At 72.6% G+C, this 56854-nt stretch carries 52 protein-coding genes; 16 read left to right on the top strand and 36 right to left on the bottom strand.

From position 1 onward, the window contains the following. Positions 1-69: 69 nt before the first annotated feature. The gene (locus AH6_RS30180; RefSeq protein ID WP_067486727.1) at positions 70-1824 is read right to left on the bottom strand and encodes a GMC oxidoreductase; all 1755 of its coding nucleotides are present in this window, start codon (positions 1822-1824) and stop codon (positions 70-72) included. Next, on the bottom strand, positions 1821-3401 hold the full coding sequence (locus tag AH6_RS30185) for a succinic semialdehyde dehydrogenase (RefSeq protein ID WP_067486730.1): 1581 nt from the start codon (positions 3399-3401) through the stop codon (positions 1821-1823). The genes AH6_RS30180 and AH6_RS30185 overlap by 4 nt, the downstream gene beginning before the upstream one ends. A gap of 255 nt (positions 3402-3656) precedes the next feature. Here AH6_RS30185 and AH6_RS30190 point away from each other — a divergent pair, with 255 nt between their 5' ends. Next, positions 3657-4397 (top strand): TetR/AcrR family transcriptional regulator, encoded by a 741-nt coding sequence (locus AH6_RS30190; protein ID WP_083983616.1) that lies wholly within the window; start codon positions 3657-3659, stop codon positions 4395-4397. A 60-nt stretch (positions 4398-4457) separates the two neighbouring features. Here the strand turns inward: AH6_RS30190 and AH6_RS30195 are convergent, their stop codons facing one another. From AH6_RS30195 to guaB, 4 genes are all read right to left on the bottom strand, one after another. Continuing rightward, positions 4458-5903, bottom strand: a complete 1446-nt coding sequence (locus AH6_RS30195) for a phospholipase D-like domain-containing protein (RefSeq protein ID WP_245679529.1) — start codon at positions 5901-5903, stop codon at positions 4458-4460. Between the two features lie 268 nt (positions 5904-6171). Then, positions 6172-7911, bottom strand: a complete 1740-nt coding sequence (gene glpD, locus AH6_RS30200; protein ID WP_067486736.1) for a glycerol-3-phosphate dehydrogenase — start codon at positions 7909-7911, stop codon at positions 6172-6174. A 151-nt stretch (positions 7912-8062) separates the two neighbouring features. Then, a complete protein-coding gene (locus AH6_RS30205) occupies positions 8063-9178 on the bottom strand; it encodes a GuaB3 family IMP dehydrogenase-related protein (RefSeq protein ID WP_067486739.1) in 1116 nt (371 codons plus the stop codon). A gap of 76 nt (positions 9179-9254) precedes the next feature. After that, positions 9255-10754, bottom strand: a complete 1500-nt coding sequence (guaB, locus tag AH6_RS30210) for an IMP dehydrogenase (RefSeq protein ID WP_067486742.1) — start codon at positions 10752-10754, stop codon at positions 9255-9257. A gap of 315 nt (positions 10755-11069) precedes the next feature. Here guaB and AH6_RS30215 point away from each other — a divergent pair, with 315 nt between their 5' ends. Then, positions 11070-11459, top strand: coding sequence for a DUF5319 domain-containing protein (locus tag AH6_RS30215; protein ID WP_067486745.1), 390 nt, complete (start codon positions 11070-11072; stop codon positions 11457-11459). Positions 11460-11529: 70 nt separating this feature from the next. Here AH6_RS30215 and AH6_RS30220 read toward each other — a convergent pair whose 3' ends face one another. The 4 genes from AH6_RS30220 to groES all read right to left on the bottom strand — a co-directional run bounded on the left by AH6_RS30220 (position 11530) and on the right by groES (position 15737). Continuing rightward, a complete protein-coding gene (locus tag AH6_RS30220; protein WP_067486748.1) occupies positions 11530-12333 on the bottom strand; it encodes a hypothetical protein in 804 nt (267 codons plus the stop codon). Then, on the bottom strand, positions 12330-12878 hold the full coding sequence (locus tag AH6_RS30225) for a sigma-70 family RNA polymerase sigma factor (protein WP_157431819.1): 549 nt from the start codon (positions 12876-12878) through the stop codon (positions 12330-12332). Before AH6_RS30225 ends, AH6_RS30220 begins: the two co-directional genes overlap by 4 nt. An 836-nt stretch (positions 12879-13714) precedes the next feature. After that, positions 13715-15343, bottom strand: a complete 1629-nt coding sequence (gene groL / locus AH6_RS30230) for a chaperonin GroEL (protein WP_067486753.1) — start codon at positions 15341-15343, stop codon at positions 13715-13717. An 85-nt stretch (positions 15344-15428) separates the two neighbouring features. Continuing rightward, complete coding sequence (gene groES / locus AH6_RS30235; RefSeq protein WP_067486756.1) at positions 15429-15737, bottom strand: co-chaperone GroES; 309 nt, start codon at positions 15735-15737, stop codon at positions 15429-15431. 283 nt (positions 15738-16020) lie between these two features. Between groES and AH6_RS30240 the strand changes: the two genes are divergently transcribed. The 3 genes from AH6_RS30240 to AH6_RS30250 all read left to right on the top strand — a co-directional run bounded on the left by AH6_RS30240 (position 16021) and on the right by AH6_RS30250 (position 20843). Beyond that, positions 16021-17262, top strand: a complete 1242-nt coding sequence (locus AH6_RS30240) for a class I SAM-dependent methyltransferase (RefSeq protein ID WP_067486759.1) — start codon at positions 16021-16023, stop codon at positions 17260-17262. A 730-nt stretch (positions 17263-17992) separates the two neighbouring features. Continuing rightward, positions 17993-19642, top strand: a complete 1650-nt coding sequence (locus tag AH6_RS30245) for an apolipoprotein A1/A4/E domain-containing protein (protein ID WP_083983617.1) — start codon at positions 17993-17995, stop codon at positions 19640-19642. A 289-nt stretch (positions 19643-19931) separates the two neighbouring features. After that, positions 19932-20843 carry a phosphotransferase family protein gene (locus tag AH6_RS30250; protein WP_245679530.1) on the top strand — a complete coding sequence of 304 codons (912 nt, stop codon included), beginning with the start codon at positions 19932-19934 and terminating at the stop codon, positions 20841-20843. A gap of 59 nt (positions 20844-20902) precedes the next feature. Here AH6_RS30250 and tsaD read toward each other — a convergent pair whose 3' ends face one another. The 9 genes from tsaD to AH6_RS30295 all read right to left on the bottom strand — a co-directional run bounded on the left by tsaD (position 20903) and on the right by AH6_RS30295 (position 29722). Continuing rightward, a complete protein-coding gene (gene tsaD, locus AH6_RS30255) occupies positions 20903-21940 on the bottom strand; it encodes a tRNA (adenosine(37)-N6)-threonylcarbamoyltransferase complex transferase subunit TsaD (protein ID WP_067486764.1) in 1038 nt (345 codons plus the stop codon). Further along, on the bottom strand, positions 21941-22417 hold the full coding sequence (gene rimI, locus AH6_RS30260; protein WP_067486862.1) for a ribosomal protein S18-alanine N-acetyltransferase: 477 nt from the start codon (positions 22415-22417) through the stop codon (positions 21941-21943). It lies immediately after the preceding gene. Between the two features lie 26 nt (positions 22418-22443). Continuing rightward, positions 22444-23118, bottom strand: a complete 675-nt coding sequence (gene tsaB, locus AH6_RS30265) for a tRNA (adenosine(37)-N6)-threonylcarbamoyltransferase complex dimerization subunit type 1 TsaB (protein ID WP_067486859.1) — start codon at positions 23116-23118, stop codon at positions 22444-22446. A 61-nt stretch (positions 23119-23179) separates the two neighbouring features. Further along, a complete protein-coding gene (locus tag AH6_RS30270; RefSeq protein WP_067486767.1) occupies positions 23180-24748 on the bottom strand; it encodes a chromosomal replication initiator protein DnaA in 1569 nt (522 codons plus the stop codon). Positions 24749-24908: 160 nt separating this feature from the next. Next, positions 24909-25346, bottom strand: a complete 438-nt coding sequence (tsaE, locus tag AH6_RS30275) for a tRNA (adenosine(37)-N6)-threonylcarbamoyltransferase complex ATPase subunit type 1 TsaE (RefSeq protein ID WP_067486865.1) — start codon at positions 25344-25346, stop codon at positions 24909-24911. Between the two features lie 134 nt (positions 25347-25480). Further along, the gene (locus AH6_RS30280; protein WP_067486770.1) at positions 25481-26560 is read right to left on the bottom strand and encodes an alpha/beta fold hydrolase; all 1080 of its coding nucleotides are present in this window, start codon (positions 26558-26560) and stop codon (positions 25481-25483) included. Further along, positions 26553-27698 carry an alanine racemase gene (alr, locus tag AH6_RS30285; RefSeq protein ID WP_067486775.1) on the bottom strand — a complete coding sequence of 382 codons (1146 nt, stop codon included), beginning with the start codon at positions 27696-27698 and terminating at the stop codon, positions 26553-26555. The genes AH6_RS30280 and alr overlap by 8 nt, the downstream gene beginning before the upstream one ends. 154 nt (positions 27699-27852) lie before the next feature. After that, positions 27853-29343, bottom strand: coding sequence for a bifunctional ADP-dependent NAD(P)H-hydrate dehydratase/NAD(P)H-hydrate epimerase (locus AH6_RS30290; protein ID WP_067486778.1), 1491 nt, complete (start codon positions 29341-29343; stop codon positions 27853-27855). A 1-nt stretch (position 29344) separates the two neighbouring features. Further along, the gene (locus tag AH6_RS30295) at positions 29345-29722 is read right to left on the bottom strand and encodes a holo-ACP synthase (RefSeq protein ID WP_067486781.1); all 378 of its coding nucleotides are present in this window, start codon (positions 29720-29722) and stop codon (positions 29345-29347) included. 385 nt (positions 29723-30107) lie between these two features. On the opposite strand from AH6_RS30295, the gene AH6_RS30300 reads away from it, so the two are divergent. The 3 genes from AH6_RS30300 to AH6_RS42925 all read left to right on the top strand — a co-directional run bounded on the left by AH6_RS30300 (position 30108) and on the right by AH6_RS42925 (position 31968). Then, complete coding sequence (locus AH6_RS30300) at positions 30108-30980, top strand: helix-turn-helix domain-containing protein (RefSeq protein WP_067486785.1); 873 nt, start codon at positions 30108-30110, stop codon at positions 30978-30980. 346 nt (positions 30981-31326) lie between these two features. After that, complete coding sequence (locus tag AH6_RS42920; protein ID WP_245679531.1) at positions 31327-31536, top strand: DUF397 domain-containing protein; 210 nt, start codon at positions 31327-31329, stop codon at positions 31534-31536. A 237-nt stretch (positions 31537-31773) separates the two neighbouring features. Continuing rightward, on the top strand, positions 31774-31968 hold the full coding sequence (locus AH6_RS42925) for a DUF397 domain-containing protein (RefSeq protein ID WP_245679532.1): 195 nt from the start codon (positions 31774-31776) through the stop codon (positions 31966-31968). Positions 31969-32129: 161 nt separating this feature from the next. Here the strand turns inward: AH6_RS42925 and AH6_RS30305 are convergent, their stop codons facing one another. From AH6_RS30305 to glmS, 3 genes are all read right to left on the bottom strand, one after another. Then, positions 32130-33110, bottom strand: coding sequence for an ABC transporter permease (locus AH6_RS30305; protein WP_067486789.1), 981 nt, complete (start codon positions 33108-33110; stop codon positions 32130-32132). 16 nt (positions 33111-33126) lie between these two features. Then, positions 33127-34068 carry an ABC transporter ATP-binding protein gene (locus tag AH6_RS30310; RefSeq protein WP_067486792.1) on the bottom strand — a complete coding sequence of 314 codons (942 nt, stop codon included), beginning with the start codon at positions 34066-34068 and terminating at the stop codon, positions 33127-33129. Positions 34069-34161: 93 nt separating this feature from the next. Then, entirely contained in the window at positions 34162-36006 is a 1845-nt protein-coding gene (glmS, locus tag AH6_RS30315; protein ID WP_067486795.1) for a glutamine--fructose-6-phosphate transaminase (isomerizing), read from the bottom strand. Between the two features lie 122 nt (positions 36007-36128). Here glmS and coaA point away from each other — a divergent pair, with 122 nt between their 5' ends. Together coaA and AH6_RS30325 are read left to right on the top strand one after the other, a co-directional pair. Continuing rightward, entirely contained in the window at positions 36129-37067 is a 939-nt protein-coding gene (coaA, locus tag AH6_RS30320) for a type I pantothenate kinase (protein WP_083983620.1), read from the top strand. Positions 37068-37140: 73 nt separating this feature from the next. After that, on the top strand, positions 37141-38853 hold the full coding sequence (locus tag AH6_RS30325; RefSeq protein WP_067486801.1) for a hypothetical protein: 1713 nt from the start codon (positions 37141-37143) through the stop codon (positions 38851-38853). Between the two features lie 23 nt (positions 38854-38876). On the opposite strand, the gene AH6_RS30330 is transcribed toward AH6_RS30325, so the two are convergent. Both AH6_RS30330 and AH6_RS46150 read right to left on the bottom strand, forming a co-directional pair. Next, entirely contained in the window at positions 38877-39521 is a 645-nt protein-coding gene (locus AH6_RS30330; protein ID WP_067486803.1) for a response regulator, read from the bottom strand. Continuing rightward, a complete protein-coding gene (locus tag AH6_RS46150; RefSeq protein WP_067486804.1) occupies positions 39518-40747 on the bottom strand; it encodes a sensor histidine kinase in 1230 nt (409 codons plus the stop codon). The genes AH6_RS30330 and AH6_RS46150 overlap by 4 nt, the downstream gene beginning before the upstream one ends. Positions 40748-40857: 110 nt before the next feature. On the opposite strand from AH6_RS46150, the gene AH6_RS30340 reads away from it, so the two are divergent. After that, entirely contained in the window at positions 40858-41964 is a 1107-nt protein-coding gene (locus AH6_RS30340) for an ABC transporter permease (protein ID WP_307190402.1), read from the top strand. Further along, complete coding sequence (locus tag AH6_RS30345; protein ID WP_083983623.1) at positions 41961-42701, top strand: ABC transporter ATP-binding protein; 741 nt, start codon at positions 41961-41963, stop codon at positions 42699-42701. Before AH6_RS30340 ends, AH6_RS30345 begins: the two co-directional genes overlap by 4 nt. Here the strand turns inward: AH6_RS30345 and AH6_RS30350 are convergent. The 8 genes from AH6_RS30350 to AH6_RS30385 all read right to left on the bottom strand — a co-directional run bounded on the left by AH6_RS30350 (position 42634) and on the right by AH6_RS30385 (position 48784). Continuing rightward, positions 42634-43350 (bottom strand): ABC transporter permease, encoded by a 717-nt coding sequence (locus tag AH6_RS30350; RefSeq protein WP_067486805.1) that lies wholly within the window; start codon positions 43348-43350, stop codon positions 42634-42636. The two genes, AH6_RS30345 and AH6_RS30350, sit on opposite strands and share 68 nt — an antisense overlap. Beyond that, a complete protein-coding gene (locus AH6_RS30355; RefSeq protein WP_067486806.1) occupies positions 43347-44258 on the bottom strand; it encodes an ABC transporter ATP-binding protein in 912 nt (303 codons plus the stop codon). The genes AH6_RS30350 and AH6_RS30355 overlap by 4 nt, the downstream gene beginning before the upstream one ends. Then, a complete protein-coding gene (locus tag AH6_RS30360; protein WP_067486807.1) occupies positions 44255-45133 on the bottom strand; it encodes a hypothetical protein in 879 nt (292 codons plus the stop codon). Before AH6_RS30360 ends, AH6_RS30355 begins: the two co-directional genes overlap by 4 nt. Continuing rightward, positions 45130-46050 carry an ABC transporter ATP-binding protein gene (locus tag AH6_RS30365; RefSeq protein ID WP_157431818.1) on the bottom strand — a complete coding sequence of 307 codons (921 nt, stop codon included), beginning with the start codon at positions 46048-46050 and terminating at the stop codon, positions 45130-45132. The genes AH6_RS30360 and AH6_RS30365 overlap by 4 nt, the downstream gene beginning before the upstream one ends. Before the next feature lie 40 nt (positions 46051-46090). Then, positions 46091-47047 carry a DUF389 domain-containing protein gene (locus AH6_RS30370; RefSeq protein WP_067486808.1) on the bottom strand — a complete coding sequence of 319 codons (957 nt, stop codon included), beginning with the start codon at positions 47045-47047 and terminating at the stop codon, positions 46091-46093. A 4-nt stretch (positions 47048-47051) separates the two neighbouring features. Continuing rightward, the gene (locus AH6_RS30375; protein ID WP_067486809.1) at positions 47052-47264 is read right to left on the bottom strand and encodes a hypothetical protein; all 213 of its coding nucleotides are present in this window, start codon (positions 47262-47264) and stop codon (positions 47052-47054) included. Then, positions 47261-47515 (bottom strand): hypothetical protein, encoded by a 255-nt coding sequence (locus AH6_RS30380; RefSeq protein ID WP_067486810.1) that lies wholly within the window; start codon positions 47513-47515, stop codon positions 47261-47263. Before AH6_RS30380 ends, AH6_RS30375 begins: the two co-directional genes overlap by 4 nt. A gap of 81 nt (positions 47516-47596) precedes the next feature. Next, positions 47597-48784 (bottom strand): helix-turn-helix domain-containing protein, encoded by a 1188-nt coding sequence (locus tag AH6_RS30385; RefSeq protein ID WP_067486811.1) that lies wholly within the window; start codon positions 48782-48784, stop codon positions 47597-47599. Positions 48785-48951: 167 nt separating this feature from the next. On the opposite strand from AH6_RS30385, the gene AH6_RS30390 reads away from it, so the two are divergent. Continuing rightward, positions 48952-49623, top strand: a complete 672-nt coding sequence (locus tag AH6_RS30390; RefSeq protein WP_067486812.1) for an HNH endonuclease family protein — start codon at positions 48952-48954, stop codon at positions 49621-49623. A 30-nt stretch (positions 49624-49653) separates the two neighbouring features. Beyond that, a complete protein-coding gene (locus tag AH6_RS30395) occupies positions 49654-49971 on the top strand; it encodes a hypothetical protein (protein WP_218005967.1) in 318 nt (105 codons plus the stop codon). On the opposite strand, the gene glmM is transcribed toward AH6_RS30395, so the two are convergent. The 3 genes from glmM to rplM all read right to left on the bottom strand — a co-directional run bounded on the left by glmM (position 49968) and on the right by rplM (position 52610). Next, positions 49968-51305 (bottom strand): phosphoglucosamine mutase, encoded by a 1338-nt coding sequence (gene glmM / locus AH6_RS30400; protein ID WP_067486814.1) that lies wholly within the window; start codon positions 51303-51305, stop codon positions 49968-49970. The genes AH6_RS30395 and glmM overlap by 4 nt on opposite strands. Before the next feature lie 196 nt (positions 51306-51501). Then, complete coding sequence (rpsI, locus tag AH6_RS30405) at positions 51502-52020, bottom strand: 30S ribosomal protein S9 (protein WP_067486817.1); 519 nt, start codon at positions 52018-52020, stop codon at positions 51502-51504. Positions 52021-52157: 137 nt separating this feature from the next. Beyond that, positions 52158-52610 carry a 50S ribosomal protein L13 gene (gene rplM / locus AH6_RS30410; protein ID WP_067486820.1) on the bottom strand — a complete coding sequence of 151 codons (453 nt, stop codon included), beginning with the start codon at positions 52608-52610 and terminating at the stop codon, positions 52158-52160. A 747-nt stretch (positions 52611-53357) separates the two neighbouring features. Here rplM and AH6_RS30415 point away from each other — a divergent pair. After that, on the top strand, positions 53358-54122 hold the full coding sequence (locus AH6_RS30415; RefSeq protein ID WP_067486823.1) for a CAP domain-containing protein: 765 nt from the start codon (positions 53358-53360) through the stop codon (positions 54120-54122). Between the two features lie 77 nt (positions 54123-54199). Here AH6_RS30415 and AH6_RS30420 read toward each other — a convergent pair whose 3' ends face one another. Beyond that, on the bottom strand, positions 54200-55453 hold the full coding sequence (locus tag AH6_RS30420; protein ID WP_067486877.1) for an RNA-guided endonuclease InsQ/TnpB family protein: 1254 nt from the start codon (positions 55451-55453) through the stop codon (positions 54200-54202). Between the two features lie 268 nt (positions 55454-55721). Between AH6_RS30420 and AH6_RS30425 the strand changes: the two genes are divergently transcribed. After that, positions 55722-56846 (top strand): hypothetical protein, encoded by a 1125-nt coding sequence (locus AH6_RS30425; protein ID WP_067486826.1) that lies wholly within the window; start codon positions 55722-55724, stop codon positions 56844-56846. Positions 56847-56854: the final 8 nt, after the last annotated feature.

A 56854-nucleotide genomic window follows, 5' to 3' on the forward strand; every position in this document is an offset into this window, starting at 1 on the left:
CCCCGGTGGCCGGGGTCGGTGGGCATGTTCGGGCGCGAGGCTGAGGTTGTTGGTCGCGTGGACGAGTACTCAGGTGATGTCCACGATCGGCAGCCGCAGCGCCCCCGGTGCCTCCGTCGGAACCGTCGGGTTCTTCGGTGCCACCGGACTGATCCTCCGATACGCCGTCCCCAGCTCCGGACGCCCGTCCTCCTCGCCCTTGTTCGGCCACAGCGACATCGCCCGCTCCGCCTGGGCCGTGATCGTCAAGGACGGGTTCACGCCCAGGTTCGCCGAGATCGCCGAGCCGTCCACCACGTGCAGTCCCGGATGCCCGTAGACCCGGTGGTACGCGTCGATCACGCCGTGCTCCGCCGAGTCCCCGATCGCGCAGCCGCCCAGGAAGTGCGCCGTCATCGGGATGTCGAACAGGTCGCCCCAGCCGCCCCCCGCCATCCCGCCGACCTCCTCCGCCAGCAGCCGGGTCGCCTCGTGGCCCTCCGGCAGCCAGGTCGGGTTCGGTTCGCCGTGGCCCTCCGTCGCGCGCACGTCCCAGCCCAGCGGGCCCTTCTTCGGCTTCAGGGTGATCGAGTTGTCGCGGGTCTGCATCACCAGCGCGATCACCGTGCGCTCCGACCAGGTCCGCAGGTCGAACAGCTGCGCCAGGTCCTGCGGGCGGCGCGCCATCACGCCCAGGAACTTCGCCCAGCGCGGGCGATGCTTCTCGCCCGGCCGGTCGCCGTCCACCAGCAGCGTCTGCAGGGCGCCCATCAGGTTGTTGCCCTTGCCGTAGCGGACCGGCTCGATGTGCGTGTCGGGCGTCGGGTGGAACGACGACGTGATCGCCACGCCCTTGGAGTAGTCCGGTCCCGCCTTGCCGTTGCGGCGGCCCGCGCCCAGGATCGCCTCGGAGTTCGTGCGGGTCAGCGCGCCCAGGCGGTCGGACAGGAACGGCAGGCGGCCCGTGCTCTTCAGCTTGTGCAGCAGCTTCTGCGTCCCGTAGGTGCCCGCCGCGAACACCACCTGCTCGGTCGTGAAGGTCTTCCGGTTGCGGCCGAACGAGCCGGTCCGCACGATCTCCACCTCGTACCCGCCGCCCGGCAGCGGCGTCACGTGCGTGACGCGGCTGAGCGGCATGATCCGCGCGCCCGCCCTCTCCGCCAGGTACAGGTAGTTCTCGGTCAGCATGTTCTTGGACCCGTGCGGGCAGCCCACCATGCAGTTGCCGCACTCGTTGCAGCCGCGCCGCGCCGGGCCCGCGCCGCCGAAGTACGGGTCCGGGCTCGTCACGCCGGGGCCGTCGCCGAAGTACACGCCGACCGGGGTCTTGACGTAGGTGTCGCCCTTCCCCATCCGGTCGGCGACCCGCTTCATGACCTCGTCGGCCTCGGTCGTGGTCGGGTTCTGGACGACGCCGAGCATGCGCCTGGCCTGGTCGTAGTGCGGCGCCAGCTCGTCCTGCCAGTCGGTGATGTGCGCCCACTGCCGGTCCTGGAAGAACGGCTTGGGCGGCACGTACAGCGTGTTGGCGTAGTTCAGCGAGCCGCCGCCCACGCCCGCCCCGGCCAGCACCATGACGCGGCTGGCCTTCGCGCCGCGGATCACGTGGATGCGCTGGATGCCGGTCAGGCCCAGCGCCGGCGCCCAGATGTAGCGGGAGACCCGCCAGTTGGTCTTGGGCAGCTCCGGGTGCCGGGTGCCGGGCGCGTCGTTCCGGCCGGTGTCGTAGCGGCGGCCCGCCTCGATCACCCCGACCTTGTAGCCCTTCTCGGTGAGCCGCAGCGCGGTCACGCTGCCGCCGAAGCCCGAGCCGACGACCAGGACGTCGTAGTCGAATGCCGTCATTTGATCCGCAACCTCTTCATGACCTTGATGCCGTTGGACATGAGCCCGGCGAAGGTGTCGAAGGAGACGTTGCCGGGCGGCTCCAGGTCCATCAGGTGCTGGCTGGCGACGGTCTGGACCTCGGTGAACTTCAGCAGCCCCTCGGACCCGTGCCGGCGGCCGACGCCCGACTGCTTGAAGCCGCCCATCGGGGCGTCGTAGGAGGCGTAGGCCGCGCCGAAGCCGTCGTTGATGTTGACGGTGCCGGCCTGGATGCGGGCGGCCACGCGGCGGCCGTGCGCGACGTCGCGGGTCCACACCGAGGCGTTCAGGCCGTACTCGGTGTCGTTGGCGCGCGCGATGACTTCGTCCTCGTCGCGGAACCTGTACACCGACACGACCGGGCCGAACGTCTCGTTCGCGCACAGGTCCATGTCGCCGGTCACGTTCTCCAGCACGGTCGGCTCGTAGAACAGCGGGCCGACGTCGGGCCGGGCCCGGCCCCCGGCGAGGACGGTCGCGCCCTCCTTGACGGCCTGCTCGACGTGCGCGGTGACGGCTTCGAGCTGGCGGGCGTGGGTCAGCGAGCCCATCTGCGCCTGGAAGTCCAGGCCGGTGCCCAGCTTCATCTCGCGGGCCAGCTCGGCGAAGCGCGGCACGAAGCGGTCGTAGACGTCCTCGTGCACGTACAGGCGCTCGATGGAGATGCACAGCTGCCCGGCGTTGGTGAAGCAGGCGCGCAGCGCGCCGCGGGCGGTGCGCTCGACGTCGGCGTCCGCCAGGACGATCATCGGGTTCTTGCCGCCGAGCTCCAGCGAGTAGTTCACCAGGCGCGGCGCGACCTTGGCCGCGATCGCCTTGCCGCCCCGCGTGGAGCCGGTGAACGACACGTAGTCGGCGTTCTCGATCAGCGGGTCGCCGATCTCGGCCGGGTCGCCCACCACGACCTGCCACAGGTCCTTCGGCAGCCCGAGCGCGACCAGCAGGTCCAGCACCCACAGGCTGGACAGGCAGGTCTGGGTGTCGGGCTTGTGGACGACGGCGTTGCCCGCCATCAGCGCGGGCGCGATGTCGCTGGCGCCGAGCGCGAACGGGTAGTTCCAGGGCGCGATCAGCCCGACGACGCCCTTGGGGTGCCGCAGCTCCTGCACGCGCGTGAGGCCGGGCATCATGCCCTGGCGGCGCTTGGGCTTGAGCAGCTTGTCGGCGCGGCGCGCGTAGTACAGCGAGCACAGCGCCACGTCGAGGAACTCCTCCATCGCGTGGCGGCGGGCCTTGCCGGTCTCCAGCTGGATGACGTCGAGGATCTCGTCGCGACGGGCCACCAGCGCCTCGGCCAGCCGCAGGAACGGCTTGGCGCGCTCGGCGGGCGGCAGCGCGGCCCAGGCGCGCTGGGCGACGCGGGCGCGCGCGTAGGCGGCGTGCACGTCGGCGGCGCTGGACAGCGGGATCGTGGCCAGCGGCTCACCGGTGAACGGGGTGGGGATCGTGGCCGTCTCGGTGCCGCCGGAAGCGACGTGCGAGGTCAGCCGCTCGATCAGGTTCTGGGGGAGCTTGTGCGCCGTCGCGCCTTTGGCGGGAACCGTCGGGGATGCCATGAAAGCAGGGTATGACCAGGTGGCCACCCCTGGCTACCCGCCAGTAATCAGGCACTTGCGGTGATGTGTACCACATTCTCCGAATTGTTGCTCTTGTTGTGGTTCCAAACGGTAAACCCGGCGTTCCACTACCGGCCGTCTTGCCGAAGCCGGGGACTGACCATGACCTGTCGGTGTATTCCGGAATCAGGAGAGACGACGGAGACAGCCGGACGGCGCAGGGCGGCGGCGCGCGCCGCGACGGAAGGGTGGCACATGACCGACGCACCGAACGGCGCCCGCGGGAGCGCTCCCGCGGCCGGACCGGCCAAGGGCGACGCCACGGGAGGGCGCGCGGCCGTCCCGGGAGCCGTGCCCGGTGCCCGGAGCGGCGGCCCCCAGGGCGGCGCCCGCCGGGAGCGCCGCGAGCAGACCCGCGCCGCCCTGCTCGCCGCCGCGCAACGCCTGTGGGCCGAGCGCGGCATCCACGGCGCCTCGCTGGACGACATCGCGGCGTCGGCGGGCCTCACCAAGGGAGCGGTCTACTCCAACTTCGCGGGCAAGACCGACCTGCTGCTCGCGCTGCTGGAGCGCTATACCGAGGAGCGGCTGGGCACGGAGGTGTGCGACGAGCTGCGCGACACGGCCCGTCCCGCCGAGGAGCGCCTGGAGGGCGTCGGCCGGACCTTCGCGCGCCACCTGTCCGGCGACGACTCGCGGCTGGTGGCGCTGCTGCTGATGGAGTTCTGGCTGTACGGGATGCGCGACTACGCGGCGGGATGGCGGATCGCGGACTGGTACGCGGAGCGGCGCGGGCACCTGGCGCGGTGCCTGGACGACGCCGAGGGGGTCACGGCGGCCGACCGGGCGTCGCTGGCCATCGCGCTGGACTTCGGCCTGGCCTTCCAGCACCTGCTGGACCCGGACCGGGTGCCCGCCGACCTGTACACGACGGGGTTGCGGCTGCTGCTGGGCGGCAGCGTCCCCGGAACGGCGGAAGGCCCGCGCGATCGGTGATCACGCGGGCCTTCGGAAAGCCGGTCCCACGCCGGGCGCGGGCCGTCGAGATGGTTCCGGTCATGCGCCGGGCGCGGGCTCCTCGGTGACGATCGGGTCCGGGGAACCGTTCGCCGGGGGCCGGACGTCCTCGGCGGGAGGCGTCCCGGTGGTGCCCTCGGTCGGGGGCAGCTCGGCCTCCTTCGACGGGGCCGCGGCCTCCCGGTCGCTCTCCTGGGCGTTGTCCGGCACGATCGGCGGCGCGATCAGCGGGCTCATCGAGAGCCGGCCCTTGGCGGCGGCGAACACCAGGTTGAAGTTGCTGAGGTAGCGGCCGTAGGTCCAGGCGTGGTCGATGGTGATCATCGCCTCGTCGTTCCAGCGCAGCGCGTCCCAGGTGTAGCTGTGGCTGCCGGTCAGCACCAGCCGGTGCCGCTTGCCGTAGTACAGGCCGTCGATCAGCAGGTACTTGGAGTGCGCGTGCTGCTTCTGGGCGCCGGTGAAGTAGCGCACCTCGGGGCCCTTGTTGCGGCCGGGCCTGGTCAGGTCCTGGGCCGCCGTGCCGCCGAAGCTGCCCGCGACCATCTTCACGTGGCAGCCCTGGTCGTCCAGCGCCGACAACTTCCGCGCGATGTGCTGCCGGGCCATCAGCCCCATGGTGACGTTGATCCAGGTCTTGCCGCCGGTGCAGCTCACCTTGTCCAGCACGTCCAGGATGGGGTCGCCGGTGGCCTTGGGGAAGAAGCTGGTCTTGCGGAACCCGGCGTTGTAGGTCCGCCAGTAGTTCGCGTTGACCTTGCGCTTGGCGAGATCGTAGAAGTACGTGCGGTAGGCGGTGTAGATGCGCGCGTCGGTGGAGGTGTAGGAGTCGTTGTACTGGTTGTACATGCCGCCGGTGGCGTTGCCGGAGGTCTGCACGACCACGTTGCGCGAGTCGTAGGTGTGGGAGAAGGCGTAGAACTTGTTGTGGTTCTTGCTCCACTGCCCCTTGACGGCGGGCGCGATGCAGCCGCGGCCCCGGGGGCACAGCAGGACCCACGAGCGGTTCTTGGTGCTGGTGCCCAGGTTGCGCTTCAGGTAGTCGTACACGTGCACCCGTGACGACCGGGTGTTGGAGTCCAGCACCAGGCGGACCTTGACCCCGCGCTTGTGGGCGGCCACCAGCTCCTTGGCCATGCCGTCGGTCTGGAGCCGGAACAGCGAGACGTCGATCTCCGCGCCCTTGGGCGTGTTCCGGATCAACTTCTTGACGTAGAGGTCGATCGCGCCCTGCTGGCTGGTGTTGCCGGTGGGCCAGTTGAACCGGGGCCCCTGCGCGACGTAGTAGCGCTTCTTCTTCTTGCTGCTGGTCGGCTTACTCGGCGCCTTGACCTTGTTCCCGCCCGGCGAGCCGTAGTTGACCGCGGGGTCCAGACGGGGTTCGGGCGCCGCGGCGGACGCGGCCGACGCCGTCGTCACACCCGCTGAGGTCACCACCGCCGCCAGGAACAGTCCCCCGGACGCGAACGCCAGTCGCCGCACTGCCATCTCCCGTCTGCCGGCCCCCTTGACCGGTCGAAGATCGGAAGATTAGCAGTTATTTACCCTTTAACCACTTCGATCACATAGGGCGGCTTTTGCCACTTCTGGTCACGGGGCAAAGGGGGGCAGGTCAGGCGGCCGGGAGCAAAAACGCGCGTGCCCTTTCTCACTCGCTCACCTGACGGCTCACGAGTGGGAAAGGGCACGCGGTAGGGGTGCGGTGCGATGGCGGGGTCGGGGGCAGCGCGGTGGCGGATGTGGAGTGTGGGCTCCGTTACGGGGTCGCCGTCGGGACGATGTCCGGGGCGCCCCGGCGGCGGGCGTCCGCCTCCTGGTCGTCCTCCTGTGTCTGCGAGGCCCGTTCCGCCTCGATCCGCTTCCGGTAGTACTCGATCTCCCGGTCGCGCTGCTTCTTCGACCAGCCCAGCACCGGCATCAGCAGGTCGGCCGCCTCCTGCGCCACGCCGACGCCCCGGTCCCACGTCTCGATCGAGATCCGCGTGCGGCGGGCCAGCACGTCGTTCAGGTGCCGGGCGCCCTCGTGCGTCGCCGCGTAGACGATCTCGGCGCGCAGGTAGTCGTCGGCCCCGTTCAGCGGCTTGCCGAGGTCCGGGCGTTCGGCGATCAGGCCCAGCAGGTCGTCCACCAGCGTCCCGTAGCGGCGCATCAGGTGCTCGATCCGCGCCACGTGCAGCTTCGACTTCGTGGCCAGGCGGTGGCGCGCGTTCCACATCGCCTGGAAGCCCTCGCCGCCCACCAGCGCGACCCGGTCGGTGCACGACTCGGCCACCTTGCCGTCCAGGCCGTGCGCCACCGCGTCGATCGCGTCCTTGGCCATCACCCGGTAGGTCGTGTACTTGCCGCCCGCCACCAGCACCAGGCCCGGGACCGGGTGCGCCACGATGTGCTCGCGCGACAGCTTGGAGGTCTCCTCGCTCTCCCCCGACAGCAGCGGGCGCAGCCCCGCGTACACGCCCTCCACGTCGTCGTGGGTGAGGGGCGTGGTCAGCACCGAGTTGACGTGCTCCAGCACGTAGTCGATGTCGGCCTTCGACGCCGCCGGGTGCGCCTTGTCCAGGTCCCAGGCGGTGTCGGTGGTCCCGATGATCCAGTGACGGCCCCACGGGATCACGAACAGCACCGACTTCTCGGTGCGCAGCAGGATGCCCGTCGCCGAGTGGATGCGGTCCTTCGGCACCACCAGGTGGATGCCCTTGGACGCCTTCACGTGGATCTGGCCCCGGCCGCCCACCAGTTCCTGGATGTCGTCGGTCCACACGCCGGTCGCGTTCACCACCTGCTTGGCGCGCACCTCGCTGGTCGTGCCGTTCTCCAGGTCGCGGACGCGCAGGCCCGTCACGCGCTCGCCCTCGCGCAGGAACCCCACGCACTGCGTGCGCGAGACGATGTCCGCGCCGTACTCGGCGGCCGTGCGCAGCGCCATCATCACGAAGCGCGCGTCGTCCACCTGCGCGTCCCACAGCTGGATCGCGCCGACGAACGACGACCGCTTCAGCGACGGCGCCAGCTTCAACGCGCCCCGCCGCGTCAGGTGCCGGTGGTGCGGGACGCCCCGCGTGCTGCCCATCTGGAAGGCCAGCGCGTCGTACAGCGCCACCCCCGCGCCGAAGTAGCCGCGCTCCCACACCCGCCGCGTCGTCGGCAGCAGGAACGGCACCGGCCGCACCAGGTGCGGCGCGATCCGCTGGAGCAGCAGGCTCCGCTCGGTCAGCGCCTCCCGCACCAGGTCGAAGTTGTACTGCTCCAGGTAGCGCAGCCCGCCGTGGATCAGCTTGGAGGAGCGCGAGGAGGTGCCGGAGGCGAAGTCGCGGGCCTCGACGACGGCCACCGACAGCCCCCGGGTCGCCGCGTCCAGCGCCGCGCCCGCGCCGACGATCCCGGCGCCGACCACCACGACGTCGTACTCCTCCCGCGCCATCCGGTCCAGCGCGGTCGCGCGCTCGGCCGGGCCGAGGCGCGAGCTGCCCAGTCCGGTCACCGGTGATCCCGTCATCGCGATTCCCCCTGTGCGGTTGGCTGTCCAGCGGTACCTACCCAACAGTAGGGAGCGCTCCACGCGCGGGCCACCGATTCATCGCGCGTTCACGCCGGGGACGCCGGAGGGGCGGCGCCGGTGCCCCGGCGCAGCCCCTCCGCGTGTCGTCCTAGTGCGGCGCGACGACCACCTGCACGCGCTGGAACTCCTTCAGCTCGGTGTAGCCGGAGGTCGCCATCGCGCGGCGCAGCGCGCCGATCAGGTTCATCGAGCCGTCGGCCACGTGCGAGGGCCCGTACAGGATCTGCTCCATCGTGCCGATGGTGCCGAGGTCCAGGCGGGTGCCGCGCGGCACGTCGCCGTGGTGCGCCTCGCTGCCCCAGTGGTAGCCGCGGCCGGGCGCCTCGGCCGAGCGCGCGAACGGCGAGCCCACCATCACCGCGTCCGACCCGCAGGCGAACGCCTTGGCGATGTCGCCGGAGTTGGTCATGCCGCCGTCGGCGATCACGTGCACGTACCGGCCGCCCGACTCGTCCATGTAGTCGCGGCGCGCGGCCGCCACGTCCGCGACGGCCGTCGCCATCGGCACCGCCACGCCCAGCACGGTGCGGGTGGTGTGGCCCGAGCCGCCGCCGAAGCCGACCAGCACGCCGGCCGCGCCGGTGCGCATCAGGTGCAGCGCGGCGGTGTAGGTCGAGCAGCCGCCCACGATGACCGGGACGTCCAGGTCGTAGATGAACTGCTTGAGGTTCAGCGGCTCGGCGCGGCCCGACACGTGCTCGGCCGACACCGTGGTGCCGCGGATCACGAACAGGTCGACCCCGGCGTCGATCACGGCCTTGTGGAACTGCGCGGTGCGCTGCGGCGACAGCCGGGCCGCGACCGTCACCCCGGCCTCGCGGATCTCGGCGATGCGCCGCCCGATCAGCTCCTCCTTGATCGGCGCGCCGTAGATCTCCTGGAGCCGGCGGGTGGCGCGCACGTCGTCCAGCGAGCCGATCTCGGCCAGCAGCGGCTCGGGGTCCTCGTAGCGGGTCCACAGACCCTCCAGGTCCAGGACCGCGAGGCCGCCGAGGTTGCCGACCGCGATCGCGGTGGCCGGGCTGACGACGCTGTCCATCGGCGCGACCACCAGCGGCATGTCGAACCGGTAGGCGTCGATCTGCCAGGCGACGCTGACCTCCTCGGGGTCGCGCGTCCGGCGGGACGGCACGATCCCGATGTCGTCGAAGGCGTACGCCCGACGACCGCTCTTGCCCCGGCCGATCTCAACCTCAGCAGCCACTGCGCTTCCTCTTCCCTTACCGCGGTGATCTGGCGGGAGTGTTCCCGCGTCCGGCGGCGAACAAGCCCCGCAGAGCCTACCTGCCCTGGTAGTTGGGGGCCTCGACGGTCATCTGGATGTCGTGCGGGTGGCTCTCCCGCAGGCCCGCCGAGGTGATCTGCATGAGCTGGCCGCGCTCCTGGAGCTCGGGGATCGTGCGCGCCCCGGCGTACCACATCGACTGGTGCAGGCCGCCGACGAGCTGGTGGGCGACGTTGGACAGCGGGCCGCGGTAGGGCACCTGGCCCTCCACGCCCTCGGGGATCAGCTTCTCCTCGCTGGACACGTCGGCCTGCGCGTAGCGGTCCTTGGAGAAGGAGCCGCCGCGCTCGCGGTTGCGCATCGCGCCGAGCGAGCCCATGCCGCGGTAGGACTTGTACTGCTTGCCGTGCACGAAGATCAGCTCGCCGGGCGACTCCTCGACGCCCGCCAGCAGGCTGCCCAGCATCACGGTGTCGGCCCCGGCCACCAGGGCCTTGGCGATGTCGCCGGAGTACTGGAGGCCGCCGTCGCCGATGACCGGCACGCCCGCCTCGCGGGCCGCCCGGGACGCCTCGGTGATCGCGGTGATCTGCGGCACGCCGACGCCGGCGACCACGCGGGTGGTGCAGATCGAGCCCGGCCCCACGCCGACCTTGACCGCGTCCGCGCCCGCCTCGATCAGCGCCCGCGCCCCGGCGTAGGTGGCGATGTTGCCGCCGACCACCTGGACGTCGCCGCCGTTCTTCTTGATGGTGGCGATGGTCTCGGCCACGCCCTTGGAGTGGCCGTGCGCGGTGTCCACGATGATGACGTCGGTGCCCGCCTCGATCAGGGCCTGGGCGCGCGTCACCGCGTCCTCGCCGACGCCGACCGCCGCGGCCACCAGCAGGCGCCCGTCGGCGTCCTTGGTGGAGAAGGGGTACTGCTCGCTCTTGGTGAAGTCCTTGACGGTGATCAGGCCGCTCAGCCGCCCGTCGCCGTCGATCAGCGGCAGCTTCTCGATCTTGTTGTCGGCCAGCAGCCGGAACGCCTCGTCCCGGGTGACCTCCACCGGCGCGGTGATCAGCGGCATCGGCGTCATCACCTCGCGGACCGGCCGGCTCAGGTCGGTCTCGAAGCGCATGTCGCGGTTGGTGACGATGCCGACCAGCACGCCGCGCACGTCGGTCACCGGCACGCCGGAGATCCGGTAGCGGGCGCACATCTGCTCGACGTCGGCGAGCGTCGCGTCGGGCAGGCAGGTCACCGGGTTGGTGATCATCCCGGCCTCCGAGCGCTTGACCCGGTCGGCCTCGGCGGCCTGCTCCTGGACCGACATGTTGCGGTGCAGCACGCCGATGCCGCCCTGGCGGGCCATGGCGACGGCGGTGCGCGACTCGGTGACGGTGTCCATGGCGGCCGAGACCAGCGGGATGCGCAGCGAGATGTCGCGGGTCAGCCGGGTGGTGGTGTCGGCCTCGCCGGGCTGCAGGTCGGAGTAGCCCGGCAGCAGCAGCACGTCGTCGAAGGTCAGACCCGGCGGGAGGATCTTGGCGGACTCGGCGGCGGGGTTCATGGCGCCCTTCCCGTAGAGGTGTGCGGTATCCGGCCAGGTCACGGCGGCCTCGTCCCATGGTAGGGCGTGGCCCCGCGCGGAGAGGGCCGGTTCGGGAGGGCCCGGTGAGTGGTCTTGCCGACACCGCACCGGCCCCGCCGGGACCGGACACCGCGCGGCCGGGGCGCGACCGGCCCGGCGACCGGGGTGTGACATGCCGTAACGCCCGCGACACGCCGGTGATTCCCGGCCGGGACACGCCCGGGAGGCGGTTGTTCGCGCACAGAAGAGAGCGGGGGGTGCACCTGCCGGGGCGCGGCGCAGTAGCGTGGGTACGTGCACGACGACGCTCCGCTCGACCCGTTCGCCGGCGACCCGGAGGACCCGGCGGCCTCGCTCGGCGACCCCGGCGAGGACGCGGCCCCGCTCAGCGTGACCGAGCGCGAGGACGTCCTGGCCGACCTCGCCGACCTGGAGGTCTTCCGCGCCCTGCTCGAACCGCTGGGCGTGCGCGGCCTCACGGTCGACTGCGGCGACTGCGGCAAGCTGCACTACATCGACTGGGAGCTGCTGCACGGCAACCTGCGGCACCTGCTCGACCAGGGCCTGCCCCGCGTCCACGAGCCCGCGCTGTCGCCCGACCCGGTCGACTACGTCAGCTGGGAGTACGCCCGGGGCTACGTGGACGGCGTGATCGACAGCGAAGAGGGCCGCGAGACCGACTGAGGGCGCCCATCCCGCCGGTCGCGGCCCCGCTCAGTGGCCCTGATCAAGTGGCCCTGGCCAGCGGCACTGCTCAGCGGTGCCGGTCGATGCGCTTCTCGGCACGGCGGCGGATGTCGTCCAGCTGCCGCCGGGTCTCCTCCCCCGCGTCCCGGTCGCCGCGGCGGCCGGGCCAGGTGGTCGGGAGCTTGGGCTGACGCGCGCGCGGGCGAGGTGCCAGCAGCCGCTCCAGCTCGTCCCGCAGCTCGTCGAGCTGGTCCTGCGGACGGTCGGGCTCGGACGCGGGCTTCGACTCGACGGCGCGGCGCTCGGCGGGCCGCTGCGCGGGCGCGGCCGGACCGCCTGACGGCTGGACTTCGGGGTTCGACCGCGTGCGTGCGCGCGAGGCCCGTTCGGCCCGCGCCCGGTCGGCGGCCTCACCGCGACCCGCCTCGGCGGCCTGCGGCGCGGGGGCGGCCGGTTCGGTGACGCCGCTGCCCGCCGCCGCCACGCCCGTGCTCGCCAGCACGACCCCGGCCACGCCGAGCGCGACGATGGTGCGGGGACCGCGGCGGCGCGGGGCGGGGGCCTCGGTTCCGGCGGGTTGCGCCGCGCCGGACGTCTCGGGAGCGGGCTCGGCCGCCTCGCCGGTGGGCACGCGCCGCAACACCGGCTCGTCCACGTCGGCGATCAGCGCCCGCAGCAGCCGCACGGCCGGATCGGGCTCAAAGGCGGCAGCGCGCCGGTCGGCCAAAGCCTCGATGATGGCGTCGGTGCGGCCGATCCCAGCCGGATCGGCGCGCGAGACGTTCGTCCGGCCGGCCGGGGACCGGACGGGGCGGCCGCCGGAGTGCGAAGGCTCGGCCGGATCCGGGGCGCCAGGGCTCCGCTCCGTCAAGCGATCGACTCCTCTCTCGCCATCGCCCGAAGCCGGGCCAGTGCCCGGTGCTGCGCGACCCGTACCGCCCCCGCGGACATGCCCAGCACATTACCGGTCTCCTCCGCCGACAGTCCCGCCACCACCCGCAGCAGCACCAGTTCCCGCTGGTGGTCGGGCAGGCGCGTCAGCAGGTCGCGGGCGCGTTGCGCCTCGATGTAGCGGACCACCGTCTCCTCGGGCCCCGGCCGGTCGTCGGGGCCGTCGGGCAGGTCCTCGGTGGGCACGGCCGCGCGCACCGCGCTGCGCAGCGCGTCGGCGATCTTGTGCGCGGCGATGCCGAAGACGAACGAGGCGAACGGGCGGCCCATGTCGCGGTAGCGCGGCAGCGCCGACAACACCGCGATGCAGACCTCCTGGGCCACGTCGTCGGCGATGTGGTACTGCCCCGACACGCGGCCGAGCCGGGCCCGGCAGTAGCGCACCACCATCGGGCGCACCTGGCCGATGAGCACCTCGATCGCGCCCGGGTCGCCCTGGACGGCCAGCTCGGTGAGCTCCTTCATGTCGCCCGGCCGCCCGCCGGCGTCCTCGCGCAGCAGCCGTAGTCGCCCGGCGTCGGGGGAAGGCGGAGGTGCGGGCCCCCCCGAGGGTTCGGTCACGCCCGCGGCACCCGTCCCGGCGAAGCATCCCTCGGTCACGTAGAGCATGATGCCCAGCGGTCCGGTGCCTGTCTCCACTGTCCACGACAACGGAATGGTCACAGTGCGGGGACGAGGTCCGCATTACCACGCAACGCGGTCAGGGTGTCGCGCTCGGTGTCCGCCATTCTCTGTGTTTCGTTTTAAATAGCAATAAACAGCTCAGCGAGCTATAAAAGTGTCACTCCCGGGCGGCCCCAAAAAGACAAGATCGTTTGCCGTGGGCGGGCCTGGCACGGCGAACGCCCACGGATCCGTCGCCGGGTGATCCGGCTTCGCACGCGGGTGTTGAGGCGGCGGCGAGGGCGAGGACATGGCCCGCGATGCGCGGAACTAGCACTGCGGCCAACGTCCGAATACGAGGGAACCGGCTCAGACAAAAGCGTCCGCCGCGCCCTGGGGGGCGCGGCGGACGCTTGTGAATTTTGGCGCGAGCGTCAATCTGCACGCGGGGGCTGGTTCGCGTGAGCGCGAGTCCCAACCCGCACGCAGGCACGAACTCACACATGCGCACGAACCCGCATGTGGCCCCGAACCCCGCGCGCAAAGGCCAGCCCGCACGCGAGCGCCTAACTGCCGCCGGGGGCCGATGCCGAAGGCGAGGCCCCCGACGGCAGATCGCGAAGCGATGTGGCGCTCGCACGCTTTCCGGTCGCCCCCGGAGCCGCTAGGCGGAGGGGGCGGGCCGGAAGGCCATGGAATTAATGCCCGTGACCGTGCCCGTGGCCGTGGCCTCCGGCGGCGGCGTCGTCGGCCTCCTCCGGCTTCTCCACGACCAGCGCCTCGGTGGTCAGCAGCATGCCCGCGATGGAGGCCGCGTTGGTGACCGCCGAGCGGGTGACCTTCACCGGGTCGATGACGCCCTGGGCCACCAGGTCGCCGTACTCGCCGGTGGCGGCGTTGTAGCCGTGCCCGGCCTTCAGCTCCTGGACCTTGGAGACCACGACGTAGCCCTCCTGGCCCGCGTTCTCCGAGATCCAGCGCAGCGGCTCGACCAGCGAGCGGCGCACGGCCTCGGCGCCGGTGGCCTCGTCGCCGGTGAGGCCGAGGGCGTCGAAGCCCTCCTTGGCCACGTGCACCAGCGCCGAGCCGCCGCCGGAGACGATGCCCTCCTCGATGGCCGCGCGGGTCGCCGAGATGGCGTCCTCCAGGCGGTGCTTCTTCTCCTTGAGCTCCACCTCGGTGGCCGCGCCGACGCGCAGCACGCACACGCCGCCGGCCAGCTTGGCGAGGCGCTCCTGGAGCTTCTCGCGGTCCCAGTCGGAGTCGGAGTTCTCGATCTCGACCTTGATCTGGTTGACCCGGGCGGTGATCTCGTCCGCGGCGCCCTCGCCGTCGACGACGGTGGTGGCGTCCTTGGTGACGGTGATGCGCCGGGCGCGGCCGAGGTCCTCCAGGCCGATGGAGTCGAGCTTGAGGCCGATGGCCTCGGAGACGACCTGGCCGCCGGTCAGGGTGGCCATGTCGCCCAGCATCGCCTTGCGGCGGTCGCCGAAGCCGGGGGCCTTGACGGCCACCGACAGGAAGGTGCCGCGGATCTTGTTGGCGACCAGCAGCGCCAGGGCCTCGCCCTCGACGTCCTCGGCCACCACCAGCAGCGGCTTCTTGGTCTGGGCGACCTTCTCGGCCAGCGGCAGGAACTCCTGCACGTTGCCGATCTTGCCGTCCACGATCAGCACGTAGGCGTCCTCCAGGACGGCCTCCATGCGCTCGGGGTCGGTCACCATGTGCGGCGACAGGTAGCCCTTGTCGAACTGGAGGCCCTCGGTGAACTCCAGCTCCAGGCCCATGGTGTGGGCCTCCTCGACGGTGATGACGCCGTCCTTGCCGACCTTCTCGAACGCCTCGGCGATCAGCTCGCCGATCTGCGCGTCCTGGGCCGAGATCGTCGCCACGTGCGCGATCTCGCCCTTCTCCTCGACCTCGCGGGCCGACTTCAGGAGCTGGTCGGAGACGTGGCGGGCGGCCGCGTCGATGCCGCGCTTGAGGGCCAGCGGCGAGGCGCCGGCGGCCACGTTGCGCGTGCCCTCGCGCACCAGCGCCTGGGCGAGCACGGTGGCGGTGGTGGTGCCGTCACCGGCGATGTCGTTGGTCTTGGTCGCCACTTCCTTGGCGAGCTGGGCCCCCAGGTTCTCGTAGGGGTCCTCCAGCTCCACCTCGCGGGCGATGGTGACGCCGTCGTTGGTGATGGTCGGCGCGCCGAACTTCTTGTCGATGACGACGTTGCGGCCGCGCGGGCCGATCGTCACCTTGACGGCGTCGGCGAGGGCGTTCACGCCGCGCTCCAGGGCGCGGCGGGCGTTCTCGTCGAACTCCAGGATCTTCGCCATGAGGAGGTCTCCTTATCAACACGCCCGCCCCGGGCCCGCCTCCGTCAGAGGGCGGGACCGGGGCGGCGCGGCACGTCTCAGGTCTTTACTTCTCGATGATCGCGAGGACGTCGCGGGCGGAGAGCACCAGGTACTCCTCGCCGTTGTACTTGACCTCGGTGCCGCCGTACTTGCTGTACAGCACCACGTCACCGACCTTGACGTCGAGCTCCACGCGGGCGCCCTTGTCGTCGACCCGGCCCGGCCCCACGGCCAGGACGGTGCCCTCCTGGGGCTTCTCCTTGGCGGTGTCGGGAATCACCAGGCCCGACGCGGTGGTGGTCTCGGCCTCGAGCGGCTGGACGACGATGCGGTCCTCGAGCGGCTTGAGAACAACCTTGGTGGCGGTCGTCACGATCTGACCTCCCCTTCGATCGGTCCGCGACCGGCCGTGCGGCCGGTCGGCACATATGACAGAGAAGGCGACCCTGGACCGGCCTGTCGTCGCGGGTGCCAGACCGAACCTTTGTCGCTGTGTTGGCACTCTCATAGGGAGAGTGCCAGTCACGGAGCCTATGCCGTGCCCGGTGACCCGTCAACACGAACACGGCCGTGCCCGGCACCGAGCACCGGACCGATCCCGGCGCGGCCCCCTCCGGAGGAAGAAACCCGTGGTCGGCCCGGCTAACGTCCAGCTTATGAACATCGAGGGGTTCCGTGACCTGCTGGCCCCGGACGGCCAGGTCGTGCTCGCCGAGGCCGCCGCGTCGGACGTCGGCGAGAGCGGCCTGCTGGCCACCGCGAGCCGGTTGCGGGAGCGGTATCCGGCCGATCTCGTGGCGGCGGCCCTCACCCAGGTGCGGCTGCGCGAGCGGGGCCGCGCCAAGTTCGGCGCGGACGCCGCGCGCATGTACTTCACCCCGGCGGGGCTGGAGCAGTCCACGCGGGCCTCGGTCGCCAAGCACCGTGCCAAGCGTTTCGCCACCTATCTTCCTCCGGCGGGGCGGGTGCTGGAGCTGGGATGCGGAATCGGGGCGGATCTCATCGCGCGCACGCGCGAGGGCGTGGCCAGCGTCGGCGTCGAACTGGATCCGCTGACCGCCGAGGTCGCCGCCGCCAACCTGACGGTGTTCGCGCTGAACGGCCCGGCCTCCATCCGTCAGGGCGACGCCACCGAGCAGGACCCCACCGGGTTCGCGGCCGTGTTCGCCGACCCGGGACGCCGCACCGCGCGCGGCCGCGTGTTCGACCCGCGTTCCTACGAGCCGCCCCTCGACACCATCCTGGATCTGGCGGGACGCGTGCCCGCCGCGTGCGTCAAGGTCGCGCCCGGCATCCCGCACGAGGCGTTGTGGGGTGACGCGGCGGCCGTCCGGGGTCCGGTGGAGGCCGAGTGGGTGTCGGTCGCCGGGGAGGTCAAGGAGGCCGCGCTGTGGCTGGGCGAACTGGCCGGGGACGTGGGGCGGCGCGCCACGCTCATCTCCGGCGACGCCGATCCGGTGGTCGAGACGCTGACGCCCGTCCCCGGCCTCGGCGACCCGCAGGTGCGCGGCTGGGGCCGGTACCTGTACGAGCCGGACGGCGCGGTCATCCGCGCCCACCTGGTCGCGGAGGTCGCCGCCCGGCTCGGCGGCGGGCTGGCCGACCCGCAGATCGCCTACGTCACCGGCGACGCGCTGCTGCCCACGCCGTTCGCCACCGCCTACGAGATCGAGGACGTGCTGCCGTTCTCGGTGAAGCGGCTGCGCGCCGAACTGCGGCGGCGCGAGGTCGGCGTGCTGACGGTCAAGAAGCGCGGTTCGGCGGTGGACGTGGACCGCCTGCGCCGTGACCTGGGCTTCGCCCGCAAAGCGCCGCGCGGGGCCCCGGAAATGACGCTGGTGCTGACCCGCGTCGGCCGCGACCCGATCGCGCTGCTGGCCCACCCCGCGCGCGTCTGAAGGAGGGGCGTAAGCGCACTTACCGTCCCTCCGGCTCCGCCCCGAACGTGCCCGCGCGGCCCCCGGCCGGCAATCAATCCCAAAGATCTCCGTCCGCGGCCGGCGCCGGTTCGCAACGCCAAGTGGGCACGGGAGACGCACCACGCCCGCGCAAATACTGACCACTTTCCGGCATTGCCTTCACTAAGCTTTTGCGGTGCGCCGACAAGTCCGCGCTCGGAAGGCGCGAATCGGCATGTCCAGATCAACGGCCGAAGAAAGACCAAGAGAGGTTCAGGGGCCGCGCCCGGCCGCCGCCCGGCGGTGATCGTCCTTTACCGTCCGGCCCGCCGCCGCGCCGCCCGACGCGCCGCCTGTCGGCATCCCGGTCGAACCGCGCACCGCAGACCGATCGCCCCTGAAAGGCGGGGTCGAACCGGGGGTGTTGGTCGAGATGCGCGGTTCCGCCCGGCCGCTTTCCGGCCCCCGCGCCGCGCGTGCGCGCCGCCGGGCCCGCGCCCGCACCGGGCCGCATCGCCGCAATACCGCGAACGGGTCGTTAAAAGGGGGAAACCGCCGTCCGCCGGGATGATCCAAACGACCGCGACCTTGCGGATATCAAGCGCATTCCACAGAACTCGTAATGTTCCCTGCTACCTCATATAGCGGTGCCGCGCACGCACTACAGTGAGGCGTTCACGATTCAATGCCGCGCGCCATTTCGTCGCGTCGGCACACGAAGGAGCATCGGGTGGAAACCAATCACAACTTCCTGCAGACGGGGGGTCAACCGGTCTCGGATCGGATGCGGGAGTTGCTCGCCCGTGCGGCGCAGGACCACGTCTATGAACAGCGCTCCCAGGGTCAGGTTCTGGACGAGATCCGCCAGCGGCTTGAGGGCATGGAGTGGCTGCTGCGGGAGGTGCGCGAGCGCGAGCTGAGCGGCCTCACCGCACAGCTCGACACCGTCCGCGGGCAGGTGGACGAGCTGACCGGCAAGCCCCCGGAGTGGGCCGAGGGGCTCTCCGAGCACATCGAGTCGGTGGGCGAGCGGGTCAAGCCCGTCGCCGAACTGCCGGCGTTGTGGGCCGACCTCGGCGCCATCGGCGAGCACGTGGACGAGGGCCTGACCCGCATCCAGGCCGTCATCGACTCCGCGCAGCACATCACCGACGTCACCCAGCAGGCGTCGCAGCGCATGGAGGAGATGACCAAGCGGCTCGACAAGCTGCAGGGCAGCATGGAGGCCGCGTCGGTCCGGTTCAACCGGCTGGACAAGTCGCTGGCCGAGCTGGGGCACCGGTCCGAGCGGCTGGAGCACTCGGTCAACGGCATCAGCACCCGGGTCGACCAGTCCCTGGGCGAGATGGCCGAGCGGGTGGAGCAGGGCCTGGAGGCGGTCAACGGCCGGGTCGAGGGCGTCGGCGGCCGGCTGGACGGGCTGGACGGGCGGCTGGACGGCCTGGACGGCCGGCTGGAGGGCCTGTCGGGCAAGCTGAACGGGCTGGACGGCCGCTTCGAGGGCATCGACGACCGCATCGACGGGGTCAACGACCGCATCGGGCAGCTGCCGGGCACCCTGGAGGTCTCCGAGCTGCACCGCAGGCTCCGCGAGCTGGCCGAGCGGCCGGTGGTCGACTACGGCGACCGGTTCGAGGCGCTGGAGAAGCACCTGGTGCAGGCCGTCGACCCGCTGATCGACGAGCTGCGGGCCCGGCCCGACCGCGACGAGGTCAAGGCGACCATGTCGCAGATCGCCGAGACGGCCTACAGCGACGTCGCCAAGCGGATGGACGAGTTCTCCCGCCGGTTCGAGGACGTGCACGAGGACGTCCGCAAGCGCATCGAGGGCATCCACGAGGAGGTCACCAAGAAGGTCGACGGCGCGCTGGAGGAGTTCACCACGCAGGTGGACATCGTCTCCCGCAGCGTCGAGTCGGTGCACATCGACGTGGCCAAGCAGGTCGAGTCGGTGCAGAACGAGGTGTCGCGCCAGGTCACCGGCGTGCACACCGACGTGTCCAAGCGGATCGACGACATCCACCAGAACGTCACCAGGCAGGTGGACAGCATCCACGAGAACGTCACCCAGCAGGTCAGCGGCCTCCAGGAGGACGTCGCCCGGCAGGTCGACGGCGTGCAGGAGGAGTTCGGCAAGCGCGTGGACGGCGTGCAGGACGAGGTCACCCGCCGCGCCGAGGCGGTCCAGGAGGCGCTGGGCCAGCGCTTCGACGACGTGCAGGAGCGGGTCGGCATGCGCGTCGACATCGTGCACGACGACGTCACCAAGCAGGTGACCGCGGTGCACGAGGACGTGCTCAAGCGGCTCTCCACGCTGGAGGAGACCATGCTGGCCCTGGCCGAGGCGCTGCTGCGCCCGCGTCGCGAGGGGAAGGACTGAGGGCTGAGGTGGGGCGTCCCTGATCGAACCCCTCAGGACGCCCCACCCGGTTCCGCCGCCCCGCCCGGCCGCTCCATCCGGGCCCCCGGCCGCACCACCGCACCGCCGCACCGTCCGTCCGCACCGTCCGAGCCACCCGGCCGCACCGCCCCACCGCTCCGCCGTCCGGCCGTCCGGCCGTCCGGTGGCCCAGCCGGTGATCAAGGCACGTCGATGACGTGCCTTTCGTTACGTTCCGGCTTCGCAAAATCACGCTCAATACGCGCCGGAATCCGTTTTGATGGTGGTCGTGACGCACTCACCCGCCATCAGCCCGCCGACCGGCGGCCTGTCCGACCGCGCCGTGCGCTGGGTCGAGCAGTGCCTCGGCCAGGGCGCGGGGGTGCGCGAGATCCGCACGTTGCCGGGCGGCGCCGCCCACGTCAACCACGCGCTGCTGGTGGAGAGCCGCTCGGGCAGCGCGCACCGCCTGGTGCTGCGCCGCTGGTTGCCGCGCGAGGGCCTCGCCGCCGCCGAGTTCTCCCCCGAACGCGAGATCGCCGCGCTGGCCCTGCTGGCGGGGTGCGAGCTGCCCACCCCCTCGCTGGTCGCCGCCGACCCGGCGGGCGCCCACTGCGGCGGCCCCGCCCTGCTGATCACCTGGCTGGACGGCCACCCGCCGGATCCCGCCCCGGCCGACCTGGACGAGTACCTGATCCAGCTCGCCGCCGCGCCGCTGTCGGTGCACGCGCTGCGCGGCGCGGCCTCGATGCCGCCGTACATGCCGGCCAACCGGCTCGACCGGCGGCTGCCGCCCGCGCACGCGTTGCGCCCGTGGTTGTGGGACCGTGCCCACGAGGCCGCCGCGCGCCCCGCGCCGCACGCGCCGTCCCGGTTCATCCACCGCGACTACGAGCCCGGCAACACGTTGTGGTCCGGCGGGCGGCTGACCGGGGTGGTGGACTGGTCGGACGCCTCCTGCGGCCCGGTCGCGGTGGACGTGGCGCGGATGCGGCTGGGGCTCGCGCTGCGGCACGGCGTGCAGGCCGCCGACCGGTTCCTGGCGGTGTTCGACCAGGTGTCGGGCGGCCACGAGCACGACCCGTACTGGGACCTGCGCTGCCTGCTGGACCTGCTGCCCGAGGACGACGGCCGGGAGCTGCCCGAGCAGAAGGTCCCGCTGTACGAGGAGTACCTGGCCGCCCTCCTCGCCACGGTCTGACCCGCGACGACCCCGCTTACGGCCTGACCCGCGATGCCTGGCCCGCGACGGGCCAGCCGTTACAACCTGACGGCCTCGATCGGCAGGCTGGAGTCGGCGGGCAGGTCCAGTTCCGAGGGCGTCAGCCCGGACGACACCAGCTCCGCGCCCAGCGCCGCCACCATCGCCCCGTTGTCGGTGCACAGCTTGGGCCGCGGCACCCGCAGCCGCACCCCGGCGCGGTCGCAACGTTCCTGCGCCAGCGCGCGCAGCCGCGAGTTGGCCGCGACGCCGCCGCCGATCAGCAGGTCCTGGACGCCGTGCGCCTTGCAGACCTGGAGCGCCTTGTGGGTGAGCACGTCCACCACCGCCTCCTGGAACGAGGCGGCCACGTCGGCGACCGGCACCGGCTCCCCGGCGCGCTCGCGGGCCTCCACCCACCGGGCCACGGCGGTCTTCAGGCCGGAGAAGGAGAAGTCGTAGGTGCCGTCGGCGTACTTGCCGCGCGGGAAGCTGATCGCGGCGCGGTCGCCCTCGCGGGCCGCCTTGTCGATGAACGGCCCGCCGGGGAAGCCCAGGTCCAGCACCCGCGCGACCTTGTCGAACGCCTCGCCCGCCGCGTCGTCCACCGTCGAGCCGAGCAGCCGCACGTCGGTGGCCACGTCCGGCACCAGCAGCAGCGAGGAGTGCCCGCCCGACACCAGCATCGCCACGCACGGCTTGGGCAGCGGCCCGTGTTCGAGCTGGTCGACGCACACGTGCGCGGCCAGATGGTTGACGCCGTACAGCGGCTTGCCGAGCGACAACGAGTACGCCTTGGCCGCCGCGACCCCGACCATCAGCGCGCCCGGCAGGCCCGGTCCGGCCGTCACCGCGAACGCGTCGATGTCGGCGAAGGCGACGCCCGCGTCGGCGAGCGCGCGCTCGACCGTGGGGCCCATCGCCTCCAGGTGCGCGCGCGAGGCGACCTCGGGCACCACGCCGCCGAAGCGGGCGTGCTGCTCGACGCTGGAGGCGACCGCGTCGGCCAGCAGCGTGCTGCCGCGCACGATGCCGACGCCGGTCTCGTCGCACGAGGTCTCGATGCCCAGGACCAGCGGCTCCGAGTCAATGATCATTTATGCCTCCCCCGAGAAGCCCACCGGCGGCCGGGCGCGCAGCACCAGCCGCATCACGATCGCGTCCACGCCGGACGGCTGGTAGTAGCGCTTGCGCAGGCCCACGCGCTCGAAGCCGAACCGCTCGTACAGGCGCTGGGCGGGCGCGTTGTCGGCCCGCACCTCCAGGAACACCGCGTCGCTGCCGCGCCGGGCCGCCTCGTCCAGCAGCTCGGTCAGCAGCGCCGCGCCCAGCCCCGAGCCGCGCCGGTCGGGCCGCACGCCGATGGTCTGCACGTCGGCCTGGCCGCCGGCCGCGGCGAGCCCGGCGTAGCCGACCAGCTCCCCGGGCCGGTCGCCGGCCAGCTCGGCGACCACGTAGTGGCGGGTGCGCGGCTGGTCGTCCAGCTCGCCGCGCAACATGTCCATCGTCCAGGCGTCGTCGGGGAACAACACCTGCTCCAGCGCGTGGACGGCGGGCAGGTCGGCCTCGGCCATGCCCCGGATCAGCACGGTCTCCTGGCTCACGCCGGGGTCACCTTCTTGCGCGGGCCGGGCTCCTTGGCGTCGGGACGGCGCAGGTAGAGCGGCTCGGGCGGCAGCAGCTCGGGGCCGGGACGGCCCGACAGGCGCGTCACCGCCAGCTCGGCGAGCGCGGCGGCGGTGGGCAGCAGCGGCGCGGGGTCGGCGGCCCGGTCGCCGAGCACTTCGGCGTAGATCTGCGCGCCCTCCCCGATGACCGGCAGCCCCTCGGGCAGCCCGGCGGCGGGGCCGACGGCGGGCTCGGTGGCGCGGGCCTGCGCGGAGTCGTAGCGGGCCCAGTAGACCTCTTTGCGGCGCGCGTCGGTGGCGACGACGAACGGCTCGTCGCGCCCGGACGCCCAGGCGAGCACGTCCAGCGTGCACACCCCGTGCACCGGCACGCGCAGCGCCTCGCCCATGGCGATCGCGGTGACCAGGCCGACCCGCAGCCCGGTGTAGGGGCCGGGGCCGACGCCCACGGCGATGGCGCTGAGGTCGTCGGGCGCGGCGCCCGCCTCGGCCAGCACCCGGGCGATGGAGGGGGTGAGCAGCTCGGTGTGCCTGCGCTGGTCGACCGCCTCGGCGGTCGCGCGGGCGCGCACGCCCTCGCCGGGGGTCCATTCGTACAGAGCGACGGTGACCGCGGCGGTGGCGGTGTCGAAAGCCAAGACCAGCACGATGGGCAAGCCTATCCGTCCGGCCGGGATGCCGGTCCCCGCTCCGGAAGGCGCGTCCCGTTTACCCGGCGGCCAGTTCCTCGACGGCGGCGCGGGCGGCCTCGACCGAGCCGTCCATGGCGTCGTCGGCGCTCAGCGGGTCGCCCTTGTTGCTGCCGGAGTAGTGCACGGTCACCAGGACGTTGGCGACGCGCGCGTTGGCGATGGCCTCGCCCGAGCCCTGGCCCTTGTCCACGCTGTAGACGACGTAGCTCTCCTCGCCGAGGTCGGCGGGCTTGGCCTTGTCGGTCAGCTCCTGCCCGGCCAGCAGCGCCTTGCCCGACTCGTCGTCGCGGCGCTCGGAGCCGAAGGTGCGGCGCGCGGCGTCGGTGGGGCTCTGCTCGGCGGCCCCGGCGATCGCCCGCAGCTCCAGGGTGAGCTGGCGCTTGCGGTCGCCGATGTAGGTGCCCCAGACGCACTGGTTCTGGCGCTCGTTGCTCTGGTAGGTGTCGGCCTGGGTGCGGTCGGCCTTGGGGGCCAGCTTCTCGGCGAGGTCGGCGCCGACCAGCTCGCAGGCGTCGGGGACGACCGAGCGCTCGGACTTGGCGGGCGCGGTGGTCTCGGTCGCGCCGCTGCCCACGACCTGGCCCGCGTCGCGGTCGCCGCCCACGCCGACGTTGCTGAGGATCGCGACGGCGGCCAGCACGCACACGCCCGCGCCGGTGGCGATGCCCGCGAAGATCAGGCCCAGCTTGCGGCCCGCGCGGCGCTCGCGCTCGACGCGGCGGTGGCTGCCGCTGCCGGTGCGGTGGCCGCCTCCGGCCGCCGAGCGGCGGGAGCCGGGCTGGGCGGAGCGCCGGGGCTCGCCGGTGACGGTGGGGTGGCCGCCGGTCGGGGAGGACTCGGAGGGGTCGTCGGAGTAGCGCCCGCCGCCGAGGCCGTACTCGCCGGAACCCCGGGAGGGGTACGGGGAGGAGCCGCCGGTGGCGTACGGGCCCGAGTCGCGGGTGGGGTACGGACGCGAACCGCCGGTTGGGTGCGGGCCCGAGCCACGAGTGGGGCGCTGGCCTGAGTCGCCGGCCGGGTACTGGGCCGAGCCACCGGTGAGGTGCTGGCCCGAATCGCGGGCGGGGTACTGAGTCGAGCCGCCGGTGGAGTACGGGCCGGAATCACGCGCGGGGTACTGGGCCGAGCCGCCGGGCGAGTGCAGGCCCGAATCACGCGCGGGGTACTGGGCCGAGTCACGGATGGGGCGCTGGCCGGAGTCGCCGGGCGGGTAGGTGCCGGGGGCGGGTGCGCTCAGCGGGACGTTGCCGGTGGGGTAGCCGCCCGAGGAGCGCGCGCTCTGCCCGGAAAGCGGGTGCTCGCCGCTGCCGTAGTCGCTGAGCGGGTAGCCGCCGGTCGCGGCCCCGCCGCCGCTCTGCGCAGGAGTGGGGTAGCCGCCCGTGGGGTGACCGCCCGAGGGCCGGTTCTCCGTGGGGTGGGCGCCCGAAAGGGGCACGGCGCCGTGCGCGCCCGTGCCGTACCCGGCGGCCGGGACCTGCCCGTACTCGCCGGGGCGTTGCCCGCCCTGGCCGTGCTCACCGCCGCTCGTCCGGTAACCGTCGCCTGACGCGCCGTGGTCGCCGCCCGAACCACGGTAGCTGTCCATGCGGTGACTCCCGCTGCGATGGCTACCACTCACCGGATACCACTCCTGCGTTAAGGAAATCTGTTATGTCGCGTAGGTGAGGTTCGTTCCGGCAAAGAGTACGACATCTCCCTGCAAAGTGGTCGGCGCACACTGACAAAAAACGCGAGGGTTTTTCACATTACCGGATAATGTGATCTTGCAGGTCGGCCCAGCGATCGCCCACTCCCGACAGGCGCACCACACGCTCCTCGGTGGAGTCGTCGGCGGCCCGCGAGATGATCATTTCCAGCCGTTCGTCGGCCAGTCCCTCGGCCAGTCCCTCGCCCCATTCCACGACCGTCACCGATTCGGCCAGCGAGGCGTCCAGGTCCAGGTCGTCCAGCTCCGCGAAACCGCCCAGCCGGTAGGCGTCCACGTGCACCAGGCCGGGGCCGCCGGCCAGCGACGGGTGCACCCGCGCGATCACGAAGGTCGGCGAGGTGATCGGCCCGCGCACCTTCAGCCCCTCGCCGAGGCCCTGCGTCAGCGTGGTCTTGCCCGCGCCGAGGTCGCCGGTCAGCACCAGCAGGTCGCCCGCCCGCAGCAGCCCGGCCAGCCGGACGCCGAACTCCCGCATGTCCGCCGCCGTCGGGATCGTGACGGTGACTTCCGTGGCCTGCTCGCGCGCGTCCTGCTGCGCCGTGCCCTGCTCCCGTGCGGCCCGCTTCCTCACGTCCTGCTCCCCCATGTCCTGTCCCCCGTTCGGTCCGCTCACGCGGAACGTTCCTCGATCTTCGGCCGGACCCGGTCCAGCAGGCGGCGCACCCCGCCGGTCACCACGCCCGGGTACTCCAGCGGCAGCACGTGCCCGGCCTGCTCGATCTCCACCAGCTCCGCGCCCGGCAGCGCCTCGGCGATGCGGCGGCCGTGCTCGGCCGGGGTCAGCCGGTCCCGGCCGCCGGTCATGACCACCGCGGGCACCCTGGCCATCACCGCCAGCGCGGTCGCCTTGTCGTGCGCGACCAGCGCCGGGTAGAACTCGGCGATCACGTCGATCGGGGTGGCCCGGATCATCTGCTCCAGGAAGTCCACCACGGTCGGGCTGATCTGCGGGTCGGCGAACGCCATCCGCCGGGTCACCATGAACGCCACGTCCGCGCCCAGCCCGCGCACCCGGTCCACCAGGTCGGGGCGGCGGCCGAGGCCGCGCAGCGTGCCGGGGGTCAGCGGGCGCACCAGCTTGGCCAGCGCCATCGGCAGGCCCAGCGTCATCTCGCGCAGGTCGCCGCCGGAGGTGTTGACCAGCGCCACCCCCACGACCTGATCGCCGAACAGCTCGGGGTGCGCGTCGGCCAGCGCCATGATCGACATGCCGCCCATCGAGTGGCCGACCAGCACCACCGGCGTGCCGGGCCGCACCGTCGCGCGCAGCACCGCCGCCAGGTCGGACCCGGTCTGGTCGACGGTGGCGTGCGCGGCGTCGCTGCGCCCGGACCGGCCGTGGCTGCGCTGGTCCCAGAACACCAGCCGCAGCCGGTCGCCGTCGGGCAGGTCGCGGCGCTGGTAGTGCCAGGTGTCCTGGGTGAGGCAGTAACCGTGGCAGAACACCACCGCCAGCGGCGCGTCCTCGGGGCCCTCGGTCTCCACGTGCAGCGCCAGGCCGTCGTCGGCGACGACCGTCATCGGGTCACCGCGCAGCGCGCCGAACGGCTCGCCCGCGTCGGGGTCGGGCCGCAGCCTGATCCGGCCGACGGCCAGGTGCCGCAGCCCCACCGCCGCGCCGACCCCGGCCGCGCCGACGCCCGCGACGGTCCCGGCGATGCCGATCCTGCGCCTTCTCCTGCTATCCATCCCGTGCCTCTCCGGCGAGCCGCCCGGTGTACACGCGGGGCACCCGCGATCCGATCCGGGTGACGATCTCATACGAGATCGTGCCGAGCGCGTCCGCCCACTCCTGGGCGGTCGGCTCCCCCCGGTCGCCCGGTCCGAACAGCACGACCTCGTCCCCTTCGGGGATCGTGTCGTCGCCGAGGTCGATGACGAACTGGTCCATGCACACCCGCCCGGCGATGCGGCGGCGGGCGCCGCCCGCCAGCACCTCCAGCACGTTGGAGCCGTGCCGGGGGACGCCGTCGCCGTACCCGGCGGGCACCACGGCCAGATTGGTGTCGCGTTCGGTGAGGTAGGTGTGGCCGTAGGAGACGCCGCTGCCCGCCGGGACCCGCTTGACCAGCGAGGCGTCGGCGGTGAGCGTCATCGCGGGCCGCAGCCCGAAGTCGCCGAGCGCCGGGATCGGGGTGAGCCCGTAGGTGGCGATGCCGGGGCGTACCAGGTCGAAGCGCGCCTCCGGCAACGTCAGCGTCGCCGCCGAGTTGGACAGGTGCCGCACCTCGGGCCGCGCGCCCGCCTTCTCGGCGTGCTCGACCATGTCGGTGAAGGCGGCGAGCTGGCGCGCCACCGAGGGGTGGCCCGGCTCGTCGGCGCAGGCGAAGTGCGACATGATCCCGACGATCCTCAGCACGCCCTCGGCCTCGGCCGCCAGCGCGGCGTCCACCAGGGCGGGCCAGCCGTCGGGGCCCGCGCCGCCCCGGCTCATGCCGGTGTCGGCCTTGAGGTGGACGCGGGCGGTGCCGCCCGCCGCGCGCGCCGCCGCGCTGATCTCCTCGACGGCCCACAGCGCGCCGACCGACAGGTCCACATTCGCGGCGACGGCCTGCCCGTAGTCCTCGCCGGGCACGCTCAGGCCCACCAGGACGGGCACGCCCGTCACGCCCGCCTCGCGCAGCCGCAACCCCTCGACCAGCTTCGCCACGCCCAGCCAGGTCGCGCCGCCGGCCAGGGCGGCGCGGGCGGCCGGGACGAGGCCGTGCCCGTACGCCTCGGCCTTGATCATCGACATGACCTCGGCGCCGGGCGCGCGTTCCCGCAGCAGGGCGGTGTTGCCGCTGATGGCGTCGAGGTCGATGCGTGCCTGCGCTGGACTCCTCATGGTTACCCAGTGTGCCGTCCCCGGGGCGGTGACCGGGGCGACCTTGCGGCGCCCGGCACCCGCCGTCGCGTCCCCCGGCGGCGAAATCCCCGTCGTGCCCGGGAACACCCTCGGTGTTCCTCACCGGATAGGACGCGCCGAGCCGCCGCCGGGTTCAGCCGAGCGCGCGGAACGCCTCCGGCAGCGCGGTGACCACGTCGAACGCGCTGATCGGCGACTCGCCCCGCGCGGCGTCCGCCGCCCCGCCGCGCGGCCCGGCGGCGGCCAGCCGCGCGGCCAGGCCGTGCAGGTAGGCCCCGGACGCGGCGGCCTCCAGGGCGGGCATGCCGCCCGCCAGCAGCGCGCCGACCAGCCCCGACAGCACGTCGCCGGTGCCCGCGGTGGCCAGCCGGGGCGTGCCGGACGGGTTGACGCGCACCGGCCGGTCCTGCTCGGCGACCAGCGTCGTCGAGCCCTTGAGCAGCACGGTCGCGCCCAGCTCGGCGGCGGCCCGGCGCACGTGCTCCAGGCGGCGCGCCTCGATGCGCTCGCGGTCCACGCCGATCAGCCGGGACAGCTCGCCCGCGTGCGGGGTGAGGACGGTCGGCGCGTCGCGGACCAGCCAGTCGCGGTGCCGGGCGACGACGGTGAGGCCGTCGGCGTCCACCAGCACCGGCACGTCGGTGCGCAGTGCCGCCGCCACCAGCGCGTGCGCGTCGTCGCCGGTGCCGAGGCCCGGCCCGACGACCCACGCCTGCACCCGGCCGACCTTCTCCAGCGCGCGCGGCCCCGGCTCGATCACCGTCGTGACCGCCTCGGGCCAGCGTTGCCGGACCAGCTCCACCGGGTGCGCCACCGACGCGAACCGCACCATGCCCGCGCCGCCGTGCACCGCGCCGCCGGTGCTGAGGACCGCCGCGCCGGTGTACTGGTCGCCGCCCGCCAGGACGCCCACCACGCCGCGCCGGTACTTGTCGGACTCGGGGCCGGGGTCGGGCGGGCGCACGTCGGCGGGGCGGGGCGCGACCACGTCGGGGTCGGGCAGGTCGTCGCCGAGCCCGATGTCGACCAGCTCCACCACGCCGCAGTGCGCCGCGCCGGGGTCGATGAGCAGGCCGGGCTTGTGGGTGCCGAAGGTGACGGTGACGTCGGCGTGCACGGCCGCGCCGTCCACCCGTCCGGTGGAGGCGTCCACGCCGCTCGGCACGTCGCAGGCCACCACGACGCCCCCGGCGTCGGCGGCGAGCCGGGCCAGGGTCGCGTGCGGCTCGCGCAGGCCGCCGGTGCCGCCGATGCCGGTCAGGCCGTCGATGATCAGGTCGGCCCCGGCGATCAGGTCGGCCGCGCCCTCGGCACCCGGCAGGGCCCGGCCGCCCGCCGCCCGCAGCGCGGCCAGCCCGCCCTCGTGGATCTTGGATGCGGCCGGGACCGCGACCACCCGCGCGCCGCGCCGCGCCAGCCGCGCGCCCGCGTACAGGGCGTCGCCGCCGTTGTCGCCGGAGCCGACCAGCAGCACCACCCCGGCCCCGTAGACGCCGGGCAGCAGCCCGGCGCAGACCGACGCCAGCCCGGCGGCGGCCCGCTGCATCAGCGCGCCCTCCGGCAGCCGCGCCATCAGGGCCTGCTCGGCCGCCCGTACCTTGCCGACCTCGTGCGCGTACCGCATCTCACGTCCCTTCGCGGGGCTGTCCGGGCTCCGATTCGGCGATCACGACGGCGGTCGCGATCCCCCCGTCGTGGCTGAGCGAGACGTGCCAGGACGCCACGCCCCGATCGGCCGCCGCCGCCGCGACCGTGCCGGTCACGTGCAGCGAGGGCCGCCCGTTAGCGGCGCGGCGGATCTCGGCGTCGGTCCACAACAACCCGCGCGGCGCGCCCAGCGCCTTGGCGAGCGCCTCCTTGGCGGCGAACCGCGCGGCCAGCGACCGTCCGGCCATCTCCCGCTCCCCCTCGGTGAACAGGCGCGTCCGCAACCCCGGGGTGCGCTCCAGGGCCCGTTCGAAACGCGCGATGTCCACCACGTCGATGCCCACTCCAACGATCACCTACCCAGGGTGCCACGGCGGTCACCGCCGCATCCCGGTTCGCACCGGTGACCGGTGCGGTGCCATGCGGTCCGGAATTGGACCGTTCCGTTAATATGACCAGCGGGAACGTCCCGGATTCACAGGCATTATGATTTTCGGGCCGGTAGGACAATGCTGCGTTAATGTAGGTTGCTCTGCAAGTTTCATTGCGACATACGCCGTTAGCTCACCGGTTACGGTCTTGCCGGTCACGCGATCAGGAGCGACGCTGAGTGCTCACCCCCTGTCCGCCCCCACGATCGGCACTCCGCACCTCCGAGGCCACCCGCGCCATCGCGGCCACCCGCACCCTCCAGGCCACCCGCACCCCCCAGGTCCCCCTCTCCCGCCGAGGTCAGCAGCCATGAGCACCTCACGCGGCCCGACCGTCCGCCAGCGCCGTCTGGGCATCGAACTCCGCCGCCTCCGCGAGAACCGCAAGCTCACCGGCGACGACGTCGCCGTCCGCCTGTCCTGGTCCACCGCCAAGGTCTCCAGGCTGGAGAACGCCCGCACCGGGGCCCGCGTCGAGGACGTGGCCGACCTGCTGACGTTGTACGGGGTCGACGGCTCCCGGTTCGACGATCTGATCAAGCTCGCCCGCTCGGCCACCGAGCGCGACTGGTGGGAGGAGTACGCCGGGCTCACCCCCGGCTACGCCGAGCTGATCTCCCTGGAGTCCGAGGCCGACAACATCCTCCAGTGGGAGGACTTCGTGGTGCCCGGCCTGCTCCAGAGCCAGGACTACGCCCGGCACGTGGTCGCGGGCTGGGACGTGGTGGGCCCCAAGCCGCCCGCCGAGATCAAGCGCTGGATCGACGTGCGGATGCGGCGCCAGCAGGTGCTGGCGGGCCCCGAGCCGCTCGGCATGGACGTGATCATCGACGAGAGCATCCTGCGCCGCCGGGTGGGCGACGCCCGGGTGATGGGCGACCAGCTGGAACACCTGCGCAAGATTTCCATGCTGCCCCACGTGTCGCTGCGGATCCTGCCGATGAACGGACCCCATCCGGTGATTTCCACGGGATTCATCCTGCTGGAATTCTCACCGGCGCACGACATCAGCTTTCCCGATATCGTGCACGTCGAAGGCCTCACCCTGAGCTATTTCGCCGACGAGAACACCACCCACATGTATCGGCTGGCGCATGCCGGAATGGCCAAGTACGCCCTGGACGAGACGGCCACCCGCCAGTTGCTGGCGGCGGCCCGCGACGACTGGCGGCGCCAGGGTTGACCGCCCCGGCAAAGTGATCACAATCACGCCGCGGCCGACGATCCGGACATTCAGCGGACAAAGGGCGGTCATCGCTGATCCGCCCCACGCTGACCAGGCACGCATCGGCACTGCCTGGACGCGGACATGCAGAAACACGTAGGCCGAGCACACCACAATGCCCGCCGCGCCCAGTGATCGTTTGGTAATTTGGCCGCGTCGAATTGGCGCGGCCGGACGTGCGTCGACGTAGTGGACCGGTTCAGAAAGTCCACCATCGTTCCCAGCACTATAACGCCGGCCGGTCGCCCGTCGCGGATTCATGCGAATCCGGACACCGAAACAACACTTGGCGAAAGGGCGTGCAGTGCCTGCCTTCGAGGCTGCCGATTGGCGCAAGAGTTCACGTTGTGGCGGTACCGGGACGTGTGTCGAGGTCGCTCGGCTCGACCCGTCCCAGATCGGTGCCCGGGACACCAAGAGGGGCGCGGCCGGCCCGGTGCTCCAGTTCTCGGCGGCCGAATGGCGCACCTTCACCGACCGGGTGAAGCGCGGAGAGCTCGACCTGTCGTCCTGACCCCGGCGCGGCCCGTCCCGGGCCCGCCGGCCGCCCGCCCGCTCCACTCGCTCCGCCCGTCCGCACCGCTCGCCCGCACCGGGCGTCCGGGCCGCCGCCCGCCCCGGCGGCCCGCCCCGCAAAGGTCAAGTGATCTTCACTGGCGCGGGGTACAACCAGAGCACGGCGACGTCGCCGACATCCCCGATCCCTCAAACCGCGCAGCAGGAGGTTGGGATGCGAGACGACCATGCGTCTGTGAGCCCATGGACGAGAAGCAGCCGTTGCGGAGCCAACGGCACCTGCGTCGAGGTGGCCCGTTCCGGCCACCGCGAGATCGGCGTTCGTGACAGCGGGGCCGACACCGTGTCGGCCGTTCCGGTCCTGAGGTTCGACCTGGCCGCCTGGCGGGTCTTCTCGGGACGGGTGAAGGCGGGCGCCTACGACTTGTGAACAGTGGTGAGTGACGTTCGGGCATGACCGGATCCGGCTCGGCGAGCCGGATCCCGTCATGCCGGTGCCCCGTCTCCGGACGGGGGTTCCGGGTCCGGCCACATCGCCGGGTCCGGTGGGGCCGGGCGCTCCCGCGGCGATCCCGCAGGGCGCCGGGCCCGTCAGGCGAGGCGGACGCCCTTGGCTGTTCTGCGCACCGGCGTGCGCAGGCGGCGGGTGGTCACCCAGAACGCGCCGCCCGCCAGCAGCAGGTCGAAGGCCAGGCCGTACGGCCAGACCGGGCCGCCCTCGTGGTAGTTGCCGTTGCCCGCGCGCATCTCGCGCACCGAGCGGCCGAGGTCGCCGAGCGGGTCGTTGTCGGGTTCGCTGCTGGTCGAGACGTCGCCGTCGGTCTCTATGTGCGGAGGCAGGCGCGGAGCGGCGTCGGCCAGCACCACCACCGGGTTCGGGGCCAGCAGCCACCACACCAGCTCGGGCCGCTCCCGTTCGTAGGCGTAGCGGGTGCCGCTGCTGCTGCTGTAGTAACGGGGTTCGACGGTCAGCGGCTGCGCCAGCGCGAACAGCAGCAGCGTGCCGCCGAACAGCGCCAGCACCGTCAGGTACGACAGCAGCACCGAGGTGATGCTGCGCGCCACCAGCGCCGACCATGCTTGCGACAGCGCGCACACCACGCCGATCAGCAGCCCGGTCACCGCCAGCGTGGCCGCCGCCCGGCCCGGGGTGATCACTCCCTCCAGGACGGGGAGCAGCACGCACGGCAGGGTGAGGGCCAGCACCAGCAGGCCGGTGCCCCAGGCCGCCGCGAGCTTGCCGAGCGCGATGTCGGCGGGCGTCAGGCGGGTGAGCTGGAGGGCGGCCAGCGTGCCGCGCTCGCGGTCGCCGTTGACCGACTGGCCGGTCAGCGCCGGGGTGATCAGCAGGCACAACGCCAGCACCGCCAGCAGCACGCCGCCGAACATCGGCACGCCCTGGGGGTCGTCGTCGCCGTGGTCCCCGCTCTCCAGGCTGAGGCGGAACAGCAGGCCCAGGCCGTTGACCAGCAGGGCCCACACCGCCAGCAGCGCCTTCCAGCGGCCGGTCCGCAACCGGATGCGGACCTCCTGGACGGCCACCAGCCGGGCCCCGCGCACGCGTGCTCCCATCACGCCACTCCCCAGCTCATCGGCGGTTCTCGGTCATCGCCAGGTACACCGACTCCAGCGCGCCGGTGGCCGGACCGAACTCCACCACCGGCACCTTGCGGGCGACCAGGTCGGCCAGCAGCCCCGCCGCCTGCGCCTCGGTCAGCGGGCCCAGCTCGCAACCACCGGGCAGCTCGCTGACCTCCCCCACCTCGGGGCGGCCGTCGAGGGCGGCGGCGAGGCCCCCGGGGTCCAGGGCGCGGACGCGCCAGCGCGGGCGGGCGGCGCCCGCCAGGTCGCCCATGCGGTGCTCGCCGACGGTCCGGCCGTGGTCGACCAGCACGACCCGGTCGGCCATCTCCTCCAGCTCGCCGAGCACGTGGCTGGACACCAGCACCGCCACGCCCTCGGCCGCCAGCGAGCGCAGCAGGTCGCGCAGCTCGACGCGCGAGCGCGGGTCCAGGCCCGAGGCGGGCTCGTCCAGCAGCAACACGCGCGGCTTGTGGATGAGCGAGCGCGCCACGCCCAGCCGCTGCTTCTGCCCGCGCGACAACACGTGCACCGGCTGCCCGAGGTACTCCTCCAGGTGGACCAGCGCCAGCAGCGCCCGGATGCGGCGGGGGCGCTCGGCGGCGGGCAGCCGGTAGGCGTCGGCGAAGAACGCCAGGTACTCGTCCACGGTGAGCTGGTCGTAGACGCCGAACACGTCCGGCATCCAGCCGAGGTGGACGCGGGCGGCCTCGGGGTCGGCGCGCAGGTCGTGCCCGGCGACGCGGATGTGCCCGGCGTCGGGGGCCAGCAGCGTCGCGAGGATCAGCAGCAGGGTCGTCTTGCCCGCGCCGTTCGGGCCGACCAGCGCGGTGACCTGCCCGTAGGGGACGGTGATGTCCATGCCCCGCAGGGCGGGGACGGTGCCGAACGCGCGGGTGACGCCGCGCGCCTCGACGCCGTGTTCAGCACTACTGCTCGGACGGTCCACCCGCCACCTCCCGCGCACCGGCGTATTCCGGTGCGACGTGCGGGGGCGGCGGGCGGTTCCCGCCGTTACGCGACCGTGATCAACAGGCCGCGGCTACTCGACGGTGACGGACTTGGCCAGGTTGCGCGGCTGGTCCACGTCGTGCCCCTTGGCGGTGGCCAGCTCGCACGCGAACACCTGGAGCGGCACCGTGGTGACCAGCGGCTGGAGCAGCGTCGGCACGGCCGGGACGCTGATCAGCGTGTCGGCGTAGGGCGCGACCGACTCGTCGCCCTCCTCGGCGATCACGATGGTGCGCGCGCCGCGGGCCCGGATCTCCTGGATGTTGGAGACGATCTTGTCGTGCAGCACGTCGCGGGCGCGCGGCGGCACCACCACGATGACCGGCAGCCCCTCCTCGATCAGCGCGATCGGGCCGTGCTTCAGCTCGCCGGCCGCGAAGCCCTCGGCGTGCATGTACGCCAGCTCCTTGAGCTTCAGCGCGCCTTCGAGGGCGACCGGGAAGCCGACGTGGCGGCCCAGGAACAGCACGCTGCGCTCGTTCGCCAGGGACCGGGCCAGCTCGCGCACCGGCTCCATGGTCTCCAGGACCTTGTCCACCTTCTCCGGCATGCGCTCCAGGAGCTGGATCATGGCGAAGACCTCGTCGCCCCACTTGGTGCCGCGCACCTGCGCGATGTAGAGGGCGATCAGGTAGACCGCGACCAGCTGGGTCAGGAACGCCTTGGTGGAGGCGACCGCGATCTCGGGCCCGGCGTGGGTGTAGAGCACCCCGTCGCACTCGCGGGGCAGCGTGGAGCCGTTGACGTTGCAGATGCCGAGCAGCTTGGCGTGCTGCTGGCGGGCGTGCCGGACGGCCATCAGCGCGTCCATCGTCTCGCCCGACTGGGAGATCGCGATGACCAGCGTGGAGCGCGACAGGATCGGGTCGCGGTAGCGGAACTCGCTGGCCAGCTCCACCTCGCAGGGCAGCCCGGCCCAGTGCTCGATGGCGTACTTGGCGATCAGCCCGGCGTGGTAGGAGGTGCCGCACGCCACGATGATGATCTTGTCGACCTCGCGCAGCTCCTGGTCGGTGATGCGCATCTCGTCCAGCGACAGCCGGCCGTCGGCGCCGATCCGGCCGAGCAGGGTGTCGGCGACCGCGCGCGGCTGCTCGGCGATCTCCTTGAGCATGAAGTAGTCGTAGCCGCCCTTCTCGGCGGCCGACACGTCCCAGTCGACGTGGTACTCCTTCACCTCGGCGGGGCGGCCGTCGAAGTCGGTGACGGTCACGCCGTCGCGGCGCAGCTCCACCACCTGGTCCTGGCCCAGCTCGATGGCGTCGCGGGTGTGGGCGATGAACGCGGCCACGTCGCTGGCCAGGAAGTTCTCGCCGTCCCCGACGCCGACCACCAGCGGCGAGTTGCGGCGCGCGCCCACCACCAGGTCGGGGTCGCCGGTGTGCACCGCCACCAGCGTGAACGCGCCCTCCAGCCGGCCGCAGACGCGGCGCATCGCGGCGGCGAGGTCGCCGCCGCGCTTCAGCTCGTCCTCCAGCAGGTGGGCGACGGCCTCGGTGTCGGTGTCGGAGTTCAGCTTGTGGCCGCCCTCCTCCAGCTCGCTCCGCAACGCCGCGAAGTTCTCGATGATCCCGTTGTGGATCACCGCGACGCGCCCGGAGCAGTCCAGGTGCGGGTGGGCGTTGCGGTCGTTGGGCGCGCCGTGGGTGGCCCAGCGGGTGTGCCCCATGCCGAGCGTCCCGGCGGGCGGCGGCTCCTCGGCCAGCGCCTCGCGCAGGTTCACGAGCTTGCCCGCGCGCTTGGCGGTGGCCAGCTCCCCGTCGGCCAGCACCGCCACGCCCGCCGAGTCGTACCCGCGGTACTCCAGCCGCGCCAGTCCTTCGACCACGACGTCCAGCGCCGGCCTCGCGCCGACGTAACCCACGATTCCGCACATGGCGAGCAGCCTATTCGTTCTCGCCACCCGGACCTACCTGCACGTGCCGTGGACGCGTGGCTATAGCGTGGACCGCCGGTGAAACGCCGGGGCCGTCCTACCCGATGGCTACTGTTCACAGCATGACGAGCGGATGGGACAGCGTGCCGAGCCCTTACGTGGAACTCTCCCGCGATGCCTGGCGGGCGCTCCGCGAGAACACCCCGCTCCCCCTGACCTCCGGCGAGCTGGACGCGCTGCGCGGCCTGAAGGACCCGATCGACATCACCGAGGTCGAGGAGGTCTACCTGCCGCTGTCGCGCCTGCTGAACCTGTTCTTCCTGTCCGACGGCGGGCTGCGCGACACCGTCAGCGGGTTCCTGGGCGAGCCGGTGCAACCCACGCCGTTCATCATCGGCGTGGCGGGCAGCGTGGCGGTCGGCAAGTCCACCACCTCGCGGCTGCTGCGGACGCTGCTGGCGCGCTCGCCCGAGCACCCCAGTGTGGAACTGGTCACCACCGACAGCTTCCTGTACCCCAACGCGGTGCTGGCCGAGCGCGGGCTGATGGACCGCAAGGGCTTCCCCGAGTCCTACGACCGGCGGGCGCTGGTGCGGTTCGTGTCGTCGATCAAGGCGGGCGCGGCCGAGTACGAGATCCCGGTGTACTCGCACCTGGAGTACGACGTCGTGCCGGGCGCGCGGCAGACGGTGCGGCGGCCCGACATCCTGATCGTCGAGGGGCTGAACGTGCTCCAGGCCCCGCCCGCGGGCACGCTCGGCGTCTCCGACTTCTTCGACTTCTCGATCTACGTGGACGCGCGGGTGGAGGACATCCGGCAGTGGTACGTGGAGCGGCTGTTCGCGCTGCGCCGCACCGCCTTCACCGACCCGCGCTCCTACTTCCACCGCTACGCCCAGCTCGACGAGGACGAGGCGGCGGCGTTCGCGCAGCGGGTGTGGCGCGACATCAACGAGATCAACCTGGTGTCCAACATCCTGCCGACGCGGGCGCGGGCGACGCTGGTGCTGCACAAGGGCCGCGACCACAGCGTGCAGCGGGTGCGGTTGCGCCGGATCTAAGGCTGTTCAGGGCCTGCCGGGGCGGCGCACAATGCGGGTGACCCGTGTGAGGTGGCCTGTGTGAGGTGGCCAGGTGCGCGAGACGGTTCGGCGGTTGTTGCGCGAGCGCCATGTCGATCTGGTCAGGTTCGCGTACCTGACGCTGGACGACGGCGACACCGCTCCGGGCGTCCTGCTGGCCCAAGCGCGCCGGGCGGTGCGGCGGGCGGCCGGGAAGGCGGGCTCGTCGTACGCGGCGTTGCGCCGGGCGTTGTGCGCGGAACTGCTGACCGGACCGCCTTCTCCCCTGCTGCGTCCGCACCGGCTGCTGGGCGAGCCGATGCCCGGTGCCGCAGGGCCGACGCGGAAGGCGCTGCGCGAGGCGTCGCTCCATGAGCGCCTGGTGTGCCTGCTGTGCCGCCTGGAGGGGCTGACCCCACCGGAAACGGCCGCTGAGCTGGGCGAACACATGATGCTGGGCATCGACCAGGTAGACCGCGCCCTGGCGTCGTTGGGCACGGCGTCCGGCGAGGGCACGTCCGGGCAGCGGGCCGAACTGCTCGCCTTCGACCCCACCCTGGTGCGGGTGCGGCCACCACTGCCGCCGCGTCGCAGCGTCGTGGCGGCGGGCCTGGCGATCTTCCTGGCCGTCGGCGCGACGGGCTACCTCCAGCAACGCGACGCCCCGTCCGGCGACCCGCTGGTGGTCAACGGGAGCGCGTGGCGGCGCACGTCCACGCCCCAGCTGGAGCAGTGGCCGACGCGGGGCCCGCTGAGCGGCGACGCCGCGCTGCTGCGCCGGGCCGCCGACGCGTGGCGGCGCGACCGCCGCGAGCCGCCGGTCGGCACGATCGCCGTGCTGTACGCCGGGCGGGTGGACGGCGCGACGGTGGTGGTGCTGCGCGACTCCCCCGGCTACCGCAACGCGCCCATGATCGCCGACTACTACGAGCGGCGGTTGTCGCGCGGGGTGGAGTCGCTGAACCGGTCGGCCGGTTCCGCCGCCCGTCTCGTCATGCTGGGCTCGACGTCGCGGTTCCTGGCCCCGCCGTGGCTGACCGGCGTGCGGGTGGCCCGCCCGTCCGACATTGCGCCGCGCTGGCTTCCGGTGCCGGTGCACGACGGGCTGAGCGACCCGGTGCCGTGGTCGTGGATCGGGCCGCGCTGCCAGAACTACCTGGTGTTCACGATGACGCACCGGCCCGCCACCGGAGGCTGGCCGCGCCCGCTCCTGCAACTGGCCGCGCGGACCGCGGGCTCGCCCACCTCCCGGGTGTGGTTCCGGGGCGACCTGGCGCGCGACGTCCGGGGCCAGTGGGCGGCGCTGCGCGCGGCGGCCTGCGAGTCGGTGGCGTCGCTGGCCGACACCGGCGACCTGCGGATCGGGCGGCTATGGCAGGGCGGGCTGCCGGACGGCGGGGGCCAGGCGTGGCTGCTGACCATCGACACGTCCGTGCCGTGGGGCGCGCCGGGCACGGCGGCGCTGGTGGGCCCGGACGGGCGCGCGCTGTCGGAGCGGGGCGGCACGAACGGCGACTACGCGTCCGACGGGAACACGAGGGCGGCGGCGGTGTGGTGGCGCTCACCACGCCGCTGGCACCTGGTCGCGGCGGGCGGACCGGGCGTGACCGAACTACGCGTGGTCGGAGACCTGGGCACACACCGAGCACGAGGCCCTGACCCGCTGCTGACGGTGCCAGGCCCGGCAGTACGCCACCCCGAAGCGCAGGACGTGCGCGAACTACCGGTGGCGCAGGTGGTGGCAGTGGAACCGGACGGCGACCGCACCCTCCTGGGCCCGGCTTGACACCGTCGTAGGTCGGGTGGGGCTCACTCCGGGCGGATGAGGCCGCGGCGGGTTGCGGTCGCTACGGCGGCGGTGCGGGAGTCCACGTCCAGCTTCGCGTAGATGTGCACCAGGTGCGTCTTGATCGTGGTCTCGCTCAGGAACAACTTCTTGCTGATCTGCCGGTTGGACATTCCTTCCGCGACCAGGCGCAGCACCTCCAGCTCGCGTGGTGTCAGCGTCGCGGCCTGGGGGCGCATCCGGTCGAGCAGGCGGGACGCGACGCTGGGCGCGAGCGCGCTGTCCCCGGCGGCGGCCGCGCGGATCGCGGCGTGCAGGTCGGTGGCCGGGGCGTCCTTCAGCAGGTAGCCGGTGGCCCCGGCGTCGATGGCGGCCACGATGTCGGCGTCGGTGTCGAAGGTGGTCAGCACCAGCACGCGCGGCGCGTCCGGCCCGGCGGCCAGGATGTGCCGGGTCGCCTCGGCGCCGTTGATCCCCGACCCCAGCCGCAGGTCCATCAGCACCACGTCGGGACGCAGCGCCCGTGCCTGCGCGACCCCTTCCTCGCCGGTGGCGGCCTCGCCGACCAGCTCGAAGTCGGGCTGGTCGGCCAGCAGCGCCCGCAGGCCCGACCGCACTACGGGATGGTCGTCGATCAGCAGGATGCGGATCGGCGGCGTACTCGTCATTCGTCCTCCAGGGGCAGGGTCGCCACCACCGCCGTGCCGTCGCCGGGCGCGGACTCCACGGTGAGGTCGCCGCCGAGGGCGCGGGCGCGGTCGCGCATGGCGCGCAGCCCGTAGCCGGTGCCGTCGCCGCCGGTCCGGGCGGCGGGATCGAAGCCCGCGCCGTCGTCGTAGACGTCCAGCATCACGGCGTCGTCCAGGTAGGTCAGCGTGACTCCCGCGTTGCGGGCGTTGGCGTGCCTGCCGATGTTGCCCAGCGCCCCCTGCGCGATGCGCAGCAGGGCCAGGTCGTGGTCAGGGGGAAGTGCCCGGGGCGTCCCGGACACCTCGAACCGCACGTGCGTCGCCGTCCGCGCCGACGTCGCCTCGGTGACGCTGCGCAGCGCGTCGGCCAGCGAGGAGCGTTCCAGCGCCGGGGCGGTGAGGGCGCGGACGAAGTGGCGCGCTTCTTCCAGGTTCTCGGCGGCGGCCTGCTCGGCCTCGCGGAGCCGTTCCTCGGCGGCCTCGCGGTGGTCGTCCAGGTCGCGGCGGGCGGCGCGGAGCAGCAGGATGATGCTGGACATGCCCTGGGCGAGGGTGTCGTGGATCTCGCGGGCGAGGCGCTCGCGCTCGGCGAGGCGGGCCCCGTCGCGTTCGGCCAGCACGAGCTGCTCGCGGGTGCGGACCAGGTCGTCGATAAGCATCCGGCGGCGCTCGCTCTCGCGGTGCAGCGCCTGGTAGGCCAGCGCCATGAGGGTCGCGACCGCCGCGCCGATGCTGGGGCCCAGGACCTGGGCGAGGGTGAACGGCCCGGCGTGCCGGACCGAGGCGGCGATCGCCGTGACCGTCAGCACGGCCACGGCCGGGAGCGCCGCCCGCCACGGCAGCAGGTAGTGGCAGACGAAGAACAGCGGGAACGCCAGCCACACCATCTGCGGCGCGGTGAAGGCCAGGACGCCCCACAACGCCGCGACCAGCGCCAGCCAGCACCACGCCAGCGCGGGCACGGCCCCCACGGCGTGCGGGACCACGACCCCGGCGGCGTGCGGGTTCGCGCCCTTGCGGAGCACGCGCTGCTGCACGGCGACACCGGCGGCGTACAGCAGCCCGAGCGCCACGCCACCGGCGGCCGCCCCGGCGCGGCCCTGGCCCGCCGTCTGGACCACGGCGATCACCAGCAGCACCGCGAAGGTGCCGTGCACGGCCCAGCCGAGCAGCCGCACGGCGGGAAAGAACGGATCATCACTCATCTCGTCACACAGCGTAATCGCGGGGCGCGGGCGAAAGGGTCGTACAAAAGGTTGATTTCCGCAGCTCTCCCGCACGATGCGCCGGGTGGGGCGCGCCGCACAGGCTGGAGGTGTCCGAAGAAACCGACCTGGAAGAACGGGGGTGCGCCGTGTTCGTGGCGCTCCGGGACCTGCGGTTCGCCAAGGGCCGCTTCGCGCTGATGGGCGCGGTCGTCCTGCTGATCACCCTGCTGGTGACGCTGCTGTCGGGGCTGACCGCCGGGCTGGCCCGCGACAACATCTCGGCCGTCACCGACCTGCCGGCGGGCCGCGTGGTCTTCTCCGGCGACGGCAAGATCTCCTTCTCCGACAGCCGGATCACCGAGCAGACGGAACGTGCCTGGGACCAGGTCCCCGGCGCGGCCCCCGAACCGCTCGGCGTCACCATGGGACGGCTCACCCACGGCGAGCGCGGCGCGTCGGCCGCCGTCCTCGGCGTCCGGCCGGACGGGGCGCTCGCCCGGGACACCGGCGGAGAGGTCGCCGCCGGACGGGTCCTGCTGTCGAAGGCGCTCGCCGAGGACAGCGGCCTCAAGCCCGGCGACCGGGTGCGGTTCGCCGGACGCGACCTCACCGTCGCCGGGACCGGCGCCGCGTCCTCCTTCAGCCACGCCCCGGTCGCGTGGATCTCCATCGCCGACTGGCGGGCGACCGCCCCGCAGCGCGGCACCGCCGCCACCGTCCTGGCCCTGACCGGCGACGCGTCCGACGGCGCGGTCGCCAAGGCCGACGCGGACCTGGGCACCACCACCATGGCCCGCGACGACGCGCCCTCCGCCATCGCGTCCTACTCCTCGGAGAACGGGTCGCTCCAGCTCATGCGCGGCTTCCTGTTCGCGATCTCGGCGCTGGTCATCGGCGCGTTCTTCACCGTCTGGACGATCCAGCGCCGCCCCGACGTGGCCGTGCTCAAGGCGCTCGGCGCGAGCACCGGCTACCTGCTGCGCGACGCCCTCGCGCAGGCGGTGGTCATGCTGCTGATCGGAGCCGGGCTGGGCGGCGCGATCGGCGCGGCGGCCGGGCTGCTCGCCGAGGGGAGCGTGCCGTTCGTGCTGTCGGCGGCGACGACCGTGCTGCCCGTCGCCGTCATGATCCTGCTCGGCGCCGCCGGAGCCGCGCTGGCCATCCGCAAGATCACCTCCGTCGACCCGCTGACCGCCCTGGGAGCCTCGCAATGACGCTGCGCCTCACCGACATCACCCTGACCTACCCCGATGGTGAGCAGACCCTCACCGCGCTCGACCGGGTGGACCTGGCCGTCGACGCGGGCGAGTTCACCGCCGTCACCGGGCCGTCCGGCTCGGGCAAGTCCAGCCTGCTGGCGGTCGCCGCCACCCTCGTCACGCCCGCCTCGGGCACCGCCGAGATCGCCGGGCACGAGGTGACGCGGCTGAGCCCCCGCGAGCGAGCCCGGCTGCGCCGCGACCACATCGGCATCGTGTTCCAGCAGCCCAACCTGCCCGCCTCCCTCACCGCCCTGGACCAGCTCCTGGTGATGGCGCACCTGGCGGGCCGCTCCCCGCGCGCGGCCGAGCCGCGCGCCCGCGAGCTGCTGGCGGCGGTGGACCTGTCCGACCAGGCGCACAAGCGCCCCCACCAGTTGTCGGGCGGCCAGCGCCAGCGCGTCAACATCGCCCGCGCCCTGATGAACGGGCCCGAGGTCATGCTGGTGGACGAGCCGACCAGCGCCCTGGACCACGAGCGCGGCGCGCGGATCGTGGGCCTGCTGGCCCGCCTCACCCGCGAACGCGGCCTGGCCACCGTCATGGTCACCCACGACCTGGCCCAGCTCGGCTCGGTGGACCGCGTCTACGCGATGTCCGACGGGCGGCTGACGCCGGAGGAGGTCACTCCGCGCTGGCGACCGACAACGAGCGCAGCCGTACCACCGCCAGCGCCGTCCCGATCGCGGTGACCAGCGCCAGCAGCACCAGCGCGACCGGCAGGTCCACCGTGGAACGCACCGTCGAGGCGTCGGTCAGCGCGTCGGCCACCGACAGCGCCCACTGCTGCACCGACGCCGACTTGGCGCCCGGCGCGAAGTTGCCGAGCAGCGTCTCCCACACCAGCGCGTACAGCAGGCCGATGGTGACGGCGTTGCGGCTGATCACCGCCAGCGCCACGAACAGCGCGCTGTAGGCGATGCCGCCCACCAGCATCCCGACGGTGAAGGCGGGCGTGACCTGCGCGGTCATGCCGGTCAGCACCAACCCGGCCAGGAACGCCGGCAGCACCGCGAACAACGTCACCAGCACGATCGCGACCGCCAGCTTGGTCAGCACGATCACCTGGCGCGGGATCGGCTTGGTCAGCACGTACATGATCTGGCCGTCGTCGATCTCCGGGGCGAGCACGCCGGTCCCGGCGATCAGCGCCAGCAGCGGCAGCAGCGTGGCGATGCCGAAGCGCTGGAGCACCACCGTGGAGATCTCCAGGTCGTTGGTGCCGGTCATCCGCAGGCCCGCCGCCAGCGCCAGCAGCAGCAGCGGCAGCCCGAGCAGCAACAACGCGCGCCGCCGCCCCAGCATGGCGCGGAACGTGATCATCGCGATCGTGGGGTTCATCGTTCCACCAGGTAGGAGAAGACGCTTTCGAGGGACTCGTCGGAGGGGGCGACCTCCCACAGGCGCACGCCCGACTGCTTGGCGACCTGCGGCAGCAGCCAGGTGAAGCGCTGGAAGTCGGTGGCCTCGATCTCCACGCCCTTGGGGGTCAGGTTCACGCTGCGCGCCGAGCCGTCGGCGATGATCGCGGCGGCGAGCGCGCGGTCGTCGCCCGAGCGCACCAGGAAGCGGTGCGGCCGGTCGGTCATCAGCCGCCGGATCTCGCGGAAGTCGCCGGAGGCCGCGTGCCGGCCCGCCACGATCACCTCGATGTGGCTGGCCAGCCGCTCCACCTCCTCCAGGATGTGGGAGCTGAACAGGATCGTGCGGCCCTCGGCGGCCATCTGCCGGATCAGGTCCATCAGCTGGAGGCGCTGGCGCGGGTCCATGCCGTTGAAGGGTTCGTCCAGCAGCAACATCGCCGGGTCGTGGACCAGCGCCGAGGCCATCTTGATGCGCTGCTTCATGCCCTTGGAGTAGTTGCCGATCGTGCGGTCGGCGGCGTACTCCATCTCGACGCGGTCGATGGCGCGCTGCGCGGCCGCGCCCGGGTCGGGCAGCTTGTGGAGCTTGGCCATGGCCAGGATGAACTGGCGGCCGGTGAGGAAGTCGTAGGCGCTCTCGCGTTCGGGCACCAGGCCGAGGGTCCGGTAGACGTCGGGGTTCTGCCAGACCTGCGCGCCGTCCAGCGTCACGGTGCCGGAGGAGGGGGCCAGGAAGCCGCCCATCATGTGGATGAGGGTGGACTTGCCCGCGCCGTTGGGGCCCAGCAGGCCGGTGACGCCGGGGCCGATGTCCATCGTCACGCCGTTGACGGCGACGACGTTGCCGTACCAGCGCGACACGTTCGCCAGCTGCATCGTGCTCATGACAGGCCCGCCTTCCGGAACCGCGCGTACAGGACGGCGGTCGCGCCCGCGACCAGCGCCGCGCAGACCGCCAGCGCCACCACGCCCCCGGTGACGCCCGGCGGCTGCGCGCGCGAGGCCGCTTCGGTGCCCAGCAGCCGCACCTGGACGATGTCCACCAGGTTGAACGGCGTCGCCAGCCCCACCCAGCCGGCCAGCGCGAAGTTGGTCTGCGCCTCCGCCAGCTCCTGGATGATCACCACGACGGCGCTGGAGAGCATGTAGACCGCGATGACGGCCGCGACCCCGAACCCGCGGCGCGGCGTGAACGCCGCGATCACCAGCCCGATCGACGCCAGCACCAGCGCGAACAGCACGCAGCCGACCAGCCCGCCGAGGTAGTGCAGCAGCTGGTCGCGCGGACCGGGCACCCTGGTGACCAGGCCGCCGACGTACAGCAGCGTGACCGGCACCGCCATCAGCGCCAGCAGCGCGGTCGCCAGCGCCGCGAGCTTGGCCAGCACGAAGTCCAGGTGCCCGACCGGCCGGGAGAAGTACATCGGCACCACGTGGAAGCGCAGCTCCCGGGAGGCCAGCACCGGTGACTGGGTGGCCAGGAAGATCGCGATGACGATCTGCAGGAGCGGCGCGTAGGAGGAGTAGCGGATCAGCGCCTCGGGCTGCTTGGTGAGCGCGACGGCCGCGATGCTGCCGACCGCGGGCAACATCATGATCGCCGCCAGCAGGAACGGCATGACCTTGGCGCGCGCCGGGCGGCCGAGGCCGAAGGCGGCGCGCAGGTTGTGCACGAACAACGAGCGCAGCACGTAGGCGCGGCCGAGGCGGCGGCCGTCGTAGTGCCGGTAGCCGATGTCGTGGATGGCGCTGGTGGTCATCGGGTCACCCCCTGCGGGGCGGGACCGGCGGCGAAGACCTCTTCGATGTGGTGGCGGCGCTGCTCCAGCCGGATCAGCCGCAGCCCGAGGTCGGCGACGCCGTCGCGCACCAGGTCGTAGGTCTGCTCGCCGGCGATCTCGATCACGAGGAACCGGCCCTCGGGCCGCACCGCGACGCCCTGGTCGTGCAGGTGTTGTCCGAGCAGGTCGCGGCCCTCCTCGACCTCGACGGTGAGCGCGCCGCTCGCGGCGGTGTAGGCCGCCACCTCCTGCGAGCGCAGCAGCCTCCCGCCGTCGATGATCACGACGTGGTCGCAGATGCGCTCCAGCTCGCCCAGCAGGTGGGAGGTGACCAGCACGCTGATGCCGAACTCGGCGCCGATGCGGCGGATCAGGCCGAGCATCTCGTCGCGCCCGGCGGGGTCCAGGCCGTTGGTGGGCTCGTCGAGAAAGACGAGCTCGGGGTCGTGCACCAGGGCCTGGGCGAGCTTGACGCGCTGCCGCATGCCGGTGGAGTAGCCGCCGATCGGCCGGTAGCGCTCCTCGTAGAGGCCGACGTGGCGCAGGGTGTCGGCGGCGCGCTCGCGGGCGGCGGTCGGCGGCAGCCCGGACATGCGGGCCATGTGCACCACGAACTCGGTGGCCGACACGTCCGGCGGCAGCGCCTCGTACTCGGGCATGAACCCGACCCGCTCGCGGATGCGCGCCCCCTCCCGCGCGATGTCCAGGCCCAGCACCTGGGCCTGCCCGGAGGTGGGGGGCAGCAGTCCCAGCAGGATCTTGATGAGGGTGGACTTGCCGGCGCCGTTGGCCCCGACCAGGCCCACGACGCCCGGCTCCACGGCCACGGTGAGGTCGTCCAGCGCGGTGACGCGGGGGAACCTCATCGTCAGCCCCTGGGCAGCGATGATCGGCATGTCTCGAACCTAGTGGCCGCGCCGCGCCGCCACCTCAGCCTTATGGCCGAATCCGGCCCGGACTTCTCCCCCACCGGCGCAGGACGAGCTGCCACACGCGGTGCTGGACGAACAGCACCACGACCCCGGCGATCACCATGCCGGCGAGGTTCACGGCGAGCTGGAGCAACGACCCGTCGATCTCGCTGCGGTGCTTGAGCGCCAGCGCCACCGCCAGGTTGCCCGCGGCCGGGACGGTGGTGACCGAGATGAACACCCCGACCAGCGCCGCCGACTTGCCCGCCGTCAGCGACAGGACCCCGGCCGCGCCCGCCAGCAGCGCGACGATGAACGACCAGCGGTCCGGGCTGTAGATGAAGTCGGTCATCGGCCGGTCGCGGGGCAGCTCGGCGGTGTCGATGACGCCGATCCACCGGCTGACCAGGGCGCACGCGTAGGTCACCGCGATCGCCACCAGGAACCCGATCGCGAGCGTGCGCAGCGCCGCCCCGATCCGGCCCGGGTTCCAGCGGAAGATCCCGTAACAGACCGCCGCGACCGCGCCGAACTCCGGCCCGACGACCATCGCGCCGACGACCAGGATCGGGGAGTCGGTGAGGGCGGCGATCCCGGCGAGCTGGGTGGCGAGCGCGAGGAAGACCAGGAACGCCCACGACAGGCGGCTGTCGTCGGTGGTGCGCCGGTCGAGCTCCTCCCAGACGACGGCGTCGTCCTCGTAGCCGGGCGCGGCCTTCTCGGCGAGGTCGGAGCCCTGCGAGAGCGACAGGTCGAGGCGCTCCATGGTGACCGAGCCGTCGCGGGGCAGGTCGAGGCGCTTGAACGCGTCCAGGATCTCGTTGACGGCCTCGCGCGCCACGTCGGCGGTCACGAGATCGCCGTGCGGCGACCGGGCCGCGCCGGGGACCACCACGAGGTTGGTGGCGCCGGGGGCGTCGGCGAGCACGCGGCAGACGGCGTCGGTGCGGTCCGCCGGGACGATCGCTCTGAGATGCAGCACGCCCTCATGGTGCCGTATCCGCCGGACGTTCGTCCGGCCCGTCTTCGCCCGTTCCGGGCATGGGCTCGGCGAGCACCTCCTGCGCCCGCCGCACGACTTCAGGATCACCGCGGAAGGGGTGTGCGGCGGTCGGCAGGTTCAGCATGAGCGCCTCAAAGGCGGCGGCCTTGCGCAGGAGGTGCCGCCGCTGGTCGGGGGTGAGGTCGTCGTCGCTCACGGCTGCGCCCCTTTCCGCAGGTGCGCCGCGAGCTGCCAGGCGTCCCCGGCGTCGACCACGGCCTGGAGGCGAGCGCGGAGCTGCTCGGGGGTGTCGGCCTCCACGTCGGCGATCCGGCTGGCCTGGTCGCGAGGAAGCGGCCCGCGCGTGGCCCACCAGCGCCCCCGATCGGTGTGGATGATCGACCACCCGGGAAACTCGGCACGCAACTCCGCCTTCACGGCAGCGGGGTCATCAAGGTTCGCGTTCATGACTCATAGCGTCATGCGTGTCACTCCTTGCGGTGTCCCAAGATGGGACACGCTCGCGGTTGTCTCGCGGCCGTCGGCGGGCTACACGGCCATGCGCCGCTGGAGTCTGCGCAGCGGCTCGGGAAGTGAGCGGCGCACGTCCACGAGGTGCGCCACGGCGGATCGCGCCGAGGGGTGGAACTGCGTCATTTGGGGTGCGGTCCGGTCAGCACTTCCCAGACGTTCCAGCGCCTTGTCGTATGCGCCGGTCTCGATGTGCACGCGGGACATGTCGATCTCGTGGTGCGCGCGTCGTTCAGGCGGAAGCGCGTCCAACGTCCGCTCGCCGATGGCGTGGTCCCGGCGGGCCGCTTCGTCCAGGTCGCCCAATTCGACCGCGACGGCTGCGCCGTGAATGGCGACGTTGGCCGCGGTGAACTGGAGCCCGTGCACGTCGGCGCCGCCCTTGCCCGCCTTGATGCGCTCGGCCGCACGACCAAGGTAGTCCCAGCCACGGGAGGCGTCCCCGGCCCGGCTGGCGACGATGGCCGAGCGCAGATCGAGCGCGCCCGCCACCTCACCCGAGTCCGGTCGGCCGGGCGTGATCTGCCCGGCGGCCCGGTCGAGCAGCGTCAACGCGGACGCGGGGGCGTTCATGCCCAGCAGCAGTAGTGCCCGCGCCAGCGTCATCAGTGCGGGAAGGTGCGGATCCTCGGCCCGCCGGGTGACCTCGGTCGTGCGTTCCAGCAGCGCGAGCGCGTCCCCGCTGTAGCCGAGCCGCCGCGCGAGACCGACCGCCGAGTAGAGCGCCTTGCTCAGCAGCACCCACGCACGGGGAGAGTCGGTCTCGTACGCCCAGTAGGTGAGCTCTTCCAGCACACTTGGCAGCCGCGCACCCAGCTTGGTCAGCTGCGCCTTGTGCAGCAGTTGCCGCGCGGTGGCGACCTCGGCCGCCAGTTCTTCTAGCGAACGGGGCGGACCAGCGAGATCGGGACCGGCGTCCATGCACGCCAGCACGCGCCGGAACTCGGGAATGGACGCGTGCACCTCGTCGTCATGGCCCTGAGACCGGTAGGGCTGGCCGTAGATCTCGGCGGGGTCCACACCGAGCGCGGCGGCGATGGCGGCGACGAACGCGGGGGTGGCCACCTTTGCGCCGGTCTCGACCTGGGCGATGTGCGAGCGGGAGTAGCGCGCCCGCTGCGCCAGCCCGTTCTGCGTGAGGCCACGCCGCTTGCGCGCTCGCGCCACGCGGATGCCGACACGTTCCTGGATAGCCTCATCCGGCATGGGATCCTGCCTCTCCTGAGGGACCGCGCTTTCCAGGCTACGAGACGAAGCTTGATCACATCGGTTATCCACAGGCGAACGGTCCGTCCCTCGTCCTCCCCGGAACGGCACAGTGGTTGAACCCCCCAAAATGGGCATAGATGGCCAGGTACAGGGAGGGTGTGCTCATGCCAAGGGTCCGACGGATGACGGCGGTGGCGGCGGTCGGGATCATCGCGCTGGCCGGTTGCGAGGGGCAGAACGTCGGGCCGAGCGGCGGCTCCGGTCCGGTCGCGAAGGGCACCAAGCCCGCCGACCGCAGCGTCACCGCCGCCCGCAAGGACCTGTCCGGGCTCAAGATCGCCAGCGAGGGCGCGTCCGGCGGCTACGCCCGCGCCAAGTTCGGCACCCGCTGGAAGGACGTCGACCACAACGGCTGCGACCAGCGCAACGACGTCCTCGGCCGGGACCTCAAGCAGACCCGCAAGCAGGGCCGCTGCATCGTGCTGGCGGGCGACCTGGACGACCCCTACAGCGGCAAGAAGATCGACTTCACCAAGTCCAAGGCCGCCGAGGTCCAGATCGACCACGTCTACCCGCTCGCCCTCGCCTGGCGCATGGGGGCCTCCCGGTGGAACGAGGACCGGCGCGAGCAGTTCGCCAACGACCACGACAACCTGCTCGCGGTCTGGGGCGTGCCGAACCGCCAGAAGAGCGACAAGGGCCCCGGCGAGTGGAAGCCGCAGAAGGCCTTCCAGTGCACCTACGCCGTGAAGTACGTCGCGGTCGCCCACGAGTACGAGCTGCCCGTCACCCGCTCCGACCACGACGCCCTCCAGGACTTCCTGGTCCGCTGCTGACGGCGGGCCCGCCCTGCATAGGGTGATCCCATGAGCAGCGAGCAGAACATCCCGGCACCGGACGAGCAGGACGAACAGCCCGTCGAGCGGGTCCACATCAAGCGCGGCATGGGCGCCCGCGCGACCGGCGCGGAGGCCACCGGGGCATCGGCCACCGGCATCACCCTCCGCGCCGCCAACGCGTTCGGCTCCCTCGCCCTCGGCTCCATGGCGCTCGGCGCCATCGCCGTCGGCGCCTTCGCGATCGGCAAGCTGGTCGTCAAGCGCGCCGTGGTGGAGCACCTGGAGGCCGGCACCGTCGAGATCGGGCACCTCAAGGTCGGGAAGCTGGAGATCACCGAGGGCTAGACGCCCCGGACCACCTCGGCCAGGCGCTCGGCCACCTGCTGCGCGTGGTCCTGGGACGCCGCCTCCACCATCACCCGCACCATCGGCTCGGTGCCGCTCGGCCGGATCAGCACGCGGCCGGTCTCGCCCAGCTCGGCCTCGGCCGTCTCGACGGCGGCGGCCAGCTCGGGCGAGGCGGTCGCCTTCGCCTTGTCCACGCCCCTGACGTTGATCAGCACCTGCGGCAGCCGCGTCATGGCCTTGGCCAGCTCGTCCAGCGGACGGCCGCGGCGCGCCATCGCGGCCAGCAGGTGCAGGCCGGTCAGCACGCCGTCGCCGGTGGTGGCGTGGTCCAGCATGATGACGTGGCCGGACTGCTCGCCGCCGAAGTTGAAGCCGCCCGCCTTCATGGCCTCCAGCACGTACCGGTCGCCGACGGCGGTCTCCACCACCGTCAGCCCGGCCTCCCGCATGGCGATCTTGAAGCCGAGGTTGGACATCACCGTCGCCACCACGGTGCCCGCCGCCAGCCGCCCCGACTCGTGCAGGTCCAGCGCCAGGATCGCCATGATCTGGTCGCCGTCCACCTCCTCGCCCGAGGCGGTGACGGCCAGGCAGCGGTCGGCGTCGCCGTCGTTGGCGATGCCCGCGTCCGCGCCGTGCTCGCGGACGGCCTGCTTCAGCGCGTCCAGGTGGGTGGAGCCGACGCCGGAGTTGATGTTGAGCCCGTCCGGCGCGCACCCGATTGTGATGACCTCGGCTCCGGCCCGGCGCAGCGCCTCCGGCGCGACGTCGGCGGACGCGCCGTGCGCGCAGTCCACGACCACGCGCAGCCCGTCCAGCGACACCGGCACGGTGGACAGCAGGTGCGCCACGTACTGCTCGACGGCCCCGTGCGCGTCCCGCACCCGGCCGACGCCCGCGCCCGTCGGCGCCTCCCACGGCGTGCCGAGCGTCGCCTCGACCCGGTCCTCGATGTCGTCGGGCAGCTTGTGCCCGCTCCGGTCGAAGAACTTGATCCCGTTGTCCGGCGCGGGGTTGTGCGAGGCCGACAACATGACGCCGAGGTCGGCGTCCAGCGTGTGGGTCAGGTAGGCGACCGCCGGGGTGGGCAGCACCCCCAGCGTGAGGACGTCCACGCCCGCGCTCGCCAGCCCCGCCACCACCGCGGCCTCCAGGAACTCCCCCGACGCCCGCGGGTCGCGCCCCACCACCGCCACCGGCCGGTGCCCCTTGAAGGCCCCGGCCTCGCCGAGCACCCGCGCGGCGGCGACCGACAGGTCCATCGCCAGCGCGGCGGTCAGATCACGGTTGGCCAGCCCGCGTACGCCATCGGTCCCGAACAGACGACCCACAGTTCAACACTCCCGAGGAAAACGAAAGACCGCGCGGACGCCACCGGAGCCTCGCTGCCCCCGGTAACGCTCCGCACGGTCAAATCTAGTGCGCCAAAGCCCTGAAAACGCGGACGAGCCGCCGCACCCGTATGCCGCCGACCATGGGGGGTCGGCCGCAGGAACGTCGTGGGGTGCGACGGCTCGTACCGGTGAATTAACGCTTGCTGTACTGCGGCGCCTTGCGGGCCTTCTTCAGACCGGCCTTCTTGCGCTCGGGCACGCGCGCGTCGCGGGTCAGGAAGCCCGCCTTCTTCAGCGCGGGACGGTGCTCGATGTTGGCGAACTGCAGCGCCCGGGAGATGCCGAGGCGCAGCGCGCCGGCCTGGCCGGTGGTGCCGCCGCCGCCGACGCGGACCATGACGTCGAACTGGTTCTCCAGACCCAGCAGCACGAACGGCTCGTTCACGATCTGCTGGTGGACCTTGTTCGGGAAGTACTGGTCCAGGGTGCGGCCGTTGATGGTCCACTGGCCGGAGCCGGGGACGATCCGGACCCGCGCGATGGCCTGCTTGCGGCGGCCGGTGCCGGCGGCCGGGCCGGTCGCGACCGGCTGGCCGAGCAGCCCGCCCTCGCCGGCGGTCTCGGGGGTCTCGGTGGAGTACTCGGACGGGGCGTCCTCGTACGAGTCGATCTCGGCGCCCTCGGGCGTCTCGGTACCGGTGGACTCGGTCACGCTTCTCCTATGAGGTCTTCTAGCCGGGGAGGCGGACCCGCTGCGCGGGCACCCCGGCGGCCACTGTTTGGGGACGGCGCACGATCGTCTCGCACGCCGGGCTCGCCTGCTCGACTCCCGGGGGAGCCGGGCCGGTGCTACTTCTTGATCTGGCTGATCTGGGTGATCTCGAACGGGACCGGCTTCTGCGCCTGGTGCGGGTGCTCCGGACCGGCGTAGACCTTGACCTTGCCGAACATCTGGCGGCCGAGGGAGTTCTTGGGCAGCATGCCCTTGATCGCCTTCTCGACGGCGCGCTCGGGGTTCTTGGCCATCAGGTCGCCGTAGGCCACCGAGCGGAGGCCGCCCGGGTAGCCGCTGTGCCGGTAGGCGCGCTTCTGCTCCAGCTTGTTGCCGGACAGCGCCACCTTGCCGGCGTTGATGATCACGACGAAGTCGCCGGTGTCGAGGTGCGGCGCGTAGATCGCCTTGTGCTTACCCCGAAGCAGCTGTGCGACCTGAGAGGCGAGCCGGCCCAGCACGACATCGGTCGCGTCGATGACGTACCACTGACGCTGTACGTCAGCGGGCTTAGGGGTGTACGTGCGCACGGTGGTTGGCCTTCGTTTCTTGTCGACTCAGCGGATTCCTGTACACGCCGATCAGAGACTGGTCCGACCTGGCGCTCCGGGAGGCCGGGTTCCCGACCCGGTGGAGCTGATCGGAACACGCCGGCGGATGGTCTGCGATCGCGGCCGCCCGAGAGGGCAGGCGTCATCGCATACAACAAACCCGCAGAATACCCAGTCGGAGGGGTGCGGGTCAAAGCGAAGCGATGCCCACCGAGCCCTCCTTCCGTCCGGCCCACCGAAGAAGCGCAGGCAGACACCCCCTCGCCCACTTCCGACCTGCCGCATTCGGTACCCCCGAAACACGCCACTCGCGCCCCACCAACCCCGCAGACCGACGGACTTTTCGCGCATATAGGGATAAGGTGCGGCCCGACCGGAACCCCGCCGGACTCCCCCGCCGGCCCTCCCCCCTCGGAGGTCTCGTTGGCCACTCCCCGCCGACCCGAGCCCCGCAAGCCCGCCCCCCTGAGGACGAGCCCGCACCCCGACCAGCCCCGATCCGAGCAGCCGCGTCCGGGCCAGCCCCACGCCGAGCAGCCGCGCTCCAGCCAGCCGCGCCCTGAGCAGCCCCGCCCCGGGCAGCCGCGCTCTGGCCAGCCACGCCCCGGCCAGTCCCGCTCCGAGCAGCTCGGTTCCAGCCGTCCAAGCCGCCCCGGCCCCGGACGGCCGCGCCCCACCCGCCCGAGGCCCGCAGCCGCCGCCCGCCCACGCCGGCGCGCCAAGTCCATGATCATCACCGTGGCCGCCGTCACCGGCGCCAGCCTCGCCATCGGCGCCGGCTTCGCGCTCGACCGCGTCGTCCTGCCCGAGCTGGGCACCGAGCCCGCCTCCGCGCACGGCGCGGCCCCCCGGCCCGACTCCGCCTCCACCTCGCCGCTCCCCGAGGACAGGGCCCCGTCCAACGCCGCCCCCAGCGCCCGCCCCACCAGCGCCCCGTCGGCGGGCGGCGGACTCGGCGACCCGCGCCTGCCGCTCAAGCCCCTGCGCGGCGCCATCCCCACCGCGTCCGCCTCCCCCAAGCCCTCCCCCTCCACGTCCACCACCCCCCGCCCCGGGAACGGCACCGACAACGGCGGCGGAGGCGGCGGAACCGCCCCCGCCCCCGGAGCCAGCGGCCCCGAAGGCGCTGTGGTCACGCTCACCAACAAGGAGCGCGCCAAGGCCGGATGCGGCGCACTGCGCACCGACTCCCACCTGGCCCTCGCCGCGCGGCGCCACTCCGCCGACATGGCCAAGCACAATTACCTCGACCACACCTCCCGCAACGGCGACAGCCCCTGGAAGCGCATGGAGGACGCCGGGTACACCGGCGGCGGCGGCGCGGAGAACATCGCCAGGGGTTACTCGTCCGCCGAGGCCGTCGTCGCGGGCTGGATGAAGAGCCCCGGCCACCGCGCCAACATCCTCAACTGCAAGCTCCGCGCCATCGGCGTGGGCATGGCCAACGGTTCCGGCGGCCCCTGGTGGACGCAGAACTTCGGCTGGAAGTAACCAGAGCCCAGTTCGCCCCCATTTGACGTCCTCTCTGCCCCGGAAGACAGAGATCCCAGCCTGCCGGAGGTCGCCTGTCAGGCGGCCTCCGGCTTCTGGCGGGTTCCTGGTTCGACGAACCGCGCCACCGCGAACGGTGGTCTCACCGGTTCTCCACAGGCGTTTGGCGTCTCCGCATGCCCCTGAGCAGGGGTACATCCGGCGGCGACGGTGCTGGAGGTGAGGCGTCGTCCTTCGTGCAGGACGTTGCGGGCGGCGTTGTGGTCACGATCATGCCGGGCCCCGCATCCCGGACAGGCCCAGGCACGGACGCGCAAAGGCTTGGGGCCGTCGCGCCGTCCGCACTGCGAGCACAGCTGAGTGGACGGGAAATCCCGCGCCACCTTGGCGACGGTGCGGCCGTGGCGGGCGGCCTTGTACTCCAGCATCCGCACGAACGCCGCCCACCCGGCGTCATGCACGCCGCGCGCCTGCCGGGTACGCGCCAGCCCCTTGACGCTCAGCGTCTCCACATAGACCGCTTGGTTGTCGCGGACCAGCCAACTGGAGAGCTGATGATGGAACTCACGGCGCGCATCGGCGGCTCTGGCATGCGCCTTGGCGACCCGGCGCGCGGCCTTGCCGCGGTTGCGTGATCCCTTCTGGGTACGGGACAGGGCCTGCTGAGCGCGCTTGAGCTTGCGTTCACGGCTGCGCAACCACCGCGGATTGGAGATCTTGGTGCCGTCCGACAACACCGCGAAATCCGCCAGACCCAGATCGACGCCCACCTCCCGCCCACCGGCCGGCAGCGGCTCGTCTTCCACCTCGACCACGAACGAGGCGAAGTAACGCCCGGCCGCATCCCGGACCACGGTCACGCTGGACGGCTCGGACGGCAGCGGCCGCGACCACCGCACCTTGATCTCACCGACCTTGGCCACACGCAACCGGCCGCCGGGCCGCACACGGAATCCGTTGCGGGTCAGCCGAACGGACTGCCGCACGTCCTTGCGGGACCGGAACCTCGGCGCGGCGATCTCGGGGCCCTTTCGCTCGCCTGCCAGTGAGGCGAAGAAGTTCCGGTAGGCCACGTGCAGATCGGCCAACGCCTGGACCAGCACGACGCTGGACACCTCGCCCAGCCACGCCCGTTCAGGAGTCAGCTTCGCCCGGGTGATCACCTGCTTCTGCAGATCGGTGTCACCGATGTAGGGCAGGCCCGCAGCATGGGCGGCCTGCCGGGCGCGCAACCCGTCGTTGAACACCACCCGCGCACACCCGAACGCACGCGCCAGCGCAACACGCTGACCAGGCGTCGGATACAAGCGGTAACGATAACGAAGCTGCACGTCATCGAACATAACGGCGAAGAAGATCGGTCGCAACGGAATCGAAAACCTTGCCGCGTCTCGCGGCGTCGACTCCCCATCCATCCACGGCCCGTCCGGTGGCGTCTTCGGACGCGTCTTCTCGTAGTCCTTGCGCAACCTCACCTCGCGGCACCTGAAGAGAGAAGTGAGCGTCTCTTCCGAACAGCCCGTCCACCTCTCGAAAATGGGTCATGCTGGATGTTCTGTCGGTCCAGAGCCTTGGATAGGGAACGGTAAGGTCCAAGCCATGGGTTATCCGGGCGATCAAGGCAAATCCGGCGGCTGGCCTCCCGAGCAGCCGCCGCACGAGCCGTACGGTCCCGGCGCCGGACGTCCGGAGCCGGCGCCGTTCGACGCCGCGAAGGACGAGGCGCCCTTCGCTCCGCGCGGCGGCGGCGCGGGCGCCTCCTGGGCGGACGACGCGGACGAGACCACCGAGCGGACACGTTCGTTCGGCGACGGCGGCGGCTCCTTCGGGCAGCACGACCAGTTCGGCCAGCAGGACCGCCCCGGGCAGCGTGACCAGTTCGGGCAGCAGGACCAGTTCGGGCAGGAGCCGTTCGGCGGCGGGTACGGCGGTGACCGGTTCGACGACGGCGGGTCCGGTTCCGGGCCCACCCCGCCGGGGCGCGGCAAGCGCCGCAACCTGCCCCTGATCATCGGCGGTTCGCTGGTCGCGGGCGTGCTGCTGATCGGCGGCGGCGTCGGGGCCTCGGCGATGCTCAAGGACGACCCCAAGCCCGCCAAGTCCCCCACCCCGCCCGCCGCCAAGCAGAAGCCCGCGGCCAAGCCCAGTGCCCCGCCGTCGCCCACGTTCGTGCCGGTCAAGCTGAAGAGCCGCCAGACCGACCCCAAGCCCCTGTCGCTGGGCGAGGTGTTCGGCAAGTCGTCCTTCAAGGCGGGCGGCCAGAAGTACGTGCGGGCCGGGGCCAAGGCCACCAAGGGCTGCACCGGCACCGTCACCGGGGCCAAGCTGGTCAGCGTGCTCAAGAAGGGCGGGTGCAGCCAGGCGCTGCGCGCCTCCTACGCCCGCACCGACCGCAAGCTGATCGGCTCGGTCGGCATCCTGAACCTCAGGACCGAGAACGCCGCCAAGGTCGCCCGGCAGGCCGCCCTCGCCAAGGACGCCTTCCTGCAACCGCTGCCGGGCGCGGGCTCCACCAGTACCCTCGGCAAGGGCGAGGCGCTCGGCACCGCCGAGGTGCGGGGCCACTACCTGGTGATGACCTGGGTGCAGCGGCCGGACGGCAAGAAGATCCCCACCACCGCGCACCCCGCCGTGAAGGCGTTCGCCCAGCAGGTCATCCAGGGCAGCAACCTCAGCTTCGCCCTGCACTACCGGGAAACCGAAGGCAAACCCTTCCGAAACTGAACGGTATG

The sequence above is a fragment of the Actinomadura hibisca NBRC 15177 genome (assembly GCF_001552635.1).
In the GTDB taxonomy this organism is placed as follows: domain Bacteria; phylum Actinomycetota; class Actinomycetes; order Streptosporangiales; family Streptosporangiaceae; genus Spirillospora; species Spirillospora hibisca.

Bases quoted from the DNA above. Each gene is read 5' to 3' on its own strand.
- AH6_RS30415 (WP_067486823.1), top strand. From the start codon at position 53,358: ATGATCATCACCGTGGCCGCCGTCACCGGCGCCAGCCTCGCCATCGGC.
- tsaD (WP_067486764.1), bottom strand. From the start codon at position 21,940: ATGATCATTGACTCGGAGCCGCTGGTCCTGGGCATCGAGACCTCGTGC.
- AH6_RS30280 (WP_067486770.1), bottom strand. From the start codon at position 26,560: ATGGATAGCAGGAGAAGGCGCAGGATCGGCATCGCCGGGACCGTCGCG.
- AH6_RS30350 (WP_067486805.1), bottom strand. From the start codon at position 43,350: ATGAACCCCACGATCGCGATGATCACGTTCCGCGCCATGCTGGGGCGG.
- AH6_RS30195 (WP_245679529.1), bottom strand. From the start codon at position 5,903: ATGGCAGTGCGGCGACTGGCGTTCGCGTCCGGGGGACTGTTCCTGGCG.
- AH6_RS30225 (WP_157431819.1), bottom strand. From the start codon at position 12,878: ATGAAGGAGCTCACCGAGCTGGCCGTCCAGGGCGACCCGGGCGCGATC.
- AH6_RS30385 (WP_067486811.1), bottom strand. From the start codon at position 48,784: ATGCCGGATGAGGCTATCCAGGAACGTGTCGGCATCCGCGTGGCGCGA.
- AH6_RS30360 (WP_067486807.1), bottom strand. From the start codon at position 45,133: ATGACCACCAGCGCCATCCACGACATCGGCTACCGGCACTACGACGGC.
- alr (WP_067486775.1), bottom strand. From the start codon at position 27,698: ATGAGGAGTCCAGCGCAGGCACGCATCGACCTCGACGCCATCAGCGGC.
- AH6_RS30330 (WP_067486803.1), bottom strand. From the start codon at position 39,521: ATGACGAGTACGCCGCCGATCCGCATCCTGCTGATCGACGACCATCCC.
- glpD (WP_067486736.1), bottom strand. From the start codon at position 7,911: ATGACGGGATCACCGGTGACCGGACTGGGCAGCTCGCGCCTCGGCCCG.
- AH6_RS30180 (WP_067486727.1), bottom strand. From the start codon at position 1,824: ATGACGGCATTCGACTACGACGTCCTGGTCGTCGGCTCGGGCTTCGGC.
- tsaE (WP_067486865.1), bottom strand. From the start codon at position 25,346: ATGCGGGAGTTCGGCGTCCGGCTGGCCGGGCTGCTGCGGGCGGGCGAC.
- groL (WP_067486753.1), bottom strand. From the start codon at position 15,343: ATGGCGAAGATCCTGGAGTTCGACGAGAACGCCCGCCGCGCCCTGGAG.
- AH6_RS30270 (WP_067486767.1), bottom strand. From the start codon at position 24,748: ATGGACAGCTACCGTGGTTCGGGCGGCGACCACGGCGCGTCAGGCGAC.
- AH6_RS30185 (WP_067486730.1), bottom strand. From the start codon at position 3,401: ATGGCATCCCCGACGGTTCCCGCCAAAGGCGCGACGGCGCACAAGCTC.
- rimI (WP_067486862.1), bottom strand. From the start codon at position 22,417: ATGGCCGAGGCCGACCTGCCCGCCGTCCACGCGCTGGAGCAGGTGTTG.
- guaB (WP_067486742.1), bottom strand. From the start codon at position 10,754: ATGAACCCCGCCGCCGAGTCCGCCAAGATCCTCCCGCCGGGTCTGACC.
- coaA (WP_083983620.1), top strand. From the start codon at position 36,129: ATGACGAGCGGATGGGACAGCGTGCCGAGCCCTTACGTGGAACTCTCC.
- AH6_RS30395 (WP_218005967.1), top strand. From the start codon at position 49,654: ATGAGCAGCGAGCAGAACATCCCGGCACCGGACGAGCAGGACGAACAG.
- AH6_RS30190 (WP_083983616.1), top strand. From the start codon at position 3,657: ATGACCGACGCACCGAACGGCGCCCGCGGGAGCGCTCCCGCGGCCGGA.
- AH6_RS30345 (WP_083983623.1), top strand. From the start codon at position 41,961: ATGACGCTGCGCCTCACCGACATCACCCTGACCTACCCCGATGGTGAG.
- AH6_RS30240 (WP_067486759.1), top strand. From the start codon at position 16,021: ATGAACATCGAGGGGTTCCGTGACCTGCTGGCCCCGGACGGCCAGGTC.
- AH6_RS30390 (WP_067486812.1), top strand. From the start codon at position 48,952: ATGCCAAGGGTCCGACGGATGACGGCGGTGGCGGCGGTCGGGATCATC.
- AH6_RS46150 (WP_067486804.1), bottom strand. From the start codon at position 40,747: ATGAGTGATGATCCGTTCTTTCCCGCCGTGCGGCTGCTCGGCTGGGCC.
- AH6_RS30425 (WP_067486826.1), top strand. From the start codon at position 55,722: ATGGGTTATCCGGGCGATCAAGGCAAATCCGGCGGCTGGCCTCCCGAG.
- AH6_RS30380 (WP_067486810.1), bottom strand. From the start codon at position 47,515: ATGAACGCGAACCTTGATGACCCCGCTGCCGTGAAGGCGGAGTTGCGT.
- AH6_RS30300 (WP_067486785.1), top strand. From the start codon at position 30,108: ATGAGCACCTCACGCGGCCCGACCGTCCGCCAGCGCCGTCTGGGCATC.
- AH6_RS30290 (WP_067486778.1), bottom strand. From the start codon at position 29,343: ATGCGGTACGCGCACGAGGTCGGCAAGGTACGGGCGGCCGAGCAGGCC.
- AH6_RS30365 (WP_157431818.1), bottom strand. From the start codon at position 46,050: ATGCCGATCATCGCTGCCCAGGGGCTGACGATGAGGTTCCCCCGCGTC.
- glmS (WP_067486795.1), bottom strand. From the start codon at position 36,006: ATGTGCGGAATCGTGGGTTACGTCGGCGCGAGGCCGGCGCTGGACGTC.
- AH6_RS30305 (WP_067486789.1), bottom strand. From the start codon at position 33,110: ATGGGAGCACGCGTGCGCGGGGCCCGGCTGGTGGCCGTCCAGGAGGTC.
- AH6_RS30355 (WP_067486806.1), bottom strand. From the start codon at position 44,258: ATGAGCACGATGCAGCTGGCGAACGTGTCGCGCTGGTACGGCAACGTC.